This is a genomic window from Pseudophaeobacter sp. C1-32P7, from assembly GCF_041008775.1.
GTDB classification, from domain to species: domain Bacteria; phylum Pseudomonadota; class Alphaproteobacteria; order Rhodobacterales; family Rhodobacteraceae; genus Phycobacter; species Phycobacter gallaeciensis_A.
Genome location: NZ_JAXGFR010000025.1, coordinates 1 through 42,175, shown reverse-complemented (window position 1 = coordinate 42,175; position 42,175 = coordinate 1). Strand labels below are relative to the sequence as shown.

Sequence of the window (42,175 nt, the reverse complement as noted above, 5' to 3'; positions counted from 1 at the left end):
CCCAGAGATTTGAGAAACGAATTTGTAGCGCACATTGCGAAACGCACTCCCCATCATGAGATGGAGATCACATCGCAGCCGAAGCCATTAGCAGCAATGTGGGGTTGAGACGGCGCTTACGAACATTCCACTCTGGTGCCGCAAATTTAGAAGCCTATGGTGACAGATTGTGCCCGTGTAGAATAACCAACAGCGGGGCAAAGGGGGCTGCATTAGGGCGAAAGGTGTACTGGAACTTCCGCCATTCAAACTCAAACGTCTTTATCTTTGTCATACCTTACCTGCGTGCAAGCGGCTGTTGGCACCAACCTCCGGCGGCTCAGCTCTCGCCGAACAGCACTTTGTCGAGTTCCGCGTAGATATGCGCACTGCCATAGCGCTCGACTACAAGAGCGCGGTTGACTTTCAGGGTCTCGTCGCGCTCTTTTGCTGATTTGGCGCGGAAGGCGATAATACGCTCTGCGGCGGCGGCGGTATCGGGTACCAGCCAATCGGGCGAGAAGATGCGGCCTGCGTCCTGACGCTCCCAGATGAGCGGATGACAGCCCGACAGCACACCATCGGCCAGCGCATAATGGAAACTTTCGGACTCGCTGGGCGACAGGATGTGATCCACATTGTCATAGAAGGCCGCGACGTCATTGCCCCAGTCATGGAAATGCACCTTGCCGCGCAGCGCCGGGTTGTCCTCGACGCGCTCGCTGAGCGCCTTGTAGTATTCCAGTTCCTTGGCGCGGGCCGGATCCTGCATGAACGGAATGTTCTCGGGGCGCGCGCCTTTTATGTGCAGCTCCACAAGCTGACCTTGGCGCACGAGTTCTTCCGCCAGATCAATGGCCCGATCAAAGCGCTTCTGTTGCGGGACGATCCCGACCATGCCAAGCCGAACGGTGCCGGTGAAATCGCGTGAGGTAAATAGATACTCATCCTCCAGCACGAAATTCGGGATCACGCAGGTCTTTTCTTCGGGCCAGCCGAACATTTCGATGGCCTTGCGCCGGACCCAATCGGCCACGAAGATGAATTTCTCCACCCGATCGACATTCATGGCTTCGCCAAAATGTACTGCCTTGCCCCGCACTTCCTGGGCGTGCAGCCGCACGATCAGCCGTTTGCCAGCAGGCAGGTTATTGGAATACCAAACCGCATTTGCCAAGCCCCATTCACATAAAATGATATCGGCCGCGACCATCTGGCGACGGGTCCTGGTCTCGTCGATAGGACCACCCCAAGCCCAAGCATCGTAGCTTATGCTTTCGCCCTTCGCCTTAAGCCGGGAATAATAGGGTTGAACGAATTTTGGCGCATAGGCTGCCAGGCATAAGCGGGCCTCGCTTGTCTCGCTGGGTGCGCGAGTCGCCTCCGCGATTTTCACTGCGCTTCCTGAGATCGAATGGCGCTCATGAACGGCGGTACGAATGGCTGCAGGAACTTCGGCCTGAGGTCCGGTCAACAGTTTTCGGAACTCGTCCACATCACGCGCAAAAAAGGTGTACTCTCGCCCCAAAGCGCCCTGGTTCACCTTGCTGGGATAGGTCACGCAGGGAATCCCTGCGACGATGCTCTCCACCAGCTTAGTCGACAGTTCCAGCGTGTGTTTCTCGAAATCGGCCGGTCGCCAGCACCAAGCGAAATCCATCTGTTGCATTTCGCGCATCACGTCGGCGCGATTCAGGGCACCTAGGCGGCGCGCGTTGATCCGGTCAAGCGCGTCGTTGATCTCTTGGCGGAAGGCCTTGTTGGCCTCCGGCGTCGCCGCTCCGGCGATCTTGTCGCCGATGATCGTCACCTCAATCTCAAGCCCTTCGGCCCGCAGGATCTCAACCCAGGAAACTAATTGCTGGATGCCCCATTGTGGCGCGATCTTGCCTGCGTATCCAATACGGATGGTCTTGTCGCTGCGGTCAGGTTTATGGATCTGCTCAATCAGGGCGTCCGGCACCGGGGGCGGTAACGGAATGGCCTTGAATGGAAAGTCCGTCATCTGGCGCATAAGCGCCTCGAGCTCAGGCGTCTGAACAAGAAGGCCCGCACTCTGGCGAGCCAGCATATCCACGCTGGCGGATGCATCCGGTTTGATCTCGATACCGCTTTCGGTATGGGTATAAAGATCGGTCAGGTAGGGATAAACTCTCCGGTAGAATTGTCGATCCGACATCAGCTCGTTCGCGGCTGCAATACCACGAATGATAATTGTGCGCAGCTTGGGCAGGACCTGATCGAGCTGCCGAATGAGAATAATGCAGCGCGGCATATCCAGACGGGGCAGGGACAGGTCCACATTGCCCGGCGTCAGGATCAGAACGTTCTGGCGGTTGAGAATATTGTCGATGATCGTGTTGCGGCGGATCGGGTTTTTGGAAATCAGGATCGTCTTGCCGCCCGAAGCCAGAATTGACGCCATCGACGACATCCAGATCGCCGACCCGTCCACAGTGTTCAGATCAATGTCCGCATAAAGCACCTGCTCGGCATCGGTGAAGCCCTTCTGTTGGATCAGGGTAGCAAAGGGAACGCGGCTATCGGGGACTTCGAGCGCCTGAGCTACTTTTTCTGCAGTCCGGGCCCAGGTCCTTTCTTCTACCACCCATTTGCGCCCAGCCTTGCCAAGGCGTGTCCGGAGGTCCTTGTCCTTGAGCAACCTCGCCAGCACGTCGGTGAACGACGTGAGGTTTTCCTTTTCAAAGATCAGCCCGGTCTCGTTGTGGGTAACCATTTCGTGGAGCGCTCGCAGCGATGACACCGCCACGGCCTTTTCCATGGCCAGGGCCTCCAGAGGCTTGAGCGGCGAGACCATTTCGGTCACCGGCTGCGACCGACGCGGGAACGGGGCGACATCAATCAGGGAGTAATGCGCCTCGACTTCTTCATGGGGGACGCGGCCTGTCATGATCAGCCAGTCGGTCAACCCTTCCTCCTTGGCAATACGCTCGATTCCAAGCGTAACCGGTCCTTTGGACGAATCCGCCCCAGTTTCCCCGCCGACAAGCAGCAGGCGGAATTCGTGGCCGTCTTTCCGCAGTTGGGCGCAGGCACGGGCCAGATTCTCCAGCCCCTCATAAGGCGCAAACGATCCGATATAGCCAATGACCGGCACCCCCTCTGGGATACCCAGCCTGCGAGCCAGAGCGGTATCATAGGGACGCGCGGAAAAGCGCGATGGATCACAGGAGTTGGGCACTAGCGCAATCCGGTCCTCCTCCACGCCGCGTTCGACCAGTTCTTCGCGCATCGGCTGTGTCAGGGTGAAGACACGGTCGGAATGGCAGGCCACAAGGTTTTCAAAGGCCCGCTGAAGCTGGTAGTTGAAGGTCCATTCGATTTCCGGCTCTTTCGACAGCCGGGTGATTTCCCAGAAACCGCGAACCTCGTACCAGAACGGAATACCCATGCGCCGCGCGGCGATCAGGGCGGGCAGCGCATTGTTGAAATTCGACGCGGCCATGACCGCCTGCGGGCGAAGCTCCCGGATCCGCTCTTCAATCACATCCGCCGCACCGGACACATAGGTCGACATATTGCTGGTCCCGAGCAAAATAGGCTCGGGATCGTGCAGATAGGTAACCCCATCGACATTGTCAGACGGGGTGAATTTCTTTGTCGGCTTGAGATCAAGCGGAAAACCGGGACGCGACAGACAGATCACGTCGATCCCGCATTCCTGCATACCCAGAGCCATGCCCTGACCCCGTGTAGCATAGCCGTTCGACACTTGCGGCAGCGAATAGTTTAGCACATACAAAAGCCGCCCCGGTACGGGATCGATCACTGGTTTGCCCGGCGCCTCAAGAGAGTCCAGGCAGGTCAGATTAGAGACCGGGGTGCGCCTAATCTGATCCAGCGCCTTTTTGGTGCTCGGACCTGACTGCTTGGCGTAATGCGCGATCAGGCGTCGGCACATATCAAGCGCGGTATCGACATCATGGGTGCGCTGTGCCGCCCAGAACATCGCACGCATCAACCCTAGCCCCGAATGTATGTTTTCTGCGGCTTTCAGAACAGGCAGTTCCGAACGTTTTCGCCCTGCGGCACGCAAAAACTGCGCAGCTTTCACTAATCCCTTGCTAAGCTGTTCCGGTGTCATTCCGGGTGCGCTGGTGTCATAAGATTTTTTCATAAATTACGCCTCATAATCATCCCCCGGCACAAGCTAAAGCAGTTAGAGGCTCTACGAGACAAAACGTCTGTAGGCAATGTTGGGAGCTGCGTCAAAAAACAATATTTTGCTGCAATCCGCGATCTTGTGGCGTATGCTTTCTGCCAAATCAAGCCACGCCAAAACCGCAGCATCTCGCTCCCTACATGTCCAGATTGTTGAGCTACTCCCCAATGTTTGGACAGGTTACCGCGTAGATTAAGCTACTCTCTGCTCCTGCTGATCGCTTTGGGTTTCGTCTTTTCTCAGCCAATAAACCACGGCTGGAGGTTTGCCGCCAAGGGCGGAATGGGGGCGTTTGCGGTTGTAGAATTCGATCCACTTGCCGACGCCCACCTTTGCTGCTGATCCTGTTTCCCATGCGTGCAAGTAGACGCACTCGTATTTCAGGCTGCGCCAGAGCCGTTCGACAAAGATGTTGTCGAGGAACCGCCCCTTGCCGACCAGTCCATCGAGATGCGCACGCTGGATCGACGCAACCGATCCGTCCAGGCAAAGGACGTGAACTGGCCGCCTTGGACGCCCTTCTAAGAGTCAAGCGGCGATCTGGGACTGATTGATCTGCTTCTGGCGCCGCATGATGATGCCGAAGACTTCTCGGGCGATATAGCGCTTGAGGCTGCGAATGGCTTCCAGCTTCGAGTTACCAGCTGCGATGCGTTTGGCAACGTAGGCTTGGGTGCGCGGGTCCAGTCGCAACCGTCCAATCGCGATAATGTGGATGGCGCTGTTGGCCGCGCGGTCACCGCCTCGATTCAATCTGTGCCTGACGGTCTTGCCTGATGACGCCGGGACGGGACTGCGCAAAGCTGGCCTCCGACTTGAGGCGCTCAGGGTTGTCGCCAGCCGTCAGCAGCAGCTGCGTCGCGCTGTTCAGGCTGATCGCCGTCTGCTTGAGCCTATCGGGAACATTCCGCCGACAGAAGCAGAGGCCAATTTCTATGCGGCTATGGAAACTGAGGAACGAGCCGCGTAACTAACTGCAATCAGCCTCCGGCAAACCCGGTGCGGTTCATATCTTTCGACCGTATATGCGCTGCGTTCCCATGCGCTGGCTTGGGTGTCGCACAGGGCGGGCACGGATTCCACTGCCTCACCCGCCCCTATGTGCCGCGCGCGGAGCGGGCCGAATGGGCCATGGTGGGTCTCATTGGCAAGCTGCGCCTGCGCCGGGGCCAGCCCACGGATGCGCGCTGGATCAGGCTGCGGCAGGTGTCAGACAGCATTGAGGAATGGTTGCTGCGCTGAGCGCGCCCTCCCCCTTGGCACCTTACCCCGTGGCTCCTACCCTTTTGCACCCTGGCCGCGGGCATAGATATCCTCGTAGCGGATGATGTCATCCTCGCCGAGGTAGCTGCCGGTCTGCACTTCGATCAGCACCATCGGCACCTTGCCCGGGTTCTCCATCCGGTGAACCGAGCCAAGCGGGATATAGACCGACTGGTTTTCGGTCACGAGGCGCACCTCATCATCGACGGTGACCTTGGCGGTGCCTTCGACCACGATCCAATGTTCCGATCTGTGGTGGTGGCTTTGCAATGACAGCGCCGCGCCGGGATGCACATGGATGCGCTTCACCTGGAACCGTTCGCCCACCGCCAGGCTTTCGAACCAGCCCCAGGGGCGGTGATCCATCGGGAATTCGGTGGCCTGTTTCGCCGATTTCGCCTTCAGCGCCTCGACCGCCTTTTTGACGTCCTGCGCGCGGGAGGCATCGGCCACCAGAACCGCGTCGGGCATGGCCACGGTGATCACGTCCCGAAGGCCGATCCCCACCACCTCAAGCCCCTCGTCCTCGGAGCGCAGCAGGCTGTTGTCGCAATCGATCGCAGTGGCCGCCCCCGTGGTGACAACCCCCCGGTCATCCGGGGCGCTTTCGCGCCAGACCGCGTCCCAGCCGCCCAGGTCCGACCAGCCGGCCGCAAAGGGCACCACGGTCAGATTGTCAGCCTTTTCCATCACCGCATAGTCGATCGAGATATCCGGGCAGCCGTCCCAGGCGCCGGGATCAAGCCGGAAGAATCCGAGGTCCGGCGCCCCTTGTGCAATCGATGCCGTGACCGGCGCCAGCAGATCCGGCGCATGGGCGCGGAAGGCGGCAAGAATGGTTTTCACCGAGAAGAGGAAGATACCGGCATTCCACAGGAACTGCCCCGAGGCGAGCATCTCTTCGGCGCGGGCGGCATCGGGTTTTTCCACGAAGCGTTTCAGGCCAATGGCCCGGGGGGTGAAATCGCCCGGCCCCCCATCCAGTTCCAGATAGCCATAGCCGGTTTCCGCATGGGTCGGCTTGATGCCGAAGGTGACGATCTGACCGGCCTCGGCGGCTGCCTGCCCGGCCGCGACCGCGGCGCGGAAAGCGGGCGCATCGGGCACCACGTGATCCGAAGGCGCCACCAGCATCAGCCCCTCCGGGTCGCTCTGTTCCAGGTAAAGCGCCGCCGCCAGCACCGCGGGCGCGGTATTGCGCCCCGCCGGTTCGATCAGCACGGCGCCGGGGTCGATGCCGATACCTGCCAGTTGCTCGGTAACAATGAAGCGGAAATCGGAGTTGGTCAGCACCATGGGCGCCGCATACCCCGCCCCCGACAGCCGCTTGGCCGAGGCTTGAAACAGGGTCTCTTCCCCCACCAGCGGCACGAATTGCTTGGGGTAGCTTTTGCGGGACAGGGGCCAGAGCCGGGTGCCGGAGCCACCGCACAACAAGATGGGAGTGATCGTTGAAGATGCGCTCATCGCCTGTTCCTTTATGCTGTCCTGCCTGCCGGGCGCCTGCCGCCGCGGGTCAGAGCGCCGCCAGGGCCGCTACCGCCTCGGGGAGAGGGTAGTGATGATTGCCGACAAACAGCCCGTTTGCATCAATGTAATCGGCATTCGTCAGCGCACCGTGAATGTCATAGTCGAAATATTTCATCACTTCATTCTTGGCGAAATTGCCGGCCACGATGGGGCGGCATTCGAACCCGGCGGCCGCCAGCTGTTTCACCAGATCGGCGCGTGTCAGCCCCGCCTCTTCGCGGATCACCAGCGAGAAACCGAACCAGCTCGATTTGCCGATCTCGCGCTGGATCATGAACTTGGGATGATCGGCGAGTTTTTCCTGCACCAGCGCCCCATTGGCGCGGCGCCCTTCGATCAGGCCCGGCAGTTTCTTCAGCTGCTCCTGCCCCAGCGCGCCGGACATCTCCAGCGGGCGCAGGTTGTAGCCCGGCAGCACGAAGCGGAAGCTTTCCTCAAAAGGATCATCCGATTTCTCACCGGTGACATGGTTGAATTTCGGCAGGTTGCGGGTCCAGCCATGGGCGCGCAGGGACAGCATGACGTGGTAGAGTTCCTCGTCATCGGTGACCACCATGCCGCCTTCCATGGTGGAGATATGGTGCGAGAAGAACGAAGAATAGGTGCCCATGACGCCGAAGGTGCCGGCCTCCTTGCCGCCATAGGTGGCGCCCATGGATTCGCAATTATCCTCGATCATGACGATCTTGCGATCCCCGATCAGCGCCTGGATGGCGTCGAAATCATTGGGGTTGCCCAGAAGGTTCACCACCATGATGGCGCGGGTCTTGTCACTGATCGCCGCCTCCAGCGCCGCCAGATCGTAATTCAGCGTCTCGCGGTCGATATCGACGAATTTCATCCTGAGGCCATATTGGCCCAGGGGGTAATAGGTGGTGGACCAGCTGACCGCCGGGACGATGATCTCATCGCCGCGTTCCAGCTTCAGATCCGGGTTCTTGGTGAAACAGAGCGCCGCGGTCATCAACAGGTTCGCCGAGGAACCGGAGTTGACCATGACGGCAAACTTGCTGCCGAACTGGGCGGCGAACTGCTCTTCATAGGCGCGCACCTCGGGGCCCATCGAGAACATGTCCGAAGCGATCACGCGCTGCAGCGCATCCTGTTCCGCCTGATCCCAGGAGGAAGTGGCAAGAGGGTATGTGAAGGTCATGCGTGTCCGCTTTCCAGATAATAGCGATAGGTCTGCGCGATCCCGTCGCGCAAGGAGGTCGGCGCCTGCCAGCCCCAGGCGGTCTGGCGCTCGGTCGAGCAGAGCTTCTGCTTCATGCCCACGGGTTTGCTCAGATCATGGGTGAAGGAGCCCTGCCAGCCGATCACCTCGGCCACCGTGGCGTAATAATCGTTGATCGAATGATCATGGCCCAGGCCGATGTTCATGGCGCCGGGGAGCGTCTCAAGATCCTCTGCCGCCTTCCAGATGGCATCAGCCAGATCGGCGGCGAACATGAATTCGCGCCGCGCGGTACCATCGCCCCAGATTTCGACCGCGGCCTCGCCGGTCTTCATGGCCTGATGCACCTTGTGGATGATGGCCGGCAGCAGATGCGAATGCTTGGGGTCGAACTTGTCGTAAGCGCCATAAAGGTTGCAGGGGATCAGCGTCTTGTAGAGCGCCGAGGGATCCTCCTGACGGATGTAATCGCACAGGCGCATGGCCATGATCTTGGCCAGGGCATAGCCTTCGTTGGTGGGCTCCAGCGCGCCGGTGAGGATGCTTTCCTCGCGCAGCGGGTTTTCCCCTTCGCGCGGGTACATGCAGGTGGAGGCCAGATTGATCAGCCGGGTCACACCCGCGGCCCGCGCCCCCATGATGACATTACGCCCCATGGCGAGGTTCTCATCGAGAAAGGCCACCGGATTGGCCATATTGGCCTGGATGCCGCCGACCCGCCCCGCCGCATGGATCACCAGATCGGGCTTATGCGCCTCCAGATAGGCCTCCACGGCACCCGCATCCGTCAGGTCCAGATCGCGGCTGCGCGGCGCCAGGATTTCCCAACCGGCCGCTGCCGCGTGATCCAGAACATTGCGCCCCACCATGCCGCCGCCGCCGGTGAGGAACAGACGTGGTTTTGCACTCATCCCCTCAGTCCTCGCGGGCGACCGGCGTGTCATAGCCGTGCTCCATCAGCACGCGGGAGCGCTGCGCCACCTTCAGGTCCTCACGGACCATTTCGGCGCACATTTCCTGCACGGTGATCTCCGGCGTCCAGCCCAGTTTCGCCTTGGCCTTGGCCGGATCGCCCAGCAGGGTCTCCACCTCGGCGGGGCGGAAATAACGCGGATCGATGCGCAGGATCACGTCACCCACCTTCAGCGCCGGGGCCTTGTCGCCTTCGATGGCCGCCACGGTGGCGACCTCATCGGTGCCCTCCCCGGTGAACTCCAGGGTGATGCCCAGCTCGGCGGCGCTCCAGGTGATGAACTGGCGCACCGAATATTGCACGCCGGTGGCAATGACGAAATCTTCCGGCGCGTCCTGCTGCAGCATCATCCACTGCATGCGCACGTAGTCCTTGGCATGGCCCCAGTCGCGCAGCGCATCGATATTGCCCATGTAAAGGCAGTCTTCCAGGCCCTGCGCGATATTGGCCAGACCGCGAGTGATCTTACGGGTGACGAAGGTCTCGCCCCGGCGCGGACTCTCGTGATTGAACAGGATGCCGTTGCAGGCATACATGTCATAGGCTTCGCGGTAGTTCACCGTGATCCAATAGGCGTACATCTTGGCCACCGCGTAAGGGCTGCGCGGGTGGAAGGGTGTGGTCTCGGTCTGCGGCACCTCTTGCACCAGACCATAGAGTTCCGAGGTCGAGGCCTGATAAAACCGGGTCTTCTCTTCCAGCCCCAGAAACCGGATCGCCTCCAAGAGGCGCAGGGTGCCCATGGCATCCACATCGGCGGTATATTCCGGCGCTTCGAAGGAGACTGCGACATGGCTCTGGGCGCCGAGGTTATAGACCTCATCGGGCTCAACTTCCGACAGGATCCGCGTCAGGTTGGAACTGTCGGTGAGGTCGCCGTAATGCAGTTTGAAACGGGCATTGTCGGTATGGGGATCCTCGAAGATATGATCCACCCGCTGCGTGTTGAAGGAGGACGCACGGCGTTTGATCCCATGCACCTCATAGCCCTTCTCCAGCAGGAATTCCGCCAGATAAGACCCATCCTGCCCCGTCACCCCGGTGATAAGCGCTTTTTTCATATTGAGACCTGTCAGTAAGTGGCTCACGCCGTCTGACACGTGCTTAAAACAAGGTGCAATAGAAGTGAAGCTACGCCTGCTTTTAATGGAAATTCTCAGTACGTAAATCTGGCTCCACCTGAAGCCGAGATAATTCCCGTCTGTTATCGTCTGGGGGTAAATGGAGCGGTGGAATACAATGCCTACCTCACTCCAGTATGCCGCAACATCATGCTCATCGTAAGCGTCAAAGATATCCAACACAGGACCCTAAAGTCCTGCGTCATAGCCCCACAACATCGATCAGCTCTACCGCCTTTGGTAGTTTGTCTCTGAGGCACTCAAAGGCAGAGTGCTTAACCAAAACACAAACCACGTCAGCCTCCACAAGCGCTTCTTCCAGCTCCACAAGTCGAGCACCGGCTTCGTCTAGCCTGATGGGCAGTGCCTCGATATGAGGCTCCACTGCGAGCACCTGGCAGCCCAGCTTGCTGACCTCCGAGGTAATCCCTAGTGCCGGGCTCTCACGCAAATCATCGATATCCGGTTTGAAAGCCAGTCCGAGACAGGCCACCTTAATGTCACTCATCGACCGGGATGGATGTGCCGCCATGACTTCCAGAACCGCATCACGTATCTTTCGCAATACCCACTGCGGCTTGTTGTCATTGCCATCTCGGGCCGCACGGATCAGCTTGGCCTCTTCCGGCGCCGAGGCGACGATGAACCAGGGATCTACAGCAATGCAGTGGCCACCAACACCAGCGCCAGGTTGCAGAATGTTGACCCGAGGGTGACGGTTGGCCAGCGAGATCAGCTCCCAGACGTCAATGCCGAACTTGTCACAGATCACCGATAGCTCATTTGCGAAGGCAATCTGCACATCCCGTGAGCTATTTTCGGTCAGCTTACACATTTCGGCAGTCTTGGCATCGGTTACGATGCATTCCCCTTGCACCACCTTTTTATAAAGAGCCGTGGCCATCTCGCTCGCCCGGGCCGTCATGCCACCGATAATACGATCATTTTCCACCAGCTCACGCACCACATGACCGGGTAGAACCCGCTCGGGGCAATGTGCCACCTGCACATCGGCCTTTTCGCCTGCGTCCTGTGGGAAACTGAGATCCGGACGCGCCTGCGCCAGCCACTCCGCCATCTGCTCGGTTGCGCCGATGGGTGATGTGCTTTCCAGAACCACCAGATCGCCGACCTTCAGAACAGGCGCGATCATCGTCGCTGCCGAGTGGATATAGCTCAGGTCCGGCTCATAACCGTCCTTAAACGGAGTTGGCACCGCGATCATGAAGGCCTCTGCCGGTTCCGCCTGAAGCGTGGCGCGCAACTTGCCATCGCTAACCGCCTTGTGAACGATCCCGTCCAGTTCGGGTTCAACAATGTGAATTTTCCCAGCATTGATCGTTTCGATCACTTTGGGGGCGACATCCACACCAATCACATCGATCCCTCGTGCAGCAAACAGGGCGGCAGTAGGCAAGCCGATATAACCGAGGCCAATCATTGAAATACGGTCGAACATATTTTCTCTCTTATTTATCAGGTGAACGGATTGGTTCAGTCGCCCAGCAGCGCCGCAGCAATGCGTTCAGAGGCCTTACCATCCCCATAAGGGTTCAAAGCACGAGCCATGTCCTCATAGGCTTTTTTATCGCAGAGCAGTTTCAAAGCCTCATTTCGAATCTTGCCAGCATCAGTTCCCACAAGTCGCACGGTCCCTGCATCCACAGCTTCGGGGCGTTCGGTTGTCTCACGCATAACCAGCACCGGTTTACCGAGGCTTGGAGCTTCTTCCTGCACCCCTCCTGAGTCGGTAATCAAAAAATATGAGCGCTGCATTAACCACACAAATGGCAGGTAATCTTGCGGCTCGATCAAATGCACGTTTCCAGCATCTCCCAAGATCCGCTTAACCGGCTCTTGTACATTCGGGTTGAGATGGACAGGGTAAACGACCTGAACGTCTCCCTCTTCGCTGATCGAGCGCAGTGCCTGACAGATATTTTCAAATCCCTGACCAAAGTTTTCGCGCCTATGGCCCGTAACCAAAATCATACGCTTATCTTCTTCGATGAAAGGAAAACGTGCTTGCATCTGCGCATTCAGCTGCGGGTCTGCCCCAAACTGCGCAACCACCTTTTGCAGCGCGTCGATAACCGTATTACCGGTAACAACGATACGGTCATCGGAGACATTTTCTGCTAGAAGACTCTGACGGGCAGTCTCAGTTGGGGCAAAATGCAGATCAGCCATTCGTCCCACAAGCATGCGGTTCATTTCCTCAGGCCAGGGTGCATAGATATTACCCGTACGCAGGCCGGCCTCTACATGCCCGACCGGTACCTGCGCATAAAACGCAGCCAGCGCCGCAGCCATCGTCGTCGTGGTATCCCCATGCACCAGAAGCCGGTCATAGCGATGATCCGTCAACACATCCCGCAGCGCCAAGATGATCCGCGAAGTGATATCAGTCAGATCTTGACCGGGCTTCATCACATTCAGATCGAACCGCGGCGTAATATCAAAAAGCTGTAAGACTTGATCCAGCATCTCACGATGTTGAGCTGTCACACAAACATCCACCTCAAGACCCGGCGTCGCTTGCAGTTGCTTTACCACTGGCGCCATCTTGATAGCCTCAGGCCGGGTGCCAAACACCATAAGAATTTTCAAGACTTACCCTCACTTTAGTGCCTGCATGCAATGTGGTTCTAGCAACTCTGCCCTTGATTACAACCAGCAAACCATGCAGTCGAGAAGTTGCTAACATAGGTGGCTTGATTGCACACGCGGCGCATGCCCGTTAGAGACGATAAAGCATCGCCGTTCCACGAATTCCGCAGTGATTGGACCCCAAGAATGACTCGCAAATATTTTGGCACAGACGGGATCCGTGGCCGAGCAAATATGGGCGCCATGACCCCTTCTTTCATGGTGGATTTAGCGACTGCCGTTGGCCAATATTTCAACGCCACCTCGAAGACCCGACGGGTGGTCATTGGCAAGGACACCCGGCGCTCATGCTACATGCTTGAGAATGCTCTCACCGCCGGCTTCACCGCTGCGGGCATGGACGTTTTTGCCCTAGGTCCACTGCCCACTCCGGCCGTTGGCCTGCTAACCCGCTCGATGCGCGCTGATCTGGGCGTGATGATCTCAGCCAGCCATAACCCCCACCATGACAACGGCATCAAATTCTTCGGGCCCGATGGTTTCAAACTATCGGACAAGGCAGAACTGGAGATTGAAGCCATCCTGGAGGCCGGAGGCGCAATCACGGACACCGATCATATCGGCCAAGTCACCCGTCTAAACGATTCCGCTGCGCGCTATGTCGAATATGCTAAAACCACCATCTCAAGCCAAACCCGCTTTGATGGCCTAAAAATCGTAATCGACTGCGCCAATGGTGCCGCTTACAAGGCTGCGCCGGAGGTACTTTGGGAGCTCGGCGCCGAAGTTATCCCGGTCGGCATCGCGCCAAACGGCTACAATATCAATAAAGACTGCGGCTCCACAGCCCCCGAGCTTGCTGCCAAAACTGTGCTGGAAACCGGCGCAGATCTGGCCATCTGCTTGGATGGGGACGCCGATCGGATCATTATGCTGGATGAAACTGGAACGGTGGTGGACGGAGACCAGATCATGGCATTGCTAGCCACTTCCTGGGCCCGTAAAGGCATGCTTAAACACAACACGCTTGTGACCACGGTGATGTCGAACCTTGGTCTTGAAAACTATCTGGCAGAGCAAGCCATCACTCTGCGCCGCACCGCAGTGGGAGACCGCTATGTGGTGGAAGAAATGCGCCAAGGTGGCTTTAACATGGGCGGCGAGCAATCGGGGCATATCGTGATCACCGATAACACCACAACTGGCGACGGGTTGCTGGCAGGCTTACAAGTGCTAGCACTTTTGAAAGAAACTGGCGAGAAAGCCAGTCATCTGACCCGACAGTTCACCCCGGTACCACAGCTTTTGCAGAACGTCCGCTACACGCCTGGGCAGAACCCCCTGGAACAAATCACAGTGCAAGAAGCAATCCGCAGCTGCGAAGCAGATCTGAACGGCAACGGGCGGCTGCTCATCCGGAAGTCCGGCACCGAACCGCTGATCCGGGTGATGGGAGAAAGCCTGGACGAAACACTACTACAAAACGTTGTCGCAAAGGTGGCACAGACAATTACGGAAGCCGGGTGACCCGCTTATCCACAAATTTGCTCTCTGGCTTGTTGACGGCTGCACGAACCCTACGAGCCCATGGCCGCCCTGGATCCGAACGACATCTGCGGTGGCAAGCACTTATTTCATCAGGTGATGTCGGCAGCATGTGGCCCCTTCTACAGGAGGCTCAAAAAGCAGGTGATATCGAGAACTCCCTCACCATTTACAGGAGCCTTAGCCACCTCCTAAAGCAACAAATGGGGCCAGCGGCGCTCGAAATGCTCAGTCGCCTGTCCCACGAACCGATTGCAGCCCTGCACATCGCGGACACCCCTTCCCCTCCTCCCTCAAGCTCCATCACTTCTGCCCCCAAGCGAGTCGCCTATCTGTTGAACTATGCCCTTCCACAGGTCACGAACGGATATACTCTGCGAGCCCAGGCCATTTCTAACGCACTAAAGCACCATGGCATCGATCTAGTCTGCCTAACACGACCGGGCTTCCCTCTCGACCGTTCTCCACCGCAGGCTTTCCGCCCTGTAGACCAAGTAGATGGCATTGCATATCTGCACGAGGCCCTGCCGATTTTAGACACGTTTTCCAACTTCTCTACCTATCTAACAGCAGCAACGAACGCCTTGGAGGTCCGCCTACGCTCCATACGTCCTCACGCAGTTGTCGCAGCCTCAAACTTCCAGATTGCATTGCCAAGTCTGATTGCAGCGCGACGCCTAGGCCTGCCCTTTTACTACGAAGTGCGTGGATTCTGGGAGCTCACGCAATTGGCTGCGAACCCCAGCATCGAAACAACGCTATTTTATCAACTACAGCACGCGCTGGAATGCCGTGTCGCGCGCCATGCAAACCATGTCTTCACCTTGGCTCCGTCTATGCGGGAGGAACTGCAGCGGCGTGGCGTAGCCTCACGTCAAATCAGCTTAGTACCCAACGGCTGCGACACTAAAAAGTTTTCACCTCAACCCCGAAATATAGCGCTTGCCGCACACTATAATATCCCTGCAGACGTGCCAGTGATCGGCTACATAGGAAGCCTCGTGCAATACGAAGGCCTAGACGATCTGATTCACGCCTGCACCCTGCTTCAGGCGCGAGACCTAGACTTTCGGCTGCTTCTAGTCGGAAGCGGCCCTGCCGAAAATAGCATCTTGGAAGTCGCCGCAAACTCTAGGCTAGAGGAGAAACTCATCCTGCTCGGCCGCATCCCTCATGAAGAGGTAGAGGCTCACTATTCTTTAATCGATATTGCACCGTTTCCACGCAAGTCCCAACGTGTCACGGAATTGGTACCGCCACTGAAGCCTTTGGAAGCTATGGCGATGGAAAAAGCAGTGATTGTCTCATCAGTGAGACCACTCGCTGATATGATTTTGAACAACAAAACGGGCTTAGTCTTCAAAAAAAATGATACGGAAGACCTAGCACGAACCATAGTCCAGCTAATTTCGGATCCAGACCTACGAGTTCGTTTAGGCCGTGCCGGACGTGTTTGGGTTGAGACTGAACGCAACTGGAAGACCACCACAGCCCCAATAGCAAAAATCGTGACCGAGCTAATGGGATGAACTGCCGTCCCATTAGCTCAATGCTGTGGAAAATCACAACAAATCTATTCCTCTCATTATCGTGGCTTGATCATGAGGGAGATCTTGCGCAACGGAGCGGTCACGCGCCATGAGCTACTGTTTTCAAGCGCACGAATACGTTCCGCATGCAAGTCACGCAGCTGTTCTGTCTCAGCCAGAGCACGCCTCAAAGATTCAAGTTCCTGGTCAAAAGAAGCTAGCTGTTTTGTGAGTTCCCCTACCTCACCCGCCTTTGCCTGAAGTTCAAGACCAAGAACGGCGATGTCGTGATATCGTTCGTTGAGACAGTCTTTTTGCTCCGCAGCTCTTTTTTCCAGTTCTTGGCGCTCTGTTTCTGCACGCTTCAAGCGATCTTGGAGCAGGTTTCGCTCTTCCCTCAGCACCCCGGCCTCTTGTTTAGACTTTGAGATGCTGCCCTTTTGCTCCGCAGTTCTATCTTCCAGATCTTGGCGCTCTGCTTCTGCACACTTTAAGCGCTCTTGAAGTCGGGCGAGCTCTTCGCCTAGTTCCCCGACCTCTTGTTCGTGCTTTGACAAACTGTCTTGTAGAGCTTCCTTCAATGTAGTGACGGTCTGACTGAGATCAAAAGATTCAGCCTGGACTTTTGCTACCATTTCCGAACGTTCGCTGTATTGCGTAGCCAACTTTTCGAATTCTGTACGGAGTTTTGCTACTTCCGTTTGAGCATTTTTAAGTTCTGCAGCCTTTTCGTCGCGCTGCTTTCGCGCGATGTGTGACTCACGCGTCTTAAACGCAAGCTTTGCAGTGTTACTGTGCAACTCACCAAGCCGGGCAAAAACATTACGGGCCGCTAAGTACCCAGACTGCCCACCATTAAGGTTAGCAAGCCGCTGCAAGCGGTCGTTTTGCTCAGCCCCATAGAAGACAACACTGGCCCGTGTCTCCAGATCGCAGGTAAATATATTGCTGCCAGAGGTTAGATGACGAAGGTACGAACTATATCCTGGCATCTCGCCGCCCTGTAGAAACACAATGATGCCACGTTCAGACAACTGCGGTAACCAGGTTTTGTCCAGTTCGTCAGCCAATGCTTGCGTGACAGGAAGGTTGACAACCAACAGATCAATTTTGTGTTCGCGGGAGAAAATGCTTTCACGAAGGGTCCCATCTTGCACGATCTGCGAAAAATCCGCGAAATTTGCTTCATTGAAAGCGACTTGGTGTGCGAGATCAGCTGCCTTTGCCTCTGGACCTGCGGCGGGTTCGAAGCCTATGCACAAGCTGTCTAGACCGAGTTTGTCTACCGCTTGACAGAGAGCAAAGTGAGGAACAGCATCCTCCACCCCTAACGTAACCGCAATACGGGGGCGAGCGGCTTCTGTCAGCCAAAATAGGAGGGGCACATGACACAGCACCGAGGAGGGCTCGAGATAGCGAGAGCGCCAGAATAGGGAGCGGCTGGCCAAGGGGGCCAGTATGTCCGCTCCGGGATTCTGGAGTGACTGGGTGTCGGGCTGGATTAAATCATTCGGCATATTTTGAGGCATTACTCTAAGGCAAACAGGGACAGGTCATGCAGCTGCTGAATTTCTTTACCCGTCAGCAGCAAGGACAGGCAAGGGGGGCTGCTTTGTAAAAGCTGCTAAACGATTGACCTGCGCCCCATAGAGGCCACTCTTTTTCAGTCCGCTCTATTCAGACTTTGGCCCTCTACTGACCGTTGATGATACTCCTGCGGGGTGAGCCCGTCGAGGCTCGTGTGGGGCGAGGAGGGGCAGCCTCTGAATTTGGCGGACGACACCACAAGGGAGGCAAATTGCTACCAAGGCCGAGCTTGGCGACGATAGAATGCCTCGCCTTCACCATCGATTGAGGCCATGGCAAACTGCTTTACCGCGAAAAATAGCTGTGCTTTTTCCACCGTATCTGGCTCGATTTCAAAGCGTGCCATGCGGCCAACAATCTCAGAAGGGCAGATGAGCTTTTCAATCTCGTGGTACAAGGGGCGCACACCATAGTCGTCAAACAGTACGGTTACCGGCTTGGTACAGCGAAGCATAATCATTGCCAAACAGGCAGTGCGCATACGTCCATCTATCAGTATTGTATCCGGGTGACGGAAGAAAGGTGTCTCCCAGACATCCAAAGGATAACGGAAAAAGTGACGCCAGCTGTTCGTACTAATTGGGCGCCCCCATAGTCCTGTAGGTCCGATATCCGCATGATAGACAATCACTGGGGACGCTGGCTTTGACGTGTCGATCTCATGTTGTAGATTCTGTGCCCACTCGCGGTCGCTCTCGACGCTGATAATGAACTTCCCAGGCAAACCTGCCGCAATCCGGGTCGTCCCGCCCGATCCATATTCAAGGATTACCTTTGCCTCTTTATAAATCGAGATCAAAAAGGCAACTTCGGCTTCTGGCATATAGGGTGCAGATGACACGCCGTCCGTTGGGAGGGGCATTGAAGAGGTCCCGAATATTGTTCTATTTGGTGTTGTTACAACGACGATCAGCTGCCGACGAAGTGTTGCAAACTCAAAGCGCTTCGTCAATCCGGCGCTCTTTCCAGCTTTTCCTCGTCGCAGATCAGTTCAGCCTCATATTCCTCGGGTACTCTCCCTTCAAACTCTAGAGCACGGGAGCCAGAAAACGCATGACATAATTGTCACATCACGGAAGGTAGTATGGCTGTTTTTTGAATGCCTCCTGGTTCCTCAGTTGGAGCTCTCCACTTTTTTGGGGCAAGTCCGGGTTGCCTACACCGTATCTGCGAAGACCGCGATCGAGATCCGAGCGTAAGACTTTCGAGTTCGGGAACTCGCGCACCACGGCAAGCAGAACATCGAGCGAGATCAGAAGCGTCTTTTTCGCAATGCCACCGCAACGGCCTCTTGAGCGGGTGTCAGCACCGTCTGGAGACGGTGTGGCATAATGGCTAACGCTGTCGCGCTTGCGCCATTCCCACACGGTTTGTTCCGTCGTCCCGTGGCGCCCCGCAAGAACCCAAGCCGGTTCGTCGCTCGCCTGGATCGCCGCTCTGATCTTCGGCGTCGTGGTCGCGGGCAAACGACCACGGGGGAGGATCTGATTGACCTGTCAGATCTGCCGGGACGCGGTTTCGGCTTTGACGATCTGGAGATCAGCCGCCGCCCGGCGGGCACATAGATCGACACCGGAGCGGGGCATCTGCTGCTGGAGGATCTGCGCCCGGGCCAGATCGATGCAGATGATTTCCTGTTCTGACCAGATCAGAACAGAAAGTCCTCGGCGCCAAGATCGCCGATTTCCTGGTGCCGCAGGATCAGAAGATCGCCGTCTTCATCCTCGATCACCACATGGCCGTTGCGGGCGCGCATGTGATTGTCGCTGAGGTCCTGAAAATCTTCGATGCCGGTGGCATGGGTCAGATCGATCCTGTCCTCGCCGGCGGTGAAATCCCGGATCCGGTCGCTGCCGCCGGAGAAAACAAAGACATCAGCGCCCTTGCCGCCGACCAGAAGGTCGCGCCCGGTGCCGCCGTCGAGCTGATCGTTGCCGCTGCCGCCCAAAAGCCGGTCACGTCCGCCCTGACCCAGCAGGCTGTTATCCGCGCCATTGCCGCGCAGGCGGTCGTTGCCAGAGCCGCCCCAGGCGTCTTCGATGAAATTGATCACCGCGCCCTCCTGGCGCACCGCAGCGGCCATGGCGATATTGTCGTTGATCTCGCCGATCGAGGAATAGGTCCCGGGACGCAGGTTGATGCGGCTGTCGGTGGTAAGGCCCGAGGCATCGATCAGATCCTGCCCACCGGCATCCCAGATGGTCAGGATCACATCGCGGTAGCGGCCATCTTCGCCCTGTACCTGCATGCCGCGCGCGTTGTCGGCATTGGTTGCGTATTGATATTCCAGCGCGCCGCGATTGCCGCGGCCATCGCCGAAATAGACCGTATCGCTGGTGCGGGTGGTGGTATTGGCGCCGTAAAGCTCTTGCATGGCCTCGATGTCCCAGAGCATCGGTGTCAGTGGAAAGGCCTGTTTCTGCGCACCGTCGCCGCGTTCCTCCGGGTGGGCGGCATAGGACATCACCGTATATTGGTTGCTGGTCCTTGGATTGCTGGGGTTTTCGTTCGGATGATGGAGGCCCAGGGCATGGCCCAGCTCGTGCAGGTAGGTGTTCCAGCTGGTATGGCCATAGACCGGCCCGCCGTCGTCACCGGCACCCGCGAGGAACTGATCGCGGTTATTGCGGTTGATCCAGACATCACCCGCGCGCGACGGGGTCTCACCCAGATCCTCCGCATCGGGAAACCCCGAGACAAAGCCGAAGAGGAAGCGGTCGCGGAATTCGGTGCTGGCAAAGGTGACGTCCCCAAACCCTTCGCCCGGGATCACACCGGGCTGCAGGTTGACGCCCGAGACTTCGTTCCAGGCGGCGACTGCCTGCAGCGCCATCTCCTGCTCGCTCGCGGTCATGGAAAAATCTTTTTCGAAAGAGACCCGGCCGCCGCCGACCCGCCAGGCGTCTTTGATGCCGTCTCCATCGGTGTCGACAGCCCGGTTATAGCGGGGCATGTCCGCGTCGAGGAAGGAATAGCGCACGCTGCCGCTGCCGTCGTGCCAGCTGTCACCGAGGATGGACTGATAGCTGTTCCTGCGGGCCATGGGCGATCCTGTCTTTCAAATATGGCGGGGATCCGGGATGGATCTGGTAAATCTCTTTACGCTGCCTTGCCCTGCGGTCGGGTTAAGCCCGGGCCGTAGATCTCGGGGGCAGGTGGGGCGGAAAAAGGGAGCTGGAAATGGGAGCCTTCCCCGGCGCCAGACCACTGGGCCGGGGAAGGCAGAAGCGGATCAGAACAGGAAATCGTCCGCGCTCAGATCGCTGATATCACGGTTCACGAGGATCATGCTGTCGCCGTTATCGTCGGTGATCACCACATTGCCGCGCGCTTCGCTCAGGTGGTTGTTGCTCAGATCGGTGAAATCGCTGATCCCCTCGGCGCTGCTGAGGTCAATCTCGTCGGCGCCACCAAAGCCTTTGACCTTGTCGCGGCCTTCGGAGAAGACGAAGGTGTCGCCGCCCTTCTGGCCGATCAGCAGGTCATTGCCGGCGCCGCCATCCAGGGTGTCGCGGCCGCCGCCACCAATCAGCTTGTCCCGGCCATCCTCGCCATTGAGAATGTCATTACCGCCCTTGCCCTTGATGGTGTCATTGCCACCGCGGCCATCAAAACGGTTGTCGCCGCGGTTGCCCACGAGCGTGTCATCGCCTTCGCGGGAGCCGCGCACGTGTTCGATGCCGCGGATGCTGTGGCTGAAGGCTTCGTCGCGCCAGGTGCCGGTGGCCTCATTCCGGCCAAGGTTCACTTCGACGGCATCGACGCCCGAGCGGTCATAGCGCAGCCGGTCATAGCCGCCGCGGCCGTCCAGGGTGTCCTCGCCGGCCATCAGGATAAAGCTTTCGTTCTGGCCCGATCCGATCACCTTGTCATCATACATGCCGGTGCGGATTTCGGTGATCTGCCCATCGCCTACAATCCGGTCAGCGCCGCCCATCCCATCATCGATGACGCGGCCACGGTTCAGTTTGGCGACCACGCCACTGTCTGCGTTGATGTAATCCAGCCGCACCGCACCGTCGCTTTCGCCGATGACGAAACGGTCATTGCCGCCGCCCCCGCGCAGCTGCAGCCAGCCGCCATCGGCCGAGGTGACGCGGAAGACATCTCTGTAATCGGTGCCTACCACGCCAAGCCCGCCGATATCAGCGCCGGCCAGGATCGGGTTCTGCACATCCACCAGCCGGGTGCGGCCATTGCCGCCCTTGTCGATCAACCCGGTATTGGCATTGCCGTCGATCTCCACGGTGATGCCTTCATCAAGATCCGAGTGGTCCAGATGCACATAGCCGCGCTCCAGATCCGAGAAGATCACCCGGTCCCGGCCAGCGCCGGGCTGGATGAAATCCGTGTCCATATTGTCGCCCGGGTTGATGGTATCGTTGCCGGGGCCGCCGATCAGCTCGTCATTGCCGTCGCTGCCGATGATCAGGTCATCTTCGGTCGAGGTGCTGAAGAAGCTGGTCAGCGGGATTTCCTGGTTCGGGGCAAAGGTGCCGGTTGCCGGGCCGACCGACTGGATGCTGTTGTCAAAAGCATTCCACTGGGCGCGGGTGCTGATGCTGGGCAGGGGATCGCCGTCCAGCACGAAGATCGCATCGGCGTCCACATTGCTGTAGCCATCGACCTCAGCCTCAAAGAAGGTCATCACCAGCACCGTGGTGGTGCGGATGGTGCCGCCATCATTCCAGCGGACCTCAAGGATCGAGGCTTCGTCCTCATCCAGCGGGCCGCCCTCGATGTAACCGGTGGCACCCTCCACCCGGATATCCGCAAGCGGCTGGTTCGGGTCTTCGGAATTGGCGGAATTGGTATAGCGCAGCGTCGAGGTATCGCCGGGCACAAAAATGGACAGGTCAATTCCTGTTTCAACACCGCGGATCACGTCTTCTTCGCCCTGGAGGCTGCTGCGCAGCACGGCAATACCGGTCAGGCTGTAGGTTGTCATGGAGGAGGGTCCCTTCTACTGGTCACACAGGTCACTGCCCCAGAATACCGGCAGCAAATCTACCGGATGATTTTAACGATTCTCGGCCTCAGAAGAACAGAAAACAGGCCCGGGTGTGGAAAAAACCCCGGACCCTGATGCGCCTGAAATACAATACAATTAGAACAGGAAATCGTCTGCGCCAAGCTCGCTCATTGTGAGGCCTTCCAGCAGCATCGAATTTCCGGTCAGATCGCGGATCATGACACCCTCGGCTTCGTCGCTGGCGTGGTTGGTCATCACATCGCTGAAACCGGTGAAGGCGGCAACACCAGAGAGATCGATCACCTCGCCGTTGCGGCTGGTGCTGAAATCGCGCACCCGGTCATCGCCGTCGCTGAAGACGAAGGTATCGCCGCCGCCACCGCCGATCAGCAGGTCATTGCCGCCGCCGCCGTCTAGGAGATCGCTGCCACTACGACCTTTCAGCGTATCCCGGCCCGCGTCGCCGAACAGATCATCGCCGCCGCCGCCGCCGTTCATCTTGTCCTTGCCGCGCCCGCCCTGCATCAGGTCGCCGCCGCCATTGCCGAACAGCCGGTCGTTGCCACCTTCGCCCGCGATATCGTCGCTGCCGCGGCCACCGCGGATCACGTCGCGGGCGCCGCCGCCGCGCAGCTCATTGTCGGCATTGTTGCCGATGATCCGGTCCTTGGCGCTGCCGCCCCAGGCATCCTCAATGAAATTGATCACCGCGCCGTCCTGGCGCACCGCGGCGGCGACGGCGATATTGTCGGTCTCCTCGCCGATGGTGGAATAGGCGCCGGGGCGCAGGTCGATCAGGCTGCGGGTCGACAGATCCGAGGCATCGATCAGATCCTGCCCACCGGCATCCCAGATGGTCAGGTAGACATCGCGGTAGGTACCATCCTCGCCTTTGACCTGCATGCCCAGATCATTGTCGGCATTGGTGGCGTATTGATATTCTGCGGTGCCATGGGTGCCGCCACCATCGCCGAAATAGACCGTATCGCTGGCGCGGGTGGTGGTATTGGCGCCATAAAGCTCCTGCATGGCCTGGATATCCCAGACCATCGGCGTCAGGGAATAGGCCTGATCGCTCAGGTCTTCACCGGATTCGGAGGGATGCTCCACATAGGACATCACCGTGTACTGGGCATTGGTGTCGCCGTCATTGGGCGCTTCATTGGGGTGGCGCAGGCCCAGGGCATGGCCCAGTTCGTGCAGGTAGGTGTTCCAGCTGGTGTGGCCATAGACCGGGCCGGTGCCGGGGATGAACTGGTCTTCATTGGCGCTGTTGATCCACAGATCGCCAGCCTTGGACGGGCGGTCGCCCAAGTGGTCGGGATTGGGGAAATCGGCGACATAGCCGAACAGGTCGGGATCCTCGAATTCGGTGGCAGCAAAGGTGATGTCGCCGACGATTGCACCGTTGCGGACCTCAAACACCCAAAGCCCTTCGACGCCGGTATTGCCGGTGGTGTTTTCCAGATTGGTGATGGCGCTTTCGTTGCCCGATTGCGGTAGTTCGAAGAAATCGGCGCTATTGCCGGCCGAATAGCCGGCCCGGGCCGGGGTGCCGCCCAGACCGGTTTCTTCATCGCCGCCCGAGGCGGTGCCGGCCGACCAGTTGATATCCTCATAACGGAAGACGATGTCGAAATCGCCCTCGCCGCGGTCATAAAGCTGCATCTGGAAGGAATTGCTGGGCTCGGCGTGCTGATCGTAGAAGCCGACATCCTCCCAGGTGATGGTGACGACATCGGCCTCGGCATCCACGTCCACATAGATCGGCTGCCCGGCGCGGGTGTCCACATCGGCCCAGAAGGCGGCGATCATCGGGGTGGAGCCGGCCGAGATCCCGCTTGGGGTATATTGGGACAGGCCCGAACCGAAGGTAATATTGCCATTGGTGTTCACGTAGATCTGGCTGGCGTCATATTCTTCGCCAAAGAAATTCAGCCCCTCCTCGAAGACCGCCGACATGTCCACCAGAGAGGAGCCGTCGTCATTGACGGGCAGGGCGCTGCCGCCCGCCGCGACCAGGGTGCCATTGCCGGTGACCGGGGTACCGAATGTGCTGTCGGTGCCGCCGCGGGCGATGGTGCCGGGCTGCAGGTTGACGTTGGCCACCTCGTTCCAGGCGCTGATCGCGGCCGAGGTCATCGCCCGCTGTTCCACCGTCATCGACACATCATTGGTGAAGGGCACGATCTCCCCGCTGATGTTCCAGGCGTCCTTGGTGCCGTCGCCATCGGTATCCAGCTTGCGATAGTAGCGCGGCATTTCGGTGCCGATAAAGGAATAGGTGATGACGCCGCTGCCATCGTGCCAGGCTTCGGTGTCACTCACCAGAAGGGATCGGTAATCGTTAAAAGCCATCGCAGGGGTCCTTTCAGTCGGATGTGGAAGCAGTCGGCAGGATGGAAAGAAGATCGTTGCCGATGCAGCAGCGGAAATAACGCGGAGATTTGAAGGCGCCGATGGCGGCCTCGGCAACGGGTCGGGGCAGGGGCTGGCCTGCGGCGCAGTGGAAGAACAAGGGACGGATGGCCGCGACCGCCGGGGCAGAGCTGCGGCAGGAGACCTTGGCCTTGCAGACCACCGCAGCCTGCGTCCTCAGCAGGCGACAGCCACCCCCGGGTGCGGGGGGATCGGCCGGAGCGGCGGTCGCAAGAACAAGCAGAAACAGCGCCGCTGCGGTTCTGGCTGCGTGCAAAGATACCATGCTCCCGGTGCCCCCGTTGCTGTTTTCCTGAATGGCCCGCCTCACGCGCATCACCCCCACGCGCGATCCAGCCCCTTCTAATCGCGAACCACATTGAGGGTGGCATGGTTCGCAGGGGGCGTTCTTGATTTTAATCAAGGATCGTAACGTTCCGGGCATAGGGTGCCGGAACGTCATGCCGTTCATGTGAAGGCCGAAGCAGGGTTGCAGCGGATGGCCCCGCGTATCGTGCAGACCAGAGGGCAGCAGGATCGGTCGGAGCCTCTCAGGGCAAGTCCCTGCGCCTCAGGCCGCGGCCAGGCGGCGGCGGTATTCGCTGATCTGCCGCGCGGTGGTTGCGTTGCGCTGCTCTGGCGTCTGGCCCTGGTACCAATCCGCGGTCCAGGCTGTCATGTCACCGGCGTCAAGCATCGGCTGCCAGCCCAAGAGCTGCCGCGCGGCGCTGCAATCCAGTTTGAGAAGGTTCGCCTCATGCAGGCTGTTGTCCGGCTGGCTGCTCCACTGGAATTCCGGCCCAAGGGTTTCGGCGAAACTGGAAATCATCGCCTCGACAGAAAGCGTCATGTGATCGGCCGGGCCGAAATTCCAGCCCTGAGCGCAGCGCCCGGGGTCGGAGATCCCCATTTCGGCAAGGCGCAGATAGCCCGCCAGCGGATCCAGCACATGCTGCCAGGGGCGCAGGGCGCCGGGGTGGCGCAGGTGCAGAGGGTTACCACTGGCAAAGGCTCGCATGGCATCCGGCACGATCCGGTCCGGGCTCCAGTCGCCGCCGCCGATCACATTGCCGGCCCGCCCCGAGGAGAGCGCCACGCCATGCTCTGCCAGTCGGTCCGGCGGGAAATAGGAATTGCGGTAGGAGGCGGTGACCAGCTCGGTGCAGCCCTTGCTGCTGGAATAGGGGTCATGGCCGCCCATGGCATCGGTTTCCCGGTAGCCCCAGATCTGTTCGCGGTTCTCGTAGCATTTGTCGCTGGAGACCACGACAACCGAGCGCAGCGAAGGTGCCGCCGTGCGGCAGGCCTCCAGAAGATGCACGGTGCCCATGACATTGGTCGCATAGGTTTCCACCGGCGCCGCATAGGAATAGCGCACCAGCGGCTGCGCCGCCATGTGGATGACGATCTCGGGGTCAAACCCCTTGACCGCCTGGCGCAGCGCCTCCTGATCGCGCACATCCCCCGGCACATGGTCGATCTGCGCCGCCAGGCCCAGCTCGTCAAAGAAGCTCTGGCGTCCCTCGGGCACGCCCTCCATCGCGGGCGGCAGCGCAAAACCACGCACCTGGGCCTGCATCTGCAGCAGCCAGGCGGTCAGCCAGCTGCCCTTGAACCCGGTATGCCCGGTCACAAATACACGGCGCCCCTGCCAGAATGAGGATGCGCTGTCGAAGTCAGTGTTGCTCACGTTGGTGCCTTATCTGCGGTGGCGTGCCTTTGGTGCTCTGCCTGTTGGTGTCTTTCTGTCCGGGTCAGGAAACATGCTGCAGTTGACGGCTGCCGGTGATGCTGGACCTGTCCGCGATCCTTCCTGCTCCGGTTCTCACGTCTTGGTGATCCCGCAGGGCGCGGCACGTTGTGCAGCAGGCGGGCAGGGGTCTGCGGGGCGGCAGCGGTCGGCTCATGATCCATCTTTGCAAGGGTTTCCAGCGCGGGATTTCCAGTACGGGGCTGATGTCTGAAGGCCTAGGAGAAAATGGTTACCAAACTCGAAACACCTCATCCGGGTAAAAGAAAATTAACCGCGTCCGCTTATCGCTAAATTTCAAGAGAAATTGAAAATGATGCGAGCAAGTGCATGAAAGTTGTTATTCTGGCCGGCGGCCTGGGCACCCGGATCAGCGAAGAATCCCACTTGCGGCCAAAGCCGATGCTGGAGATCGGCGGCAAACCCATCCTGTGGCACATCATGAAGTCCTACAGCGCCCATGGGCTGACGGATTTCGTCATCCTCTGTGGCTACAAAGGCCATATGATCAAGGAATATTTCACCAACTACCTGCTCTATAATGCAGATGTGAGCGTCAATCTGGGCACCGGAGAGTTCAATATCCTGAACCACTCCGCCGAGCCCTGGCGTATCACCATGCTGAGCACCGGTGAGCTGACCCAGACCGGCGGCCGCCTGGCCTATGCCCGGCCGTATCTGGACGAGACTTTCTGCCTGACCTACGGCGACGGGGTCTCCGATGTCGATCTGACCAGCCTCCTTGGCTTTCACTTTGCCGAAGGCCGTCAGGCAACGGTCACCGCAGTGCAACCCACCGGCCGCTATGGCAGCATCGAGATGGACGGCAGCGCCGCCACCGGTTTCGTGGAAAAACCGGCGGGCGACAACCACTGGGTCAGCGGCGGCTTCTTCGTCTGCGAACCCTCGGTGCTGGATCAGATCGAAGGACCAGAGACGATCTGGGAAAAGGGGCCGATGCAGAACCTTGCGCAGGAGGGGCAGCTGTCGGTCTACAAGCACCGCGGGTTCTGGAGCGCGATGGATACGCTGCGCGACAAGACCTATCTGGAAGGCCTGTGGAACAGTGATCAGGCGCCCTGGAAGACCTGGTCATGATCCATGCCAGATCTGCTTCTGTCTGCCTTGTCCCTGCTTGGCGCCTTTTGCTACAGGCCACAGCCGCATGAGGATACGCGCGGCAGTGTCTGGCGACTGTCCCGTACCGTGACCCTGGAACCGGCCTGTCTGGCCTCTCTCTCTTTGACTTCCGGCTTTGCGGCCGGACCCCCAGCACATTCGAACAGGAAACTTCACGTATGTCAGACCTGAAACTCAGTATCTGCATTCCAACATTCAACCGGGCCAGATATCTGGAGACGGTGCTGGCGCATCTGGAGGAGATCCTGCCGCAGCTGCCCTTTGAAACCGAAGTTCTGGTCTCTGACAATGCTTCCGAAGACAGCACCCAGGCTGTGCTGGAGGCGGCGCGGGAGCGGCTGCCTCTGCGAACCTTCCGGCAGGAGACAAACATCGGGGCGGTGCCGAACATTCATTCGGTGATGAGCGCGGCCAAGGGCAGGTATCTCGTCTATCTCGCGGATGACGACCGGCTGCAGCCCGAGGCCCTGCAAAGTGCCATCACCATGCTGGAGGTCAACCCCTCCGCCAGCGGTCTTTATGCCCCCTGGCAGATCAAGGATCTGGTCACCGGCGAGGTGCAAGCGCAATTCTACAGCCAGCCGCGCGATGTCACCATTGGTCAGGGCAAATATGCCCAGCTGCTGGAGCATATCGTAGAGCACCGCATCTACTCGGAAATCTGCATCCTGCGCCGGGAGGCTTTCCGCGCCCTGCACCCGATCGCCACCGATATTGCATTCTGGGCCTTCACCATTCCTGCCGAATACTTGGGGGCGGGGGATCTGATCTATGCCAAGGACCCCTTCTATATCTCCGTCAGCCGTCACTTCGAAGGCGATACACGCTCGCAGCTGGGGTTCCGCGATGTCATGAGCGCCTGGGACATCTACCGCGGTGGCCTGGAGGTTCTCTATGGTCTGGCCCTGACCCATGGCGGTCTGACCAAGCCGGATATGGTTGCCAACTATCTGCGGATTCACCCGATCGAACGCATGCTCACGGGGCTGCGGCTGCGGTTGAATCTGGGCGCCGACCCGCTGGAAAACTATGCGCTTGCGGCGCGGCTGCGCGGGCTGGGGCAGGTCGATAATCTGCCTGTTCCGATGGCGCAGATCCGAAGTACGGCGGCGCTCTATTTTGCCTGTGTCAAACTGCCCGAAACCCTGCGGGCCGAGGGGGTCGCGGTCATCGGAGATTACCCGGAGGCCTCTCTGCAGCAGCTCAAGACCTTCACCATCCTGCCGGTCCGGCGCGTGACCGAGGCCGAGGGTATCACCGAGCGGGATGTCGTCCTCGATTTCGGTTGCGAGGAGGAAGTCTTGTGCGACGCCGCGCGGGAGCGCGCGCTGGCGCATGTCACGGGCACCCAGTTGGAGCAGAAATTCGTATGAAGAGAGGCTGCGGGCAGCAATGATGCGTATCCTTCTGACTGGATCCACCGGATTTGTCGGCCGCGCTGTTACACGGCAGCTGCGCCAAGGCGGCCATGAGTTGTGTCATGTCATCCGGAAGGGTTCGGCCGGGCGCATCTGTGCCCCGGATCCCCGGGACCGCGTCGTCGAGGTCGAGGATCTCTTTGCGCAACCCGCCGATTGGTGGGCGGAAACCGCCCGCGGTTATGATCTGGTGCTGCACATGGCCTGGTATGCGGAGCCGGGCAAATACCAGACCTCGCTCAAGAATCTGCACTGTGTAGCCGGCACCATGGCTCTGGCCGAAGGCGCCCGGCAGGCCGGGGTGCCGCGTTTCGTGGGGCTCGGCACCTGCCTGGAATACGATCTGAACGGCGGCCAGGCCTTCCAGGACACGCCGCTGGCGCCGGAGTCGCCCTATGCCGCCGCCAAGGCGGCCTGCGCAACCGCTCTGCAAGCGGCGCTGCCGCAGGCCGGTGTCTCCTTTCTCTGGGCGCGGCTGTTCTATCTGCACGGAGCGGAAGAGGACCCCCGGCGGCTGGTCGCCTCGCTGCATGCGCATCTGGCCGAAGGCCGTCCGCTGGAGCTTAGCAGCGGCACACAGATCCGCGACTTTATGGATGTCGATGCCGCCGCCGCCCTGCTGGTTCAGGATGCCCTGTCCCCGCGCAGCGGCATCAGCAATATCTGCAGCGGCACCGGCATTTCGGTGCGCGCCCTAGCCGAAAGCATCGCCGACCAATACGGCCGCCGGGATCTGCTGATCTTTGGCGCCCGCCCCGGCAATCCGGATGATCCGCCCTGCGTGATCGGCCACCGCACCGATGCCCCGCTTCCCATCTGACCCCCCTATCGAGCAAGAGACTGACACCATGACCGACTTCAAAACCGAGATTACCGGCCGCATCAAGGAAATGGGTGCAAACCCCACCATTCAGACAACCGCGCTGGATTTCCTGCGCAGCTCCGCCAAGGCGCAGTATTCCTACAATTTCCACTGGATGGACCGCCCGATCATTCAGTACCCGCAGGACATCGTCGCCATGCAGGAGCTGATCTACAAGCTGCGGCCGGATCTGATCATTGAAACCGGCATCGCTCATGGCGGCTCGCTGGTGTTCTCCGCCTCGATGCTGGCCATGCTGGATATGGTCGATGCCATCGAAGCCGGGGAAAGCTTTGATCCGGCGGTCTCCAAACGCAAGGTTCTGGGCATCGATATCGACATCCGCGCCCACAACCGCGCCGCCATCGACGCCCATCCGATGCGCTCGCGGATCGAGATGATCCAGGGCTCCTCGGTGGATCCCGAGATCATCAGCCAGGTCCGCGATTTCGCGGCCGACTACAAGAAGATCCTGGTCTGCCTCGACAGTAACCACACCCATGAACACGTCCTGGAAGAGCTGCGTGCCTATGCCCCGCTCACCTCCTCCGGCAGCTACTGCGTGGTGTTCGACACTCTGGTCGAAGACATGGAAGAGGACACCTATCCGGACCGTCCCTGGGGCAAGGGTAATAATCCCTATACCGCCGTGCAGTCCTATCTGCAGGAGAGCAGCAGCTTCGAGACCGACAGCGAGATCCACGAACGCCTGCTGATCACCGTCGCAAAGGGCGGCTTCCTGCGCCGCATCGACTGACGCGGGATTTACTAGGGAATAGATCACAGCCGGTGCGGGAAAGTCGCGCCGGTTATAACGGCAGGTCGTTACATTTTCCGGCGGTTATTTGTGTTCCGGTGGTGGTGCGGTGCGGCCATTGCAGAGGTCGGTGCCTCTCTGCGGCGTCGAGTGAGTAAATGGGCAACTGCGCCGCATAATTTTAACGGGATAGATCCACATCAAACTCCTCCAATAGCTTTTTGTTGTGTGGTTCGAAGAGACCCCGAAACGAGGCCAACTCCATTTCGGGACATGGAAATCGCATATGGCCACGATGCACTGAACGGTGTGGGTTGCGGCTGAGGTCATGATGAATTCTGAAGGTGGACTGTCCCCCTTGAGCCCATCACCGCCATGCATCTGTTCTTGTCGGCCTTCGAAGACGTCCTCGATCCCCGCGCTGCGAACGCGCGGCATGACTTAGGCGAACTGCTCGTCATCGCCTTCGTGTCGGTTCTTTGCAGAGCGACCTCCTGCGCTAAGATGGCAGCCTTCGGGCGAGCGAAGGAAACCGTTTTCAGGGGCTTCTTCAAGCTCAAGTACACGGTTCCTTCGCATGACATCTTCTCGGCATCAGTCAAATGATCTGGCGACGAACAATTCCGTCGGAAGGTTATCGCGAGCTAGAGGTCTAGGCAGTCCGGTTCCGAATTTCCAAGTCTGGCTACTGTCGTTGAGGGCTTTTGGGCAAGGTCCTCGCTTGGATATTTCTGAGAATCTCCTGCGCCCGTTCGGCGCGGAAACGTTTGGCGTGAACCTCGTAGCTCTTGGCGACCTGAATGCTGGTTTGACCGCAGAGAATACGAGCCAGTTCGGCGCCATAGGCCCCATGTTTTGCCATTGCGTCATGTACGAGGGTGCGAACGATATGTGGGGCATGTCCTGTCGCCACTTTGAAGTTGTAGGCCAACGTTCGGGAAGAAAGATGCCGGTTCATCTCCGTGCCGAAGAGGGGCGTGCCGATACGTCCAGCGTATCGAAGATGCACTGACCCGCTTTCACCGTATAGCAACAGGTCATCGAGATATGGCGTCAAGCTGTGATGGAGCGAACCATTATGACGATAATCCGATTTTCCGGACGTGAGGTTCAAGAACCAGCCGGTTTCACGACGCTGGATCTGCTCGTCGACAATCAGACCGGTGACATCCGAGATCCGCAGAGGAACCATGGATAGTAAAGCGAGAACAGCTGAGCGCTGAAAATAGGTTCGCCGCTTGTTCATCGTGTCGGCCTGGCTCGCCTTCTGGCGCCATTTGACCCCGGCCTTTGCAACATCTCGCAGAGTGATGGGGCGCGCAGCCATCTTACGTACTTTGGTCGGGACCTCCCGCATCATGGCCTCGCGGTAAATTTCGCAGTCTTCCAGGATTAGGCGCCGCTCCGCCGTAGAATACTTCACCTCTTTCGCCATGGCTTGGACGCCCGAAAGGTAGGTCAGTCTCGTGCTGTTGCGAAGCTTGCGAGCGTCGAGGTCGTCGATGAAGACGGACAGCCCGTCGCGGGATAGCTCCAAGGGCAGGCCAGCTTTCTGGACCACAGCCAGGTATTGGCCAAAGGATACGATCGTTTTCTGGATCGATGCTTTTGAGTATCTGCGGCGGCCTCGGCGAGGCTTTTCGAAGCGCTTGACGGCGAGTTGAAACTTCCGGGGAAACTGTTCCAGGGGCAAGGATTTGCGTTCAGGCATCACGCAGTACCCCGCATCAGGACATTACTCTGGATCTGGGCAAGAAGTTTCTGGCCCTCTTCATGTTTGCGAGCCTGGTCGACGAACACGTAGTTTTTTCGGACGGTTGCCTCTGTGTCCCCCAGCAGGGCCGCGATGATCGCGTAATCAGCGCCCGGCTGGTTGGCCATGATTGTCGCCAAGGCGTGGCGAACCTGGTGCGGCGTCATTGGTACGCCTGCGCTGAGGGTAGCATCTCGCCAGATGGAGCTCAGGCGCGCATAGGACACCCCGCCAAAAAGCCGATCGGGCTGTCGAAGGTGAGGGGCGATGTGGGCTGCCAAGAGGCGCGGACGTACTTCGTGCGCGAACCAGGAGACGATTTCCCGCGGATCTCCACCACGCTTCGCAAGCAATGTAATGTAGTGGTGGGAGTATCCGTTCTTGACGATGTCAGGCGGCGTGGTCAGCACAAGGCCGCGTCGGCTTCCATGGAGTTGGACATCTGCGCTCTCACCACCGTAAGTCAGCTGGAGGAGGGTGGAAATCCGCAGGGGCAGGGAGGTCCAGATCGCTGCGGCACAGGCCGCGATCCCCAATGCGATGGCCGCGTCCTTTTCACGCTGGGATCCTGTTTCGTAGGCCTGCATGGCCTTCTTCGCCTTGTGAAAGAGCGCGTTCGGCAAGCTGAAAAACGCAGCCTGCTTGTGGTGATCGAGCAGGAAGGCTTCACACCAGCCACGCCGAGAGGTCGACATGGATTTGACGTTCTCGAACTCACTGAAATCGCCAATGACTTCGGTCAGCGCCTCGGCATCATGACCGCTGCCGCGAACGAAGAGCTTCCAGTTGTTGACGTATTCGAACAATGTTGTCGGCTGTAAAGGCTGCCAGGGGACGTCACCATTCAATTCTTGCTCAATAACGTCCGCCAGCAGTTCCGGATTGGCCATTTCGGATACCGAACAGGCCTGCTCGCGCTGGAGAATGCCTGCGTCAACCATGGCCCTGTAGACATAGGTGACACCGCGCATCGCTTGCTCTGCGCGCGCAGGTGAACAGGCGCTCTTCCGCTTGCGGCGGTGGCCTTTTCGTTCTCCCTGGATACGCTTCTGTTTCCAGGTCTCAGCCTCGGTTGACAAGGGTTCGGGAAGCGCAAGACGGATGCAGTGCGTCCTGGATTTCTGCACCGGGATTCCGAAATCCGGAGACGTCTCAACAGAGAGGACATTTCGGTGCTTGTGGATCAGCTTGCTTGCAGCCTTGATGGATCGGTGGCGACCCGGCATATCCGCCGTGTCCACAGCACCCTGGAGCCACGAGTGTAAAACCTCGATCGGGGCAAGAGATTCTTGGCGCGCAGCGTTTGCCAGGACTGTGACGGCAATCAGCTTCTTGGCAGGAACCCCTGCAGTTTCAAGGTCTGTCATAAGCTTGGACCAGTTATCGTCAGGGTCGGCGGTGGCGACCGGTTTGGCGGTGCCGAAGAATGCGGTCAAAGCGGAACGTACCTGTGATCGCCAAGCCGAGAATGACGACGTTGACTTGAACCCGACTGGCAGCTGTCGCACGGGGCCGCGGCCCCAGGTCTTGTCAAAGGCATCCAGATCCGCCGGGATCTGTTCCAAGGGAACGCCATAGTGCGGCAGTTTTTTCATCTTCCGTACAGACCCAAGGACTTTCTTCTGGAAGGCTGGGGTGAATGGGTTATCGGTCTCGATCCAGTGGACCATGTCAGCGATCGTTTTCATGGATTTCAGGGTGTCCATCACGTATATTCCAAGTCAATAAAATAATTGATGTATTTTCAAAGTGAGGCGTACAGCATAGGAAGTTTCGAAAAACATCTAACGGTGGTGTACGCCTCACTTTTTGCCACATCCTCACCTTTGGTCAGGATCGGCAGGCGGATAAACGCATAAGCTCCTTCGGTCCCGTACAAAACTCCTGGCCAAGTTTTTTGGTACAGAGGGAATTTTATCGGCTCGACGATCTCGACAAAGTATCGGACTTCGTCGAGTTGCGAGGGCGAAATGCTTTCCGTCCCGACCAAGCGAGATTGGTCGGGGTAAACTAAACTGTAGTTCATATTCATCGTTTACTTGAAGTTCCTAAGCTGGATCAGCCAAGGCTGTAGCTCTTCGGCATTCATCTCGCGTCGGACGAGCAACTCTGCGGCAAGGCGTTCAAGCAGACTCCGGTGCGGTTGCAGGAGGTCACCCGCCATTCGCTCGAATTCCTCGAGCTTAACGCGCACACGATCCCAGTACTTCTCGGAGATCCGCGATATATCAGGTTCTCCAAGCCAGGCGGGACCGTGAATTCCGAGCCCTGCTTGTCGGTCGAAAAACATCTGTAGATGGGTCGCCTGCGCGAGATCGCTCCCTTGACCACCGCCGCCGCCGGCACTGACATTTCCAAGCACAAGGCGCTCCGCAGCACGGCCCGCCATGTGCATCATCATCTCACGCTCGAACTCTGCAAGCGTCGCCTCGCGGATCGCGGACCGCCGTATCGTATGTCCGTCCTCCTGTCCGACCACGACACGTTCGATTGCTGCCGTGCCGAGCAACATCGATGTGATCAACGCATGCCCAGCCTCGTGGACAGCGATCCGGCGCTCGACGACGGGGGTCTCCGAGCGCCCGGCACTCAGCTGCGCTGCGAGATACTCTGTGGTGAACCTGATCCCCTCGCGACGGGCCGCGGCCTTCGCCGCGCGCAACGTCACGTCGATCTGGGCTGGCGTCTGGCCGACACAGTGGCGCGCCAGGCACGTCAGATCAACAGCTTCAGGAAGCTCTCCCTGCAGGATATGAACAATTTGCTCCAGCGACGGTCGCCCCAGTTCGACGATCTGATCAAAGCGGCCTGGCCGCCGGATCGCTGGATCAAGGGTGTCCAAAGCATTGCATGCTCCGAGCAGTATGGCGCCTTCGAGCGCAAGGAACTTGTCGATTTCCCGGAGCAGCGTGTTGATCACTTGACGGCGGTAGTTGCTGTTGTGCCGATCACGGTTGTCACGGGCGCCAAATGAATCGACCTCATCGATGAAGACGATGCAAGGGCGGCGCGCCCCCGCGTCGGAGAATGTCCTGAGCATAGCAGAGAGCATGTCGCCGAGATGGCCTTTTGCCTGCCATTCGCCGACACTCGCAATGACGATCGCCACGTCCGCTGACCGCGCAATGGCCTGCGCAAGGACCGTCTTGCCTGTGCCTGGTTCGCCGTAGAACAGCAATGACCGGGGAATCTCGGACCAGCGCGCCGCACCCTGCTTGCCTGCCTGAATATCGGCGACGAGAGCTGCCGCCGCGCGATGTGCGGCTGACGAGCCGCCGATCTCTTCAAGTGTGAGGCCGTCCTTGCGCACGGAACGATCAGGCCGTGCCATATTCTGTAGCTTGCGGGCAGCTTCGAGTGCCGAAGGCGAGCGCAAGGCCATGATCACTGACGGGTAGTCGAGCTGCGCCAAAGTTGCATCGTCCGGAAGATGGTGCGCAACAGTCGTCCGCTCCTCTGTATCGGACAGATTGTAGAGCTCGCAGAACAGAGTCAGCATGATGGTGCGATCAACAGCCGCGAGGCGTTCCGCCTCTGGCAAGATGCGCTTGAGAGACGCAGACAGCTCCAGCCCGTCAGGCAGCAAGATCAAAACCGGGGCCGGGAAAGACAGTGCTTCGGTGATGCGGTTTTCGAATGCCACCTGCATCGCTGTGGAAACTTCCCCGGAATACTGCGTATCGGGCTTGCAGAGTTGCAGGACCGGCTCACTCGGTCGATGGGGGCTGCGCGTGTGGACCCGTATGTCGAGAGGCACCCCGCCATGTTTCAGAAGATACTCGATGCCGGGCAGTTCGCGCGGCTTGATGCCGGTCCAGACAGTCACGCCTCCCGGGCGCCGAACCTGATCCTGAAATCGCTCCTCGGGCCCGAAACTGGCGGCGATACGGAAAAGCATGAGGAGGCGGCCAGGATGCGTATCCATGATGCCATCCGCCTGCGGATCCCGCTTGCGGCCACTATCCACATCCCAGAATTCGACCTCGTCGACAGGTCCGGGGATGACGCTTTCACGCAGACGCCGAGCTAGTGTGAGGGCGTATGGTCGCCAAACAGGGGGGTAGTCATTGGGTGGGAAATACTGAGTCACGTTGCTCTCCTTGAGAACGGCGCGCCCTATCCGAGATTCTCAGTGTCATCCATCCCCAAATTTTAACTATAAGCACATGATAAATATATATTTTTCATTTTCGCACACTTTGAAACGCTTGACTGAGATCGCTTTAATCGAACACGATGCAACATCCACCCTTATTCCACTGATCCAGCCGTGCCATCGGCTGATCAGCATCAGAAAATGAAGAAAGTTTTTTCGCATTTCGTCGTTGCTGGCGTGACTTCGCGTCACCTACCGCCATATACGGGCGGCGATGTCCTGCTCCTCGCGGCCGACGGCATTGGCATAGATCGCCGTGGTCGACAGCTGCGCATGCCCAGTCAGCGCTGCAGCATGTGAACCGGCACACCCTGCACGGTGGTAAGCGGCGTCTGCCGGGCGCCGGGCTGTCAACTTGACGGCTTGAAGTTCCAGGGAGGAGCACGTCGAGCTGGCTGGCAGGGTGACCTGCAGCGATGGCTTCGAGGGTGGCCTTGAGATATGCCGCCGCACAATCAAAAGCCGTGAGCTCGCCCGGGACTCCCTGACGTGCTCGTCCGCACCAAGGGCTGGAACCTGTCAACCAGCAGGCACCGAAATTCCCAATGGGATGTGGACGGCGCATACGAACCATCAATCTGGATCAGCTCACCATAGCATTCGCGCCGTAAGCGAGGTTGATGGAAGGTCCGGCGCTGTTTCCGCGAGAGCCAGATGCCGTCTTCGATCATCCATTTTCGCACACTTTGAAACGCTTGACTGAGATCGCTTTAATCGAACACGATGCAACATCCACCCTTATTCCACCGATCCAGCCGTGCCATCGGCTGATCAGCATCAGAAAATAAAGAAAGATTTTCGCAAGGTCTCACGAGACACCGTGAACCCGTGATGCTCAGCCAGCTTCTCAGCTGCCAGTGTTGGGCCGAAATCCGGGTAATTCTCTTTGATCAGGCTCAGAGCATAATCGCGCTTTGCATGATGGACACGGTTGTTTGGAGGTTTGCCGCGCGCCTTATGCCGGATCGCTGAGGCGCCATCCTGCCGGTATCGCTTGATAAGCCGGAACACTTGCCGCCTTGTCAGATTCAGCAGGTTTGCCGCATTGTCTACCGTCAGCCGACCATCATCGACCTGCGCCAAAACCTCAACACGGTTCAACTCGCGCTCGCTCATCATCACCCATCCCATGTCCGCTCGTTCTCGCTACCGTATGCGAGGATAGTGACACTTCTGCTTTGCTGATGGGTGACATTACTGCTTTGCGGCTACACGTATTAATCGTATAATGATAATTATGTAATGTTTTAACGGGTGCTGCACAGACCGCATCTGCAATGGATGCGGTTTGACCCTCATCACGCGGTCTCGCTAGGACACGATGCCGCCATCTGGAGATCATCGAAATCGAAACAGAGCGCCCTGAAGAGTTTCCCAGAACTTCATTTTGGAAAGCCTAGGGCTCTCACTGAGGAGAGCCCTGGCGACCTCGGCAAACTCTTGGATATCCATCCTTGCGATTGGACTGCATCTTCGCAGCGGCGGAGGCCTTTCAGCCGATCACAGCCTCCTCGCAAGGAGCTAACACAGCCGCACCCCATACGGAAGTGTTCACTATTGAGGGGGCCTCAAGTGACAGGTGGCGCTCGTTGCCATTTATGGTCCTCCGTTTCCTAATCATAGGGACGGACCACTTCTTTGGGGGAAGCTCAAGTATGCGAAAAAACGATCACTATCACTACCTCGGCGTGCGCACACCGCAACGGCACTGTATTCGACCCGTCTTACCTTATTGCTAGTCTTGACGATGTCCGAGACGAGACTGAGCGGATGCTGTGGCGTATTGCGGTTCATGAATGTGGACATGCACTGCTTGCAACGCTCCTTGGTGCTGGTCCGGTGGATCAGATCATCATTTCCCAAGCTCGCAGCATGACAATGCGTCAGTATCCAGTCAAAGAAGTGGCCTGCTGCCGGTTTCTTGGACACCGAGATAGGGTGTTTATGAAACTGGAGAACCAAACAGACTACATAGAGGCCTATCAAGAGGACCATGACGTGAGGGTATCCTACCTAGCTGTTCGCCATCTGAGCGGATGGGGTGTCAATTCCATCCGCTCAGATGGATCAGATTGCCTCCCTTGCAGTCGAGGGGGGCGGGATTACTGGGGTATGCCACCACCGAAATGGGTGGCGAATAAGCCGTAGCGATTGTCCGGGCGGTCCACACCTTGACCACCTGTTCCCCGAACCACGACCTGCCGCAGGTGTAGCGCGCCAGATCCCCGACCGAGGGTACTACCGACTTGGCCGTTTCCATCCCGTAGCGGCCTCCTTGGTTGTCGGCAGTGCCCGCAACTCACAGGTCCACAGGCCTGCTCTCGGACCGGCAGCGCAACAGGGCTTGGTTCAGGTCCATGGTGCGGATCGGTTTGCTCAGCACCCCGTCAAAGCCCTCGTGCAGCAGCGAGTCCACCTGGTCCGGCATGGTATGGGCCGTCACCGCAAAAACCGGGGCAAGTTCCGCTCCACCGGCCTGTTTGCGGATCTCGTGCAGCGCCTCGATGCCAGAGAGCTTCGGCATGGAAATATCCATAAGCAGGCAGTCAAAGGCCCCCGGCTCCCAGGTTGCGACGGCCTCTGCCCCGTCGTGGCACAGCACCGCCTGATGGCCCATCCGGCTCAGCAGCTTGCCGATGATCAGCCTATTGGTGGCATTGTCCTCGGCCACCAGGATGCGCAGCGGCGGGCCGGAGGTCTCAGATCCTGCGGGGGGCTGGGCAAGGAGCAGAGCCTCGGAGGGGGGCGGCGGCAGATCGGCGCCCGTCCCTGTTTCTGTCTCCGCGTCCGCTTTGGCGGCTGTCTCAGGGGGCGCGGCGTCCGCATCATCGGCCTGCTCCAGCGGCAGCCGCACCCGTATGGTGGTGCCCTGCCCCGGCTCTGAAGCGATCTCCAGCTGGCCCTGCATCAGCGTCACCAGCTCCGAGACGATGGCGAGGCCCAGGCCGGTGCCACCAAAGGCCCGGGTGCTGGAATTGTCGGCCTGTTCGAATTTACCGAACACCCGCTGCAGCTCTTCCGGGGTCATGCCAATGCCGCTGTCGCGCACCTCGAGGCACAGGTGCCCGTCGCCCGAGAATTCGGCGCTGAGCCGTACCTCTCCAACTTCGGTGAATTTCAGCGCATTGCCGCAGAGGTTATGCAGGATCTGGCCGATCCGGCGGGCATCGCCAAGCCGCGCCGTGCCGGTGCCCGGTGCCAGTGCCAGTTCCAGCGCCACGCCCTTGCGCTCGGCCACCACCCGGTGCAGCGAGGCGACCTGCTCCAGCACCGTCTTCGGCACGAAGGGGGCGATGTTCAGCTCTTCCTTGCCCGCTTCGATGCGGGCCAGATCGAGAATGTCGTTGAGGATCGACAGCAGCCCCTGTGCCGAGGTTTCCGCGGTGGTCAGCATTTCGCTCTGCTCGGCGTCGAGCCGGGTGTCCTCCAGCAGTTGCAGGGTGCCGAGGATACCGTTCATCGGGGTGCGGAGCTCGTGGCTCATATTGGCGAGAAAAGCGGTCTTGGCCGCGTTGGCGGCTTCGGCGCGGGCGCGGGCCTCGTCGAATTCGGTGACATCCACCCGCAAGCCGACCCGGCCGCCATCGGGTGTGTTACGTTCATAGATCTGCAGGATGCGCCCGTTGCTGAGCCGCTGGCGCAAAGAGCCGCTTTCCTTGCCGTGCTGGGCCAGGCGTTCCTTCAGCCAGTCCTCTTCGCGGCCCCTGGCCTCTTCATATTCGCCATGCTCCAGCCCGTAGCGCCGGATGTCCTCAAACCGGACACCTTCGCGGATCATCGGGGCGCTGGCGGAATAGATTTCACGGTAACGGGAATTGGCCAGCACCAGCCGGTCGTCGGCATCATAATAGACAAAGCCGTCCGGCAGCGCCTCGACCGCGGCCACCAGCCGGGCATGAGCCACTTCCGCCGCCTGCTGGCTGGCATCGCGCAGGCTGGTGTCCTGCACCATGGCCACGAACCAGGGCTGATCGTCCATCATCAGCTGCAGGGTGATCTCCACCGGATAGCAGCTGCCGTCCCGGCGCTTGTGCCGGGTCTTGAAGCGCAGCACGCTTTGCCGCCCCGAGGTCAGCGGCTCGACCATCTTGCGGAAGGCTTCAGGGGTGAAATCCGGCTTGATGTCCAGCGGCGTCATCTGCGCCAGCTCTTTCATGTTGTAGCCGAGGTTGTCGCGGGCGCCCCGGTTCACCTCGGTGAACTTCAGACTGTCGGGGTCGAAGACATAGATCTCATGCAGGCTTTCTTCGATGATCCGGCCCAGCCGGGCGCTGCGCATGTTCTCTTCGGCGGCCTGTTTCAGCGGCGTGATATCCGTGAGCACCGCCACATAGCCTTCGAGCTGCCCGTCGGGGCCGTGCAGCGGGGTGACATCCAGCATCTGCCAGTATTCCCGCCCGGACGGGGCGCGGTTCAGCAGCTCGGCGGTGACCGGTCGCTGCGCGGCCATGGCCCGGGTGATGCGGGCGGTGCCCTCGGGATCCATATGGGCACTTTGCAGGATCTCGCTGGGGTTGAGGTTCTGCGCATCGCCGTTGCTGTAGCCGGTGAGCCGCTCGCAGGCGGGGTTGATCCAGCGGATGCGCTGCTCCGGGGTACAGAAAATCACCGGGCTCTGGGTGGCACGGGCGAGGCCGCGCAGCCGGGCATAGAACCGGCGCCGCCAGAAACTCTGGGAGCGGGTCAGCTCGATCAGGAAGAGACCGGGGCGCAGCGCGCTGATATTCCAGTGCAGCCGGTCCCCGCTCGCGGCCATGGTGGTGATCCGCGCCGGGCCTGCGCCGGGGCTGAGCCGTTCCGGCGACAGCGGCGGCGGGGAGACGAACTGCTGCATACCCGGCGCCGGACCCGGGCGCAGCGGCACAAGGCGCGCAAAGGCCTTGTTGGCATGCAGGATCGCGCCATCGCCGCCGAGCAGGGCCATGGGGCTCTGGGCTGCGCCGATCAGGGCGCGAAGCGCCGTATCATCCTGGGCATGCTCTGCCTGCGTCACCGAAAACCTCTTTAAATCCTAGTACGACCGGCCCTGTATCAAGGGTGCCAGCCGGGTGCCAGACACGTTCAGGACAGATCCAAGTCGCGCCCGGGCCGCCTGCAGCGCGTCCTTTGCCGGGTGCAAAGAGGCGTTCAGGCAGCGGTCGGGCGTCGGTTTCTGCCCCGATGATACGAAAACTAGCAGCCAACCGTTAGTAAGCGGTTCAAATCAGGAGAAAAACCGTCAAAGCGTCGCATTTTGGGCATGTTTTCGGGCGGGGCGGAGGCGGCCGACGGGCCCCGATCCAGTCCCGAACGGGGAAGAGACGAGACCGAAGGCCAGATTGGAAATCTGTACAGGGGGTCGATTCCGGCTGAGTGCAGAATGACACTCTAAGCGGCCAGGACGCGTCTTCCGTTCTCTCTGAGTTCCCCGTTGGGGCCGACATATCTGTAAATTGTGACGGGCTTGACGCCGAGT

28 protein-coding genes and 4 pseudogenes are annotated in these 42,175 nt (G+C 59.3%); 9 read left to right on the top strand and 23 right to left on the bottom strand.

Translation table 11 applies throughout. The annotated features are described in order from the left end of the window. Window positions 1–319 precede the first annotated feature (319 nt). From SM763_RS21805 to SM763_RS21795, 3 genes and pseudogenes are all read right to left on the bottom strand, one after another. Complete coding sequence (locus tag SM763_RS21805) at window positions 320–3,958, bottom strand: glycosyltransferase (RefSeq protein ID WP_368999753.1); 3,639 nt, start codon at window positions 3,956–3,958, stop codon at window positions 320–322. A 396-nt stretch (window positions 3,959–4,354) separates the two neighbouring features. Continuing rightward, a pseudogene (locus tag SM763_RS21800) lies at window positions 4,355–4,674 on the bottom strand (transposase); the annotation flags it as partial. A 16-nt stretch (window positions 4,675–4,690) separates the two neighbouring features. After that, window positions 4,691–5,033 (bottom strand): annotated as a pseudogene (locus SM763_RS21795) (transposase); the annotation flags it as partial. Window positions 5,034–5,212: 179 nt separating this feature from the next. On the opposite strand from SM763_RS21795, the gene SM763_RS21790 reads away from it, so the two are divergent. Then, complete coding sequence (locus SM763_RS21790) at window positions 5,213–5,404, top strand: peptidase G2 autoproteolytic cleavage domain-containing protein (RefSeq protein WP_368999752.1); 192 nt, start codon at window positions 5,213–5,215, stop codon at window positions 5,402–5,404. 36 nt (window positions 5,405–5,440) lie between these two features. Here SM763_RS21790 and SM763_RS21785 read toward each other — a convergent pair whose 3' ends face one another. From SM763_RS21785 to wecB, 6 genes are all read right to left on the bottom strand, one after another. Further along, on the bottom strand, window positions 5,441–6,892 hold the full coding sequence (locus SM763_RS21785; RefSeq protein WP_368999751.1) for a mannose-1-phosphate guanylyltransferase/mannose-6-phosphate isomerase: 1,452 nt from the start codon (window positions 6,890–6,892) through the stop codon (window positions 5,441–5,443). Window positions 6,893–6,941: 49 nt separating this feature from the next. Next, window positions 6,942–8,108 carry a DegT/DnrJ/EryC1/StrS family aminotransferase gene (locus tag SM763_RS21780; RefSeq protein WP_274836096.1) on the bottom strand — a complete coding sequence of 389 codons (1,167 nt, stop codon included), beginning with the start codon at window positions 8,106–8,108 and terminating at the stop codon, window positions 6,942–6,944. Continuing rightward, window positions 8,105–9,040, bottom strand: a complete 936-nt coding sequence (locus tag SM763_RS21775) for a GDP-L-fucose synthase family protein (protein ID WP_368999750.1) — start codon at window positions 9,038–9,040, stop codon at window positions 8,105–8,107. Before SM763_RS21775 ends, SM763_RS21780 begins: the two co-directional genes overlap by 4 nt. A gap of 4 nt (window positions 9,041–9,044) precedes the next feature. Beyond that, window positions 9,045–10,163 carry a GDP-mannose 4,6-dehydratase gene (gene gmd, locus SM763_RS21770; RefSeq protein ID WP_368999749.1) on the bottom strand — a complete coding sequence of 373 codons (1,119 nt, stop codon included), beginning with the start codon at window positions 10,161–10,163 and terminating at the stop codon, window positions 9,045–9,047. Between the two features lie 262 nt (window positions 10,164–10,425). Continuing rightward, window positions 10,426–11,682, bottom strand: a complete 1,257-nt coding sequence (gene wecC, locus SM763_RS21765; protein WP_368999748.1) for a UDP-N-acetyl-D-mannosamine dehydrogenase — start codon at window positions 11,680–11,682, stop codon at window positions 10,426–10,428. 35 nt (window positions 11,683–11,717) lie between these two features. Continuing rightward, complete coding sequence (gene wecB, locus SM763_RS21760; RefSeq protein WP_368999747.1) at window positions 11,718–12,833, bottom strand: non-hydrolyzing UDP-N-acetylglucosamine 2-epimerase; 1,116 nt, start codon at window positions 12,831–12,833, stop codon at window positions 11,718–11,720. 186 nt (window positions 12,834–13,019) lie between these two features. Here wecB and glmM point away from each other — a divergent pair, with 186 nt between their 5' ends. Next, on the top strand, window positions 13,020–14,360 hold the full coding sequence (gene glmM, locus SM763_RS21755; RefSeq protein WP_368999746.1) for a phosphoglucosamine mutase: 1,341 nt from the start codon (window positions 13,020–13,022) through the stop codon (window positions 14,358–14,360). 128 nt (window positions 14,361–14,488) lie between these two features. Continuing rightward, window positions 14,489–15,907, top strand: coding sequence for a glycosyltransferase family 4 protein (locus SM763_RS21750; protein ID WP_368999745.1), 1,419 nt, complete (start codon window positions 14,489–14,491; stop codon window positions 15,905–15,907). A gap of 56 nt (window positions 15,908–15,963) precedes the next feature. On the opposite strand, the gene SM763_RS21745 is transcribed toward SM763_RS21750, so the two are convergent. From SM763_RS21745 to SM763_RS21735, 3 genes and pseudogenes are all read right to left on the bottom strand, one after another. Then, the gene (locus tag SM763_RS21745) at window positions 15,964–17,292 is read right to left on the bottom strand and encodes a class I SAM-dependent methyltransferase (RefSeq protein WP_368999744.1); all 1,329 of its coding nucleotides are present in this window, start codon (window positions 17,290–17,292) and stop codon (window positions 15,964–15,966) included. Window positions 17,293–17,708: 416 nt separating this feature from the next. Next, window positions 17,709–18,446: a hypothetical protein gene (locus SM763_RS21740; RefSeq protein WP_368999743.1), complete on the bottom strand. Its 738-nt coding sequence runs from the start codon at window positions 18,444–18,446 to the stop codon at window positions 17,709–17,711. Window positions 18,447–18,645: 199 nt separating this feature from the next. Next, a pseudogene (locus SM763_RS21735) lies at window positions 18,646–18,936 on the bottom strand (IS481 family transposase); the annotation flags it as partial. On the opposite strand from SM763_RS21735, the gene SM763_RS21730 reads away from it, so the two are divergent. Further along, entirely contained in the window at window positions 18,826–19,059 is a 234-nt protein-coding gene (locus SM763_RS21730) for a hypothetical protein (RefSeq protein ID WP_368999754.1), read from the top strand. The pseudogene SM763_RS21735 and the gene SM763_RS21730 overlap by 111 nt on opposite strands. Before the next feature lie 83 nt (window positions 19,060–19,142). On the opposite strand, the gene SM763_RS21725 is transcribed toward SM763_RS21730, so the two are convergent. The 5 genes from SM763_RS21725 to rfbG form a co-directional block, all read right to left on the bottom strand. Beyond that, window positions 19,143–20,537, bottom strand: a complete 1,395-nt coding sequence (locus tag SM763_RS21725; protein ID WP_368999742.1) for a M10 family metallopeptidase C-terminal domain-containing protein — start codon at window positions 20,535–20,537, stop codon at window positions 19,143–19,145. Window positions 20,538–20,726: 189 nt separating this feature from the next. Continuing rightward, a complete protein-coding gene (locus tag SM763_RS21720) occupies window positions 20,727–22,442 on the bottom strand; it encodes a calcium-binding protein (RefSeq protein WP_368999741.1) in 1,716 nt (571 codons plus the stop codon). A gap of 159 nt (window positions 22,443–22,601) precedes the next feature. Beyond that, window positions 22,602–24,824 (bottom strand): nidogen-like domain-containing protein, encoded by a 2,223-nt coding sequence (locus tag SM763_RS21715; RefSeq protein ID WP_368999740.1) that lies wholly within the window; start codon window positions 24,822–24,824, stop codon window positions 22,602–22,604. A 13-nt stretch (window positions 24,825–24,837) separates the two neighbouring features. Beyond that, window positions 24,838–25,170 (bottom strand): hypothetical protein, encoded by a 333-nt coding sequence (locus SM763_RS21710; RefSeq protein WP_368999739.1) that lies wholly within the window; start codon window positions 25,168–25,170, stop codon window positions 24,838–24,840. 285 nt (window positions 25,171–25,455) lie between these two features. After that, on the bottom strand, window positions 25,456–26,574 hold the full coding sequence (gene rfbG / locus SM763_RS21705; protein WP_368999738.1) for a CDP-glucose 4,6-dehydratase: 1,119 nt from the start codon (window positions 26,572–26,574) through the stop codon (window positions 25,456–25,458). A gap of 390 nt (window positions 26,575–26,964) precedes the next feature. On the opposite strand from rfbG, the gene rfbF reads away from it, so the two are divergent. From rfbF to SM763_RS21680, 5 genes are all read left to right on the top strand, one after another. Beyond that, window positions 26,965–27,732 (top strand): glucose-1-phosphate cytidylyltransferase, encoded by a 768-nt coding sequence (gene rfbF / locus SM763_RS21700; protein ID WP_274836161.1) that lies wholly within the window; start codon window positions 26,965–26,967, stop codon window positions 27,730–27,732. Window positions 27,733–27,932: 200 nt separating this feature from the next. Then, window positions 27,933–29,147, top strand: coding sequence for a glycosyltransferase family 2 protein (locus tag SM763_RS21695; RefSeq protein ID WP_368999737.1), 1,215 nt, complete (start codon window positions 27,933–27,935; stop codon window positions 29,145–29,147). A gap of 19 nt (window positions 29,148–29,166) precedes the next feature. Then, window positions 29,167–30,012 (top strand): NAD-dependent epimerase/dehydratase family protein, encoded by an 846-nt coding sequence (locus SM763_RS21690; RefSeq protein WP_368999736.1) that lies wholly within the window; start codon window positions 29,167–29,169, stop codon window positions 30,010–30,012. A 28-nt stretch (window positions 30,013–30,040) separates the two neighbouring features. Then, window positions 30,041–30,811, top strand: a complete 771-nt coding sequence (locus SM763_RS21685) for a cephalosporin hydroxylase family protein (RefSeq protein ID WP_368999735.1) — start codon at window positions 30,041–30,043, stop codon at window positions 30,809–30,811. Window positions 30,812–31,186: 375 nt separating this feature from the next. Next, complete coding sequence (locus SM763_RS21680; RefSeq protein WP_368999734.1) at window positions 31,187–31,417, top strand: transposase family protein; 231 nt, start codon at window positions 31,187–31,189, stop codon at window positions 31,415–31,417. Window positions 31,418–31,496: 79 nt separating this feature from the next. Here the strand turns inward: SM763_RS21680 and SM763_RS21675 are convergent, their stop codons facing one another. The 6 genes and pseudogenes from SM763_RS21675 to SM763_RS21645 all read right to left on the bottom strand — a co-directional run bounded on the left by SM763_RS21675 (window position 31,497) and on the right by SM763_RS21645 (window position 41,713). Further along, on the bottom strand, window positions 31,497–32,522 hold the full coding sequence (locus SM763_RS21675) for a hypothetical protein (RefSeq protein WP_368999733.1): 1,026 nt from the start codon (window positions 32,520–32,522) through the stop codon (window positions 31,497–31,499). Next, complete coding sequence (locus tag SM763_RS21670) at window positions 32,522–34,270, bottom strand: site-specific integrase (RefSeq protein WP_368999732.1); 1,749 nt, start codon at window positions 34,268–34,270, stop codon at window positions 32,522–32,524. The genes SM763_RS21675 and SM763_RS21670 overlap by 1 nt, the downstream gene beginning before the upstream one ends. Window positions 34,271–34,308: 38 nt before the next feature. Continuing rightward, window positions 34,309–34,596, bottom strand: a complete 288-nt coding sequence (locus tag SM763_RS21665) for a hypothetical protein (RefSeq protein ID WP_368999731.1) — start codon at window positions 34,594–34,596, stop codon at window positions 34,309–34,311. A gap of 3 nt (window positions 34,597–34,599) precedes the next feature. After that, a complete protein-coding gene (locus SM763_RS21660; RefSeq protein ID WP_368999730.1) occupies window positions 34,600–36,654 on the bottom strand; it encodes an AAA family ATPase in 2,055 nt (684 codons plus the stop codon). An 867-nt stretch (window positions 36,655–37,521) separates the two neighbouring features. Then, window positions 37,522–37,851, bottom strand: a pseudogene (locus SM763_RS21650) (helix-turn-helix domain-containing protein); the annotation flags it as partial. Window positions 37,852–39,019: 1,168 nt separating this feature from the next. Beyond that, window positions 39,020–41,713, bottom strand: a complete 2,694-nt coding sequence (locus SM763_RS21645) for a PAS domain-containing hybrid sensor histidine kinase/response regulator (RefSeq protein WP_368999729.1) — start codon at window positions 41,711–41,713, stop codon at window positions 39,020–39,022. Between the last annotated feature and the right edge of the window lie 462 nt (window positions 41,714–42,175).

Bases quoted from the DNA above. Each gene is read 5' to 3' on its own strand.
- glmM (WP_368999746.1), top strand. From the start codon at position 13,020: ATGACTCGCAAATATTTTGGCACAGACGGGATCCGTGGCCGAGCAAAT.
- SM763_RS21785 (WP_368999751.1), bottom strand. From the start codon at position 6,892: ATGAGCGCATCTTCAACGATCACTCCCATCTTGTTGTGCGGTGGCTCC.
- SM763_RS21780 (WP_274836096.1), bottom strand. From the start codon at position 8,108: ATGACCTTCACATACCCTCTTGCCACTTCCTCCTGGGATCAGGCGGAA.
- rfbF (WP_274836161.1), top strand. From the start codon at position 26,965: ATGAAAGTTGTTATTCTGGCCGGCGGCCTGGGCACCCGGATCAGCGAA.
- SM763_RS21725 (WP_368999742.1), bottom strand. From the start codon at position 20,537: ATGGCCCGCAGGAACAGCTATCAGTCCATCCTCGGTGACAGCTGGCAC.
- gmd (WP_368999749.1), bottom strand. From the start codon at position 10,163: ATGAAAAAAGCGCTTATCACCGGGGTGACGGGGCAGGATGGGTCTTAT.
- SM763_RS21690 (WP_368999736.1), top strand. From the start codon at position 29,167: ATGATGCGTATCCTTCTGACTGGATCCACCGGATTTGTCGGCCGCGCT.
- SM763_RS21775 (WP_368999750.1), bottom strand. From the start codon at position 9,040: ATGAGTGCAAAACCACGTCTGTTCCTCACCGGCGGCGGCGGCATGGTG.
- SM763_RS21670 (WP_368999732.1), bottom strand. From the start codon at position 34,270: ATGGACACCCTGAAATCCATGAAAACGATCGCTGACATGGTCCACTGG.
- SM763_RS21695 (WP_368999737.1), top strand. From the start codon at position 27,933: ATGTCAGACCTGAAACTCAGTATCTGCATTCCAACATTCAACCGGGCC.
- SM763_RS21685 (WP_368999735.1), top strand. From the start codon at position 30,041: ATGACCGACTTCAAAACCGAGATTACCGGCCGCATCAAGGAAATGGGT.
- wecC (WP_368999748.1), bottom strand. From the start codon at position 11,682: ATGTTCGACCGTATTTCAATGATTGGCCTCGGTTATATCGGCTTGCCT.
- SM763_RS21665 (WP_368999731.1), bottom strand. From the start codon at position 34,596: ATGAATATGAACTACAGTTTAGTTTACCCCGACCAATCTCGCTTGGTC.
- SM763_RS21675 (WP_368999733.1), bottom strand. From the start codon at position 32,522: ATGCCTGAACGCAAATCCTTGCCCCTGGAACAGTTTCCCCGGAAGTTT.
- SM763_RS21720 (WP_368999741.1), bottom strand. From the start codon at position 22,442: ATGACAACCTACAGCCTGACCGGTATTGCCGTGCTGCGCAGCAGCCTC.
- SM763_RS21805 (WP_368999753.1), bottom strand. From the start codon at position 3,958: ATGCGTGCGATGTTCTGGGCGGCACAGCGCACCCATGATGTCGATACC.
- SM763_RS21730 (WP_368999754.1), top strand. From the start codon at position 18,826: ATGGCTAACGCTGTCGCGCTTGCGCCATTCCCACACGGTTTGTTCCGT.
- SM763_RS21715 (WP_368999740.1), bottom strand. From the start codon at position 24,824: ATGGCTTTTAACGATTACCGATCCCTTCTGGTGAGTGACACCGAAGCC.
- SM763_RS21680 (WP_368999734.1), top strand. From the start codon at position 31,187: ATGCATCTGTTCTTGTCGGCCTTCGAAGACGTCCTCGATCCCCGCGCT.
- SM763_RS21750 (WP_368999745.1), top strand. From the start codon at position 14,489: ATGTGGCCCCTTCTACAGGAGGCTCAAAAAGCAGGTGATATCGAGAAC.
- SM763_RS21710 (WP_368999739.1), bottom strand. From the start codon at position 25,170: ATGGTATCTTTGCACGCAGCCAGAACCGCAGCGGCGCTGTTTCTGCTT.